The sequence below is a fragment of the Pseudomonas sp. NY15435 genome (genome assembly GCF_048068295.1).
Taxonomy (GTDB): Bacteria; Pseudomonadota; Gammaproteobacteria; order Pseudomonadales; family Pseudomonadaceae; genus Pseudomonas.
In genome coordinates, this window is record NZ_JBLUQA010000005.1 from 1 (window position 1) to 53,849 (window position 53,849).

At 65.6% G+C, this 53,849-nt stretch carries 54 protein-coding genes and 1 pseudogene (1 of these 55 running past the window's edge); 35 read left to right on the forward strand and 20 right to left on the reverse strand.

Features of this window, described 5'->3' with window-relative positions; translation table 11 throughout:
- The first annotated feature begins 118 nt into the window (after positions 1–118).
- The 3 genes from kdpC to ACNFH5_RS12965 all read left to right on the forward strand — a co-directional run bounded on the left by kdpC (position 119) and on the right by ACNFH5_RS12965 (position 4,209).
- Positions 119–667 carry a potassium-transporting ATPase subunit KdpC gene (gene kdpC, locus ACNFH5_RS12955; protein ID WP_138525202.1) on the forward strand — a complete coding sequence of 183 codons (549 nt, stop codon included), beginning with the start codon at positions 119–121 and terminating at the stop codon, positions 665–667.
- 151 nt (positions 668–818) lie between these two features.
- Positions 819–3,476, forward strand: a complete 2,658-nt coding sequence (locus ACNFH5_RS12960) for a DUF4118 domain-containing protein (RefSeq protein ID WP_416746473.1) — start codon at positions 819–821, stop codon at positions 3,474–3,476.
- 40 nt (positions 3,477–3,516) lie between these two features.
- Positions 3,517–4,209, forward strand: a complete 693-nt coding sequence (locus ACNFH5_RS12965; protein ID WP_192223781.1) for a response regulator — start codon at positions 3,517–3,519, stop codon at positions 4,207–4,209.
- A 439-nt stretch (positions 4,210–4,648) separates the two neighbouring features.
- Here ACNFH5_RS12965 and ACNFH5_RS12970 read toward each other — a convergent pair whose 3' ends face one another.
- Positions 4,649–5,686, reverse strand: a complete 1,038-nt coding sequence (locus ACNFH5_RS12970) for a patatin-like phospholipase family protein (RefSeq protein WP_416746475.1) — start codon at positions 5,684–5,686, stop codon at positions 4,649–4,651.
- A 107-nt stretch (positions 5,687–5,793) separates the two neighbouring features.
- On the opposite strand from ACNFH5_RS12970, the gene selD reads away from it, so the two are divergent.
- Together selD and mnmH are read left to right on the forward strand one after the other, a co-directional pair.
- Entirely contained in the window at positions 5,794–6,828 is a 1,035-nt protein-coding gene (gene selD / locus ACNFH5_RS12975; RefSeq protein ID WP_045208728.1) for a selenide, water dikinase SelD, read from the forward strand.
- Positions 6,828–7,928 carry a tRNA 2-selenouridine(34) synthase MnmH gene (gene mnmH, locus ACNFH5_RS12980; RefSeq protein WP_416746477.1) on the forward strand — a complete coding sequence of 367 codons (1,101 nt, stop codon included), beginning with the start codon at positions 6,828–6,830 and terminating at the stop codon, positions 7,926–7,928. Before selD ends, mnmH begins: the two co-directional genes overlap by 1 nt.
- A 176-nt stretch (positions 7,929–8,104) precedes the next feature.
- Here the strand turns inward: mnmH and ACNFH5_RS12985 are convergent, their stop codons facing one another.
- Positions 8,105–8,452 (reverse strand): GFA family protein, encoded by a 348-nt coding sequence (locus ACNFH5_RS12985; protein WP_416747296.1) that lies wholly within the window; start codon positions 8,450–8,452, stop codon positions 8,105–8,107.
- 151 nt (positions 8,453–8,603) lie between these two features.
- Between ACNFH5_RS12985 and ACNFH5_RS12990 the strand changes: the two genes are divergently transcribed.
- Entirely contained in the window at positions 8,604–8,882 is a 279-nt protein-coding gene (locus tag ACNFH5_RS12990) for a hypothetical protein (RefSeq protein WP_416746479.1), read from the forward strand.
- A 77-nt stretch (positions 8,883–8,959) separates the two neighbouring features.
- Entirely contained in the window at positions 8,960–9,568 is a 609-nt protein-coding gene (locus tag ACNFH5_RS12995; protein WP_416746481.1) for a flavin reductase family protein, read from the forward strand.
- Between the two features lie 24 nt (positions 9,569–9,592).
- Here ACNFH5_RS12995 and ACNFH5_RS13000 read toward each other — a convergent pair whose 3' ends face one another.
- Positions 9,593–9,967 carry a hypothetical protein gene (locus ACNFH5_RS13000; RefSeq protein ID WP_416746483.1) on the reverse strand — a complete coding sequence of 125 codons (375 nt, stop codon included), beginning with the start codon at positions 9,965–9,967 and terminating at the stop codon, positions 9,593–9,595.
- A 1,255-nt stretch (positions 9,968–11,222) separates the two neighbouring features.
- On the opposite strand from ACNFH5_RS13000, the pseudogene ACNFH5_RS13005 reads away from it, so the two are divergent.
- Together ACNFH5_RS13005 and ACNFH5_RS13010 are read left to right on the forward strand one after the other, a co-directional pair.
- Positions 11,223–11,354, forward strand: a pseudogene (locus ACNFH5_RS13005) (HAMP domain-containing protein); the annotation flags it as partial.
- Between the two features lie 153 nt (positions 11,355–11,507).
- Complete coding sequence (locus ACNFH5_RS13010) at positions 11,508–12,212, forward strand: methyl-accepting chemotaxis protein (RefSeq protein WP_416747298.1); 705 nt, start codon at positions 11,508–11,510, stop codon at positions 12,210–12,212.
- Here ACNFH5_RS13010 and ACNFH5_RS13015 read toward each other — a convergent pair.
- Positions 12,180–13,919 (reverse strand): SulP family inorganic anion transporter, encoded by a 1,740-nt coding sequence (locus tag ACNFH5_RS13015; protein ID WP_416746485.1) that lies wholly within the window; start codon positions 13,917–13,919, stop codon positions 12,180–12,182. The genes ACNFH5_RS13010 and ACNFH5_RS13015 overlap by 33 nt on opposite strands.
- Before the next feature lie 315 nt (positions 13,920–14,234).
- Complete coding sequence (locus tag ACNFH5_RS13020) at positions 14,235–15,239, reverse strand: NADP-dependent oxidoreductase (protein WP_416746487.1); 1,005 nt, start codon at positions 15,237–15,239, stop codon at positions 14,235–14,237.
- A gap of 228 nt (positions 15,240–15,467) precedes the next feature.
- On the opposite strand from ACNFH5_RS13020, the gene ACNFH5_RS13025 reads away from it, so the two are divergent.
- The 6 genes from ACNFH5_RS13025 (at position 15,468) to ACNFH5_RS13050 (ending at position 23,023) form a co-directional block, all read left to right on the forward strand.
- Complete coding sequence (locus tag ACNFH5_RS13025; RefSeq protein WP_416746489.1) at positions 15,468–16,229, forward strand: SDR family oxidoreductase; 762 nt, start codon at positions 15,468–15,470, stop codon at positions 16,227–16,229.
- Between the two features lie 336 nt (positions 16,230–16,565).
- Positions 16,566–17,456 carry a bile acid:sodium symporter family protein gene (locus ACNFH5_RS13030; protein WP_416746491.1) on the forward strand — a complete coding sequence of 297 codons (891 nt, stop codon included), beginning with the start codon at positions 16,566–16,568 and terminating at the stop codon, positions 17,454–17,456.
- Between the two features lie 179 nt (positions 17,457–17,635).
- Positions 17,636–18,175: a fimbrial protein gene (locus ACNFH5_RS13035; protein WP_416746493.1), complete on the forward strand. Its 540-nt coding sequence runs from the start codon at positions 17,636–17,638 to the stop codon at positions 18,173–18,175.
- An 87-nt stretch (positions 18,176–18,262) separates the two neighbouring features.
- On the forward strand, positions 18,263–18,985 hold the full coding sequence (locus ACNFH5_RS13040) for a molecular chaperone (protein WP_416746494.1): 723 nt from the start codon (positions 18,263–18,265) through the stop codon (positions 18,983–18,985).
- 451 nt (positions 18,986–19,436) lie between these two features.
- Positions 19,437–22,001, forward strand: coding sequence for a fimbria/pilus outer membrane usher protein (locus tag ACNFH5_RS13045; RefSeq protein WP_416746497.1), 2,565 nt, complete (start codon positions 19,437–19,439; stop codon positions 21,999–22,001).
- Positions 21,998–23,023 carry a fimbrial protein gene (locus ACNFH5_RS13050; protein ID WP_416746499.1) on the forward strand — a complete coding sequence of 342 codons (1,026 nt, stop codon included), beginning with the start codon at positions 21,998–22,000 and terminating at the stop codon, positions 23,021–23,023. The genes ACNFH5_RS13045 and ACNFH5_RS13050 overlap by 4 nt, the downstream gene beginning before the upstream one ends.
- 102 nt (positions 23,024–23,125) lie before the next feature.
- On the opposite strand, the gene ACNFH5_RS13055 is transcribed toward ACNFH5_RS13050, so the two are convergent.
- From ACNFH5_RS13055 to ACNFH5_RS13065, 3 genes are all read right to left on the reverse strand, one after another.
- A complete protein-coding gene (locus ACNFH5_RS13055) occupies positions 23,126–24,289 on the reverse strand; it encodes an AAA family ATPase (protein ID WP_416746501.1) in 1,164 nt (387 codons plus the stop codon).
- A 62-nt stretch (positions 24,290–24,351) separates the two neighbouring features.
- A complete protein-coding gene (locus ACNFH5_RS13060; protein WP_416746503.1) occupies positions 24,352–25,551 on the reverse strand; it encodes a benzoate/H(+) symporter BenE family transporter in 1,200 nt (399 codons plus the stop codon).
- A 13-nt stretch (positions 25,552–25,564) separates the two neighbouring features.
- Positions 25,565–26,167, reverse strand: a complete 603-nt coding sequence (locus ACNFH5_RS13065) for a LysE family translocator (RefSeq protein WP_416746505.1) — start codon at positions 26,165–26,167, stop codon at positions 25,565–25,567.
- A gap of 332 nt (positions 26,168–26,499) precedes the next feature.
- On the opposite strand from ACNFH5_RS13065, the gene ACNFH5_RS13070 reads away from it, so the two are divergent.
- Entirely contained in the window at positions 26,500–27,141 is a 642-nt protein-coding gene (locus ACNFH5_RS13070) for a hypothetical protein (RefSeq protein ID WP_416746507.1), read from the forward strand.
- Here ACNFH5_RS13070 and ACNFH5_RS13075 read toward each other — a convergent pair.
- Positions 27,138–27,578, reverse strand: a complete 441-nt coding sequence (locus ACNFH5_RS13075) for a MarR family winged helix-turn-helix transcriptional regulator (protein ID WP_416746509.1) — start codon at positions 27,576–27,578, stop codon at positions 27,138–27,140. The genes ACNFH5_RS13070 and ACNFH5_RS13075 overlap by 4 nt on opposite strands.
- A gap of 82 nt (positions 27,579–27,660) precedes the next feature.
- Here ACNFH5_RS13075 and ACNFH5_RS13080 point away from each other — a divergent pair, with 82 nt between their 5' ends.
- The 4 genes from ACNFH5_RS13080 (at position 27,661) to ACNFH5_RS13095 (ending at position 31,199) form a co-directional block, all read left to right on the forward strand.
- Complete coding sequence (locus ACNFH5_RS13080; protein ID WP_416746511.1) at positions 27,661–28,818, forward strand: PLP-dependent aminotransferase family protein; 1,158 nt, start codon at positions 27,661–27,663, stop codon at positions 28,816–28,818.
- Between the two features lie 10 nt (positions 28,819–28,828).
- Complete coding sequence (locus ACNFH5_RS13085; protein WP_416746513.1) at positions 28,829–29,431, forward strand: glutathione S-transferase family protein; 603 nt, start codon at positions 28,829–28,831, stop codon at positions 29,429–29,431.
- Positions 29,432–29,788: 357 nt separating this feature from the next.
- On the forward strand, positions 29,789–30,250 hold the full coding sequence (locus ACNFH5_RS13090) for a bacteriohemerythrin (protein WP_045208678.1): 462 nt from the start codon (positions 29,789–29,791) through the stop codon (positions 30,248–30,250).
- A 160-nt stretch (positions 30,251–30,410) separates the two neighbouring features.
- Positions 30,411–31,199 carry a cache domain-containing protein gene (locus ACNFH5_RS13095; protein ID WP_416747300.1) on the forward strand — a complete coding sequence of 263 codons (789 nt, stop codon included), beginning with the start codon at positions 30,411–30,413 and terminating at the stop codon, positions 31,197–31,199.
- 65 nt (positions 31,200–31,264) lie between these two features.
- On the opposite strand, the gene folE is transcribed toward ACNFH5_RS13095, so the two are convergent.
- The gene (gene folE, locus ACNFH5_RS13100) at positions 31,265–31,810 is read right to left on the reverse strand and encodes a GTP cyclohydrolase I FolE (protein WP_024765420.1); all 546 of its coding nucleotides are present in this window, start codon (positions 31,808–31,810) and stop codon (positions 31,265–31,267) included.
- A 91-nt stretch (positions 31,811–31,901) separates the two neighbouring features.
- A complete protein-coding gene (locus tag ACNFH5_RS13105) occupies positions 31,902–32,243 on the reverse strand; it encodes a winged helix-turn-helix transcriptional regulator (protein WP_416746515.1) in 342 nt (113 codons plus the stop codon).
- A 74-nt stretch (positions 32,244–32,317) separates the two neighbouring features.
- On the opposite strand from ACNFH5_RS13105, the gene ACNFH5_RS13110 reads away from it, so the two are divergent.
- Positions 32,318–32,866 (forward strand): carboxymuconolactone decarboxylase family protein, encoded by a 549-nt coding sequence (locus tag ACNFH5_RS13110; protein WP_416746517.1) that lies wholly within the window; start codon positions 32,318–32,320, stop codon positions 32,864–32,866.
- Here ACNFH5_RS13110 and ACNFH5_RS13115 read toward each other — a convergent pair whose 3' ends face one another.
- From ACNFH5_RS13115 to ACNFH5_RS13125, 3 genes are all read right to left on the reverse strand, one after another.
- Positions 32,867–33,424 (reverse strand): Smr/MutS family protein, encoded by a 558-nt coding sequence (locus tag ACNFH5_RS13115; protein ID WP_416746519.1) that lies wholly within the window; start codon positions 33,422–33,424, stop codon positions 32,867–32,869.
- Between the two features lie 78 nt (positions 33,425–33,502).
- Positions 33,503–33,823, reverse strand: a complete 321-nt coding sequence (locus tag ACNFH5_RS13120; RefSeq protein ID WP_416746521.1) for a hypothetical protein — start codon at positions 33,821–33,823, stop codon at positions 33,503–33,505.
- Positions 33,824–33,996: 173 nt separating this feature from the next.
- On the reverse strand, positions 33,997–34,593 hold the full coding sequence (locus tag ACNFH5_RS13125; RefSeq protein WP_138525178.1) for a cysteine hydrolase family protein: 597 nt from the start codon (positions 34,591–34,593) through the stop codon (positions 33,997–33,999).
- Between the two features lie 180 nt (positions 34,594–34,773).
- Between ACNFH5_RS13125 and prmB the strand changes: the two genes are divergently transcribed.
- Positions 34,774–35,688, forward strand: a complete 915-nt coding sequence (gene prmB / locus ACNFH5_RS13130) for a 50S ribosomal protein L3 N(5)-glutamine methyltransferase (protein ID WP_416746523.1) — start codon at positions 34,774–34,776, stop codon at positions 35,686–35,688.
- A gap of 200 nt (positions 35,689–35,888) precedes the next feature.
- Here prmB and ACNFH5_RS13135 read toward each other — a convergent pair whose 3' ends face one another.
- A complete protein-coding gene (locus tag ACNFH5_RS13135) occupies positions 35,889–36,671 on the reverse strand; it encodes a hypothetical protein (RefSeq protein WP_416746525.1) in 783 nt (260 codons plus the stop codon).
- Positions 36,672–36,720: 49 nt separating this feature from the next.
- Positions 36,721–37,755, reverse strand: coding sequence for an alpha/beta hydrolase (locus tag ACNFH5_RS13140; protein WP_416746527.1), 1,035 nt, complete (start codon positions 37,753–37,755; stop codon positions 36,721–36,723).
- Between the two features lie 123 nt (positions 37,756–37,878).
- Between ACNFH5_RS13140 and aroC the strand changes: the two genes are divergently transcribed.
- The 6 genes from aroC (at position 37,879) to ACNFH5_RS13170 (ending at position 42,524) form a co-directional block, all read left to right on the forward strand.
- Positions 37,879–38,970 (forward strand): chorismate synthase, encoded by a 1,092-nt coding sequence (gene aroC, locus ACNFH5_RS13145; RefSeq protein ID WP_416746529.1) that lies wholly within the window; start codon positions 37,879–37,881, stop codon positions 38,968–38,970.
- A gap of 55 nt (positions 38,971–39,025) precedes the next feature.
- Entirely contained in the window at positions 39,026–40,186 is a 1,161-nt protein-coding gene (locus tag ACNFH5_RS13150) for an MFS transporter (protein WP_416746531.1), read from the forward strand.
- Positions 40,170–40,796 (forward strand): methylthioribulose 1-phosphate dehydratase, encoded by a 627-nt coding sequence (locus ACNFH5_RS13155; RefSeq protein WP_416746533.1) that lies wholly within the window; start codon positions 40,170–40,172, stop codon positions 40,794–40,796. Before ACNFH5_RS13150 ends, ACNFH5_RS13155 begins: the two co-directional genes overlap by 17 nt.
- A 47-nt stretch (positions 40,797–40,843) precedes the next feature.
- Complete coding sequence (locus ACNFH5_RS13160; protein ID WP_024765430.1) at positions 40,844–41,389, forward strand: 1,2-dihydroxy-3-keto-5-methylthiopentene dioxygenase; 546 nt, start codon at positions 40,844–40,846, stop codon at positions 41,387–41,389.
- Positions 41,390–41,563: 174 nt separating this feature from the next.
- Complete coding sequence (mtnC, locus tag ACNFH5_RS13165; protein WP_416746535.1) at positions 41,564–42,247, forward strand: acireductone synthase; 684 nt, start codon at positions 41,564–41,566, stop codon at positions 42,245–42,247.
- 85 nt (positions 42,248–42,332) lie between these two features.
- Complete coding sequence (locus ACNFH5_RS13170; RefSeq protein WP_416746537.1) at positions 42,333–42,524, forward strand: PLDc N-terminal domain-containing protein; 192 nt, start codon at positions 42,333–42,335, stop codon at positions 42,522–42,524.
- Between the two features lie 597 nt (positions 42,525–43,121).
- Here ACNFH5_RS13170 and ACNFH5_RS13175 read toward each other — a convergent pair.
- On the reverse strand, positions 43,122–43,649 hold the full coding sequence (locus tag ACNFH5_RS13175; protein ID WP_416746539.1) for a dihydrofolate reductase family protein: 528 nt from the start codon (positions 43,647–43,649) through the stop codon (positions 43,122–43,124).
- A 67-nt stretch (positions 43,650–43,716) separates the two neighbouring features.
- Here ACNFH5_RS13175 and ACNFH5_RS13180 point away from each other — a divergent pair, with 67 nt between their 5' ends.
- On the forward strand, positions 43,717–44,295 hold the full coding sequence (locus tag ACNFH5_RS13180; protein ID WP_416746541.1) for a TetR/AcrR family transcriptional regulator: 579 nt from the start codon (positions 43,717–43,719) through the stop codon (positions 44,293–44,295).
- A gap of 24 nt (positions 44,296–44,319) precedes the next feature.
- Entirely contained in the window at positions 44,320–44,853 is a 534-nt protein-coding gene (locus tag ACNFH5_RS13185; RefSeq protein ID WP_416746543.1) for a methylated-DNA--[protein]-cysteine S-methyltransferase, read from the forward strand.
- Here ACNFH5_RS13185 and ACNFH5_RS13190 read toward each other — a convergent pair.
- Positions 44,850–45,353, reverse strand: coding sequence for a methylated-DNA--[protein]-cysteine S-methyltransferase (locus ACNFH5_RS13190; RefSeq protein WP_416746545.1), 504 nt, complete (start codon positions 45,351–45,353; stop codon positions 44,850–44,852). The genes ACNFH5_RS13185 and ACNFH5_RS13190 overlap by 4 nt on opposite strands.
- A gap of 2 nt (positions 45,354–45,355) precedes the next feature.
- A complete protein-coding gene (locus ACNFH5_RS13195; RefSeq protein ID WP_416746547.1) occupies positions 45,356–46,261 on the reverse strand; it encodes a DNA-3-methyladenine glycosylase family protein in 906 nt (301 codons plus the stop codon).
- 192 nt (positions 46,262–46,453) lie between these two features.
- On the opposite strand from ACNFH5_RS13195, the gene speE reads away from it, so the two are divergent.
- The 3 genes from speE (at position 46,454) to ACNFH5_RS13210 (ending at position 50,800) form a co-directional block, all read left to right on the forward strand.
- The gene (speE, locus tag ACNFH5_RS13200; RefSeq protein ID WP_416746549.1) at positions 46,454–47,314 is read left to right on the forward strand and encodes a polyamine aminopropyltransferase; all 861 of its coding nucleotides are present in this window, start codon (positions 46,454–46,456) and stop codon (positions 47,312–47,314) included.
- Between the two features lie 322 nt (positions 47,315–47,636).
- Positions 47,637–49,715, forward strand: a complete 2,079-nt coding sequence (locus ACNFH5_RS13205; RefSeq protein WP_416746551.1) for an LTA synthase family protein — start codon at positions 47,637–47,639, stop codon at positions 49,713–49,715.
- A gap of 299 nt (positions 49,716–50,014) precedes the next feature.
- Entirely contained in the window at positions 50,015–50,800 is a 786-nt protein-coding gene (locus ACNFH5_RS13210; RefSeq protein ID WP_169887878.1) for a sulfite exporter TauE/SafE family protein, read from the forward strand.
- 19 nt (positions 50,801–50,819) lie between these two features.
- Here the strand turns inward: ACNFH5_RS13210 and ACNFH5_RS13215 are convergent, their stop codons facing one another.
- A complete protein-coding gene (locus tag ACNFH5_RS13215) occupies positions 50,820–51,836 on the reverse strand; it encodes an AraC family transcriptional regulator (RefSeq protein WP_416746553.1) in 1,017 nt (338 codons plus the stop codon).
- A 147-nt stretch (positions 51,837–51,983) separates the two neighbouring features.
- Between ACNFH5_RS13215 and ACNFH5_RS13220 the strand changes: the two genes are divergently transcribed.
- Together ACNFH5_RS13220 and ACNFH5_RS13225 are read left to right on the forward strand one after the other, a co-directional pair.
- Positions 51,984–53,459, forward strand: coding sequence for a flavin-containing monooxygenase (locus ACNFH5_RS13220; RefSeq protein ID WP_416746555.1), 1,476 nt, complete (start codon positions 51,984–51,986; stop codon positions 53,457–53,459).
- Positions 53,443–53,849, forward strand: partial view of an alpha/beta hydrolase gene (locus ACNFH5_RS13225; protein WP_416746557.1) — the start only. 556 nt of this gene lie beyond the right edge of the window; only the first 407 of its 963 coding nucleotides appear in the window; it begins with the start codon at positions 53,443–53,445; its stop codon lies beyond the right edge, outside the window. Before ACNFH5_RS13220 ends, ACNFH5_RS13225 begins: the two co-directional genes overlap by 17 nt.

Genomic DNA, 53,849 nt, shown 5'->3' on the forward strand with positions numbered 1-53,849 from the left:
GGGCTTTGTTGTGCTTCTGTGGGTGAGGGCCCCCACCCCCCCCCCCCGCCCGCGGGGGGGGGGGGGGGGGGGCGCCCCCCGCCAGCCCCGCCCCCGACCCAACAGAGGAACACGAAAAATGCTCAACCAACTCCGCCCCGCCATCGCCTCGCTGGTACTGCTCAGTGCCGTCACCGGCGTCGCTTACCCACTGGCCGTCACCGGCATCGCCCAGGTCGCGTTCCACGATCAGGCCAACGGCAGCCTGGTGCGTGATGACCAGGGCAACGTACGCGGCTCGGCCCTGATCGCGCAGAAGTTCGACGGCGCCCAGTGGTTCCATTCGCGCCCCTCCGCCGGCGACTTCGCCACCGTCTCCAGCAGCGCCAGCAACCTCGCGCCCGGCAACCCGGCGCTGGCCGAACGCATCGCCAAGGACGCCGCTGCCCAGCAGATCGGTGCGCAGCCGGTGCCGCTGGCGCTGGTCACTACCTCCGGCAGCGGCCTCGACCCGCAGCTGCCGCCCGCTGCCGCGCTGTACCAGGTGCCACGCATCGCCCTGGAGCGCGGCGTACCGGCCGCGAGCCTGGAGAAGCTGGTGGAGGCGAACACCGAGCGCCCGCTGATCGGCCCCGCCGTGGTCAACGTGCTGGCGCTGAACATGGCCCTGGCCAGCCTGCCTCGCTAGACTCCAGCGCCAGAGCCGTCCAGGTCGATGCACAAGGTCACCAACCTGTAGCGGACCGCTCCCTCTCCCCTCTGGGAGAGGGCTGGGGAGAGGGGAGGCTCTCCCTGGCAAAACATCAAGCGAGCGCCGAAAGCGCCCCGAGGATAGCGACATGACCGACCCCAACCGCGCCGACGCCCTGCTGGCCGACCTGCCTCCCATGGGCCGTGGCCGCCTCAAGGTATTCCTCGGCGCCGCGCCGGGCGTCGGCAAGACCTACGCCATGCTGCTGGCCGCCCAGAGTCAGCTGCGCCAGGGCGTGAAGCTGCGCGTCGGTGTCGTGGAAACCCACGGTCGTGCCGAGACCGAGGCATTGCTCGCCGGCCTGCCGCAACAGGCGCTCAAGCGCTCCGTCTACCGTGGCATCATCCTGGAGGAAATGGACCTCGATGGACTGCTCAGCGAGCCGCCGACGCTGGCGCTGGTGGACGAGCTGGCCCACAGCAACGCCCCCGGCAGCCGCCACGCCAAGCGCTGGCAGGACATTCAGGAACTGCTCTCCGCCGGCATCGACGTCTACACCACGGTCAACGTCCAGCACCTGGAAAGCCTTAACGATCACGTCCGCGATATCACCGGCGTGCAGGTTCGCGAAACCGTGCCCGACTGGGTGCTGCAGGAAGCCTACGAACTGCTGCTCATCGACCTGCCGCCGCGCGAGCTGCTGGAGCGCCTGCGCGAGGGCAAGGTCTACGTGCCCGAGCAGGCCCGCGCCGCCATCGACGCCTTTTTCAGCCAGACCAATCTCACCGCGCTGCGCGAGCTGGCCATGCAGACTGCCGCCGCGCGGGTCGATGCCGACCTTGCCCATCGCTACCGCCAGCAGGGCGGCGAGGCGCCCGCCGTGCGCGGGCGCTTGCTGGTCGGCGTGGACGGCGAACACAACGCCGAGCGCCTGGTGCGCCACGCTTGCCGCGTAGCCGAGCGCCGGCACCTGCCCTGGTCGCTGGTGCATGTGGATACCGGCGAGGCGCGCAGCGAAGAGTCGCGCATGCAACTGCAGAGTGCCCAGCAACTGGCGGAGCGCCTGGGCGGCGATGTTGTCGAACTGCGCGGTGGCGAAGTCGCACGAACCCTGGTCGAACACGCCAAGGAACGTCGCGCCACGCTGTTGCTGGTCGGCCGCTCACGACAACGCTGGTACCGCCAGCTGTTCGGCGGCGGGCTCGCCGCGCGCCTGCTGCGCCTGGGCGACGGGCTGGAAATCAGCGTGCTCGACAGCGAGGCCGATCTCACTCCGCCCAAGGTTCGCGCGCAAGCGCCCTGGCCCTGGGGCAATTACCTGCTCGCTGCGCTGGCCGCTGCCTGCGCCAGCGCACTGGCTTGGGGCGTGGCCAGCGTGCTGGAGCTGCCGAACATCTCCCTGGTCTTTCTCGCCGCGGTGCTGCTGGTGGCGGTGCGCAGCAGCCTGGGTCCGTCGCTGGCCTGTGCGGTGCTGTCGTTCCTGGCCTACGACTTCCTGTTCATACCGCCGCATTTCTCCTTTTCCATCCAGCGCGAAGAAGACGTCCTGACCCTGCTGTTCTTCCTGCTCATGGCCGGCCTCACTGGCAACCTCGCGGCTCGCCAGCGCCGGCAACTGCAAGCGCTGCGCGAGACGCAGGAAGAGACCAGCCAGATGCTCGAGCTGTCGCGCAAGCTGACCGCCGCCACTGACCGCCAGGCGGTGATGGCGGCCGCAGTGCAACAACTGGGCGGCTGGGAGGGGCTGGATATCTGCCTGCTCGGCCGGGTCAACGGCGAGTGGAAACTGGAGGGTGGCCTCAACCGCACGCTGGAAGACCAGGAACGCGCCGCCGCCGACTGGGCCTGGCAGCACGACCAGCCCGCGGGACTGGGCACTGGCACGTTGCCGGGTGGACGCTGGTGGTGGTGGCCGCTGTCCGGCGAGGACGGCCCGCTGGCACTGCTGGGCGTCAGCCCGCGCGATTCGCAAGCTTTGCCTGGGGCGCGCCGTCGTCTGCTGGCTGCTCTTGGTCAACCGTTGGCGCAAGCATTGGCCCGCGCGCGGTTGGCTGAGGACCTCGAAGCCGCGCGTCTGCACGGCGAAACCGAACAACTGCGCAGCGCGCTGCTGGCCTCGGTCAGCCACGACCTGCGTACGCCGCTCACCTCCATGCGTGGCGCCATCGATAGCCTGCTGGCGCTGGGCGATGCGATCCCACCGCCGGATCGCCGCGAGCTGCTGGAAAGCACCCGTGACGAGGCCGAGCGCCTGGACCGCTACATCCAGAACCTGCTGGACATGACCCGCCTCGGCCACGGTGGCCTGAAGCTGTCGCGCGACTGGGTGTCGCCCGGCGACATCGTCGGCAGTGCGCTCAACCGCCTGCGCGCCGTGGTCGCCCCCTATCGCGTGGAAACCCGCGTGCCGCCGGAGCTGCCGCTGCTCTATGTGCATGCCGCGCTGATCGAGCAGGCGCTGGTCAACGTGCTGGAAAACGCCGCGCGCTTCTCTCCGCCGCAAGGCCGCCTGCGGGTGGCGGTGGAGCAGGGCGAGGAGGAGTTGCGTTTCCTGGTCAGCGACGAAGGGCCGGGCATTCCGCCGGCCGAGCGCGAGAAGATCTTCGACATGTTCTACACCGCCGCGCGAGGCGACCGTGGCGGGCAGGGCACCGGGCTGGGCCTGGCGATCTGCCAGGGCATGGTTGGTGCCCATGGTGGGCGGATCACCGTCGAGGATGGCATCGACGGGCGCGGCACCACCCTCGTGTTGCACCTGCCGCTGCAACAACAGCCGGACCTGGAGCAGCTTGATGCTGCTGTCTGAAAGGCTCAAGCTGGACGCCCCCAGCCATCCCGGACTGCCGATGAACGCCAGCGCCGCCACCATCCTGGTCGTCGACGACGAACCGCAGATCCGCAAGTTCCTCCGCATCAGCCTGAGTGCCGGCGGCTACAAGGTGCTCGAAGCCGGCACCGGCGAAGAGGGCCTGGCCCAGGCAGCGCTGGGCCGCCCGGACCTGGTGGTGCTCGATCTCGGCCTGCCGGACAAGGACGGCCAGGATGTGCTGCGTGAGCTGCGCGAGTGGTCGCAGGTGCCGGTGCTGGTGCTCTCGGTGCGCGCCAGCGAAAGCGAGAAGGTGCTGGCGCTGGACAGCGGCGCCAACGACTACGTGACCAAACCCTTCGGCATCCAGGAGTTTCTCGCGCGCATCCGCGTGCTGTTGCGCCAGGGCGCGAGCGGCGAGACGCAGGAAGCAGTGGTTGCGGTGGGGCCGCTGAGTGTGGATTTCTCCTATCGTCGTGTACTGCTCGATGGCGAGGAAGTCTCGCTGACCCGCAAGGAGTACGCCGTACTGTCGACCCTGGCGCGCCACGTTGGCCGGGTGGTCACCCAGCAGCAACTACTCAAGGACATCTGGGGGCCGACGCATACCGAGGACACCCACTACCTGCGCGTAGTGGTTGGCCATCTGCGGCAGAAGCTCGCCGATGATCCGGCGACGCCGCGATTCATCGTCACCGAGGCTGGTGTCGGTTATCGCTTGCGCGAGGCCTGATCGCGCGACGTACGTTCCCGCGTAGGAGCGGACTCCGTCCGCGATGTGTGTGCCTCGCGCCTTTGTTTCCCGCGCCGCTCCGGAGCGCGCATTGGCTTCCTGTTTCGCCCCCTCGGGCGACCTCCTTTGGCAAACGACCCAAAGGAGGCAAAGGTCTTGCCCCAATCATCCGGTTTTTCGCTTGGGGCGAAAAATTCCCTCGTTGAATCGAAGTTTCAGGGGCACGCTGCGAAGGGCCGTCCCTGGCCCATCGCAGCTCTCGCGGCATCCATGCCGCTCAACCCCTGAAACTCCGCTTCAACGAGGCCTCCTGAACGGGGCGTTCGGCGTGCGCGGGTATTTCTCTGGAAATCTTCAAAAGCCAGAGCCAGAGCCGCGCGGGTTGGGTTTCTGTAGGAGCGAGCTTGCTCGCGAACCCGCACGGCACCGGATCAACTGGTCAGTAGGGATTCTCCGCCTCATACCGATCCAGCGTATCGCTGGCGATCTGCCGGCCGAGGGCGATGAGTTCCGGGGCCTTGTAGAACTCGAAGAAGCGGCAAACGCGCTTGGGCACGTTGATCAGGATGTCCGGTGGGTAGCCGGCGATCTTGTACTGCGCCAGCGACGTCTGCATCACCTCGAAGCTCTGGTTGACCAGTTCCAGCAAGGAGGCCGGGCTGCTGCTGTCGATCACGTGGCTGCCGGTGGCCGAGCGCGGTGACCCTTTGGCCTGCGGGGCGGCGGCGGGTTGCTGCATCTCCGGTTCTGCGGGCTCTTCCGAGGCGGCCGGCACCGGGTGGAGCAGGGCGTCGGCGATCAGTTCGGGTGGCGGCTCGACTTCGCCTCGGCGGAAGAAGCTCAGCTTGTTCGACAGCCCCGAAATCACCGAATCGAAGCGCCCCTTGAGCGCAGCGGGCCGCTCGATCACCGGCAGCGAGTACTGGCGCTGGTTGGTGGCGTTGAGGTTGACCGCGACGATCAGGTCGGCATGCGTCGAGACCACCGGGACGATGGGCAGCGGGTTGAGCAAACCGCCATCCACCAGCATGCGGGTGCCCTGCATCACCGGGGTGAACAGGCTGGGGATCGCCGCCGAGGCGCGCATCGCCTGGTGCAGGCAGCCTTCCTGGAACCAGATTTCCTGCTGGTTGGTCAGGTCGGTGGCGACCGCTGTGTAGGGAATCGGCAAGTCCTCGATGTTGATCTCGCCAAGCAGTTCGTGAATCTTGCCGAACACCCGCTCGCCGCGGATGGCGCCCAGGCGGAAGCTAACGTCCAGCAGGCGCAGCACGTCGAGGTAGTCCAGGCTTTCCACCCAGTCGCGGTACTCGCCCAGCTTGCCGGCGGCGTAGATGCCGCCGATCACCGCGCCCATGGAGCAGCCGGCGATGCACACCACCTCATAGCCGCGCCGTTCGATTTCCTCGATTACGCCAATGTGCGCATAACCTCGGGCTCCGCCGGAGCCAAGCACCAGCGCAATCTGTTTTGACATAGGGCAACTCCGCGTTACGAACTGCCCGACGATACGCCGGGGGTGACGGCCTCGCCAAGCCGGGCTTTGCTAGAATCGGCGTTTGATTTCCCTGCCGGAGCCTCCCGATGAGCGAACCGATCCGCCTGACCCAGTACAGCCATGGTGCCGGTTGCGGCTGCAAGATTTCCCCCAAGGTGCTGGAGGTGATCCTCGCCGGCAGCGGCGCGCAGAACCTCGACCCGAAGCTGTGGGTCGGCAACGCCTCGCGCGATGACGCGGCTGTCTACGAAATCGACGCCGAGCGCGGCGTGGTATCTACCACCGACTTCTTCATGCCGATCGTCGACGATCCTTTCGACTTCGGCCGTATCGCCGCCACCAACGCCATCAGTGACATCTACGCCATGGGCGGCGACCCGTTGATGGCCATCGCCATCCTGGGTTGGCCGGTGAATGTGCTGGCGCCGGAAATCGCCCGCGAAGTGATCGCCGGCGGCCGCAAGGTCTGCGACGAAGCTGGCATCCCGCTGGCCGGCGGGCACTCCATCGACGCGCCCGAGCCGATCTTCGGTCTGGCCGTCACCGGTCTGGTGGAGAAGCGCTTCATGAAGCGCAACGACACCGCCACCGCCGGCTGCAAGTTGTACCTGACCAAGCCGCTGGGCATCGGCATTCTCACCACCGCCGAGAAGAAGGCCAAGCTGCGTGCCGAGGACGTGGGCGTCGCCCGTGACTGGATGTGCACCCTGAACAAGCCCGGCGCGCGCTTCGGCAAGCTCGACGGCGTGAAGGCGATGACCGACGTCACCGGCTTCGGCCTGCTCGGCCACCTGGTGGAAATGGCTGACGGTAGCGGCCTGACTGCCCGCGTTCGCTACGACGCCGTGCCGCGCCTGGCCAGCGTCGAGTACTACCTGGAAGCCGGCTGCGTGCCCGGCGGCACCTTGCGCAATTTCGACAGCTACGGCGAGCGCATCGCGCCATTGCCGGAGCTGCACAAGCTGTTGCTGTGCGACCCGCAGACCAGCGGTGGCCTGCTGGTGGCGGTTGAGCCCGCGGGCGAGGCGCAGTTCCTCGCCACGGCCAAGGAGCTGGGCATGGACCTGGCGCCCATCGGCGAACTGGTTGGCCGACAGAGCCACGCGGTCGAGGTGGAGTGATGCGCGACAACACCCGCCACTACCGCGAGCTGTTCCTCGGTGATGTGAAGATGATGGACGTGCGCGCCCCGGTCGAGTTCGGCAAGGGCGCGTTCCCAAACGTGGTGAATCTGCCGCTGATGAACGACATCGAGCGGCAGAAGGTTGGCACCAGTTACAAGCAGCACGGCCAGCAGGCGGCCATCGCCCTGGGCCACGAACTGGTCTGCGGGCAGCTCAAGGCCGAGCGCATCGAGGCCTGGGCGAACTTCGCCGCGGCCAATCCCGAGGGCTACCTGTACTGCTTCCGTGGCGGTCTGCGTTCGCAGATCACCCAGCAATGGCTCAAGAGCGAGGCGGGCATCGAGTATCCGCGCGTGGTTGGCGGCTACAAGGCGATGCGTGGCTTCCTCTTCGACACCACCCGCGCCGCCGTCGAGGAATGCCAGTTCGTGCTGGTGGGCGGCCTGACCGGCACCGGCAAGACCGAGGTCATCGCCCAGCTGGCCAACAGCCTGGACCTGGAAGGCCACGCCAACCATCGCGGCTCCGCTTTTGGCCGTCGCGCCACGCCGCAGCCGGCGCAGATCGATTTCGAGAACCGCCTGGCCATCGACATCCTGAAAAAGCGTCATGCCGGCATGGAGCAGTTCGTGCTGGAGGACGAGGGGCGCATTGTCGGCAGCTGCTCGGTGCCGCTGGAGCTGTACCAGGGCATGCAGCACTACCCGCTGGTGTGGCTGGAGGACAGCTTCGAGCAGCGCGTGGAGCGCATCCTCAAGGACTACGTGGTGGACCTGTGTGCCGACCATGTGCAGGTGGTGGGCGAGGAGGGTGGTTTCGACTCCTTCGCGGCGTACCTGCGCAAGAGCCTGTCGGGCATCGTCAAGCGCCTGGGCGGCGAGCGTTACCAGCGCCTGGCGGCGATCATGGATGCGGCCCTGGAAGAGCAGAAGCACAGCGGCGCGGTGGACCTGCACCGGGGTTGGATCGAGGGGCTGCTGGGCGAGTACTACGACCCGATGTATGCCTTCCAGCGCGAGAGCAAGGGCGAGCGCGTGGAGTTCCGTGGGACGCAGGACGAGGTCGTGGAGTATCTGAGGTTCCGCGCGGAGCGTTAGCTCTTTTGTAGGAGCGAGCTTGCTCGCGAACAGATTTCCCAGCCAATCCCGTGCCTGGGCGGTTCGCGAGCAAGCTCGCTCCTACAAACAAAGCGCTCCGCGCTATTGGCACCTGGCTGCATCCGGCTTTTGCAGGTGCGGGCTCTGTCCGTGATCGCTTCAACGCCGCAGCGGAATCAGCGGCTCTTGCCGTCATACTCCTTCACCGTCAGCCCTGACAGCTCAACGCCGGGCAGGCAGCGCACGTTGATCGCCGCCATCGGCGTGCCGTCCGGCGCGCTGGCGTAGGCCAGCGGAGCACAACCGCAGGTGGGGCAGAAACGATGCTCGATGCGGTGGGTGTTGAACGTATAGGTGCTCATCGCACTCTCAGGAGTCGTCAGCTTCAGCTTGCCGCGCGGCACGAACCATAGCAGCGAACCCTTGCGCCGGCAGATCGAGCAGTTGCATGACACGACTTCACCGACATCCCCTTCCACTTCGAACGCGATCTGTCCGCAATGGCAACTACCCTGATGCACCATGATCCTTCTCCTGTCGGGATATCCCGTGGTCAAACAGTGTAGTAGTCGCTTGAATGCCATCCGTCCGATGGCATACTGCGGCGCCGTCCGGCAGGCCTCTGCGCCGCGTTCTAAGCTGGATTCACCCCCGAACACCTCCAGGAGTTTCGTCATGCCGCGCATTCCCCTGATCATCGCTCTGCTGCTGGCCGTCGCCGGCTGCTCGGGCAAGACCGTCAACCGCGACAGCTGCGCCAACGAACTGAACGCCGCCTGGCACGAACTGGACCTGGCCAAGGCCGAAGGTTTTGCCGGCACCGTCAGCTACTCGAAGGCCCTGGGCCTGCTGACCGCTGCCAAGACCCAGCAGCAGGTCGAGGCCTACACCGGCTGTTCCGACAAGGCCAGCCGCGCGCGCTTCTACATCAAGGAATCCCGCGCCGGCCGCTGAGCCATCGCGCAGGCGGGCCGCTAGCTGCGGCCCGCGCCTTGCCGCCGCATCACCCACCGTCTTGTCCGGATCTGCCCATGCAACTCGACTTCACTCAACTCTCCAAGGCCGAGTCCTACCGCTGGCTGGCCTCCACCGTCACGCCGCGGCCGATCGCCTGGGTGACCACGCTGTCCGCGGACGGCAAGAGCAACCTCGCGCCGTTCAGCTTCTTCCAGGTGATCAGCGATTCGCCGCCGACCCTGCTGGTCAACACCAGTGTGCGCGAAGACGGCAGCGTCAAGGACACCCTGCGCAACGTGCGCGAAACCGGCGAGCTGGTGATCCACCTGGTCAGCGCCGCCCAGGCCGAGGCCATGAACGCCACCGCTGCCTGGCTGCCCCACGGCGACAGCGAGATCGAGCACGCCGGCATCGCCACCCTGCCCAGTGAACGCGTGGCACCGCCCCGCGTCGTGGGTGCGCCGGTGGCCTTCGAATGCCAACTGGCGGAAATCATGCCTTACCCGGCGCAGAACCCCTCCAGCATGCTGATCTTCGCCCGCGTGCTACTGGCGCACATCGACGAGTCGGTGATGCAGGACGAGCGCCACGTCGACCCGGCGAAGCTGGATCTGGTGGGCCGCCTGGGCGGCACCCAGTACAGCTACACCCGCGACACCTTCAGCATGATTCGTCCCAGGTAAGCGCGAGTGCCTGGCGCCGTGGCGTCAGGCGAACTCCAGTTCCAGGCCGAGATGCCAGTGGATGCCGCCCATGTGCGCCACGTCCAGCCGCTCGCCGAGGGCGAAGAGTTCCGAGAGCAATTCGTCGCGGCGGCCGAGTTCCAGCGCGTTGTCGTGAATCAGGCAGACGATGCCATGCATCAGGCGCCAGCCGGCCTGGGCATCGAACCAGCAGTCCAGCCACTCGCCCTGGACTTCGTCGCAGGCCAGCGGGCAGACGAAGCGGCGGATCGGCAGCAGCCCGCGGGCCAGCAGCAACGGATCGAGGCGCCGCTGCTCGCGGTACAGCTCTGGCAGCTGGAGTTCGCGGGCGAATCCCGCCAGCGGGCGCTGCAGGACCAGTTGGTAGTAGGCGTTCATCCGAGCACCTGGAATGGAAGGTCAGAGATCGGAATCTGAACGGTCGGGTAGGTAGGTCGCTGTCGGCTCTATCTGTATCCGTTGTGGGAAAGTGCTGTTCAGTGTTCTGGATACGACCTCCACGTATCTCTGTGCAGCATCACCGTGCCATCACCGCCGCGCCCTCTATCCAGCCAATGGGCGGCGCTCCTAATGTTCCGCCCACAAGCACCGATAACGAGCAGGAGACCTTCGAGGATTTCCTGCAACGCCATTGCGGATGGGGGGAGTAGCCATGGTTGACTTCGTGCAGCGTCGTCTGGCCGACATGGGCACGGCGAAGAAACTGGCCATCGGTTTCGGCCTGGTGCTGCTGCTCACCGCCCTGGTGGCGGTGATCGGCGTGAGCTCGCTACGGACGATTTCCCAGCGCTTCGACCTGCTCGGCGACATGTCGACCATCAACCGCGAACTGCTGGAAATGCGCCAGAGCGAGAAGGACTTCGTGATCGACGCCAGCGACGCCTCCGCCAAGCGCCTGCGCGAGCACGCCGGCAACCTCGGCGAAGCGGTGGCACGGCTCAAGTCGCAGCCGGACCAGGCAGCGGCAATGACGCGTGTGGAGCAGGGCATCTCCGACTACCTCACCGCCTTCGCCAGTTTCGAGAAATCCAGCAGGAGCCGGCGCCTGTCGCTGGACGCCGCCACCTGGTCGGTGAACGGCGCGTCCAACAGCCTGGACATCCTGCAATCCAGCCTGGCCGACGACGGTGCCTACGAGCTCAAGGACTCCCAGGGTCAGAAGGGCGAGGAACTGTTGCAGCAGGCCGCGCAGGTCAGCCAGCTCTACCGTCTGGTGCTGCAGGGTCTGAACGAGGCCCGCTCGCGCCTGGAAGCCGGCAGCAAAGAGAACGCCGACGGTGAGAATAACGAGGGCGGGCGCATCAAGTCCGCCGCCGAAGCGCTGGCGCTGTCGGCCAAGCTGCAGGAAGCGATCACCGACCCAACCTACGTCTCGGTGCTCAAGGACGTCATCACCAACATCAACGCCTTCGTCGAGAAGCTCGACGAGTACACCGCCAGCCTTGAGCAGGAAAAGCAGGTTCACGCGCAGATGAATGAACGCGCGGCTCAGGTCATGCAGCAGGTCGACGACGCCTACGCCGCCCAGCACGCGGCCATGCAGACCCAGTTGCGCACCAACACGCTGCTGATCGTCGCATCGGCCGCCCTGGCGCTGCTGGTGGGCGCGCTGGCGTCGCTGCTGATCACCTGGATGATCGTGCGGCCGCTGCGCCAGGTGATCGGCATGGCCCGCCGCATCGCCGAGGGCGATTTGAGCGTGAGCGTCGAAGTACGGCGCAAGGACGAAGTCGGGCAATTGATGGGCGCGGTGGGCAGCATGGCTGACAGCCTGCGCGGCATTGTCAGCCGCCTGAGCGATGGCGTCGGGCAGATCACCGCCTCCGCTCAGGCGCTGTCCAGCGTTACCGAGCGCACCCAGCACGGCGTGAACTCACAGAAGGCCGAAACCGACCAGGTCGCCACGGCGATGAACCAGATGGCCGCCACTGTCCACGACGTGGCGCGCAATGCCGAGGAGGCAGCCCATTCCGCCGAACAGGCCGACGGCAAGGTCGCCAGCGGGCAGGACGTGGTGCGCCAGACCCTCGGTCGCATCGAACAACTGGCTGACGCGGTGCGTGCGGCCACCGACAGCATCGAACAGCTCGGCCGTGAGAGCCAGAGCATCGGCAGCGTGCTGGACGTGATCAAGAACGTCGCCGAGCAGACCAACCTGCTGGCGCTCAACGCCGCCATCGAGGCTGCGCGAGCAGGCGAGCAGGGCAGGGGCTTTGCCGTGGTGGCCGATGAAGTGCGGGCGCTGGCGCGACGCACCCAGCAGTCCACCGCCGAGATCGAGACGCTGATCGCTGCCCTGCGCAATGGCGCCACCACGTCCGTTCAGCGTATGCAGCGCAGCCACGCGCTGGTGGAGATGACCGTGGGTGACGCGGTGCAGACCGAGGCCGCGCTGGGCAACATCGCCTCGGCGGTGGCGGTGATCCACCAGATGAACCAGCAGATCGCCGCTGCCTCTGAACAGCAGAGCGCGGTGGCCGAGGAGATCAGCCGCAGCGTCACCAGCATCCGCGGCATCGCCGATGAATCGGCGCAGGCCATGGAGTCCACCGCATCGTCCAGCGTCGAGCTGGCCCAGCTCAGCCGCGAACTACAGGGGCTGGTCGGGCAGTTCCGCCTGTGATGCCCGGGCGCTCGCCGCCTGCTCGCGCTTGCGCTGCTGGTGCCAGCGCCGGTAGGCGGTGACGCCGGCCCGCACCGAGCTGAACACCAGCGGCGGCTTTACCTCGCCCAAAGCGCCGGAGCGCTTGAGCATCGCCAGCGTCTCGCCGGTGACCCGAGCCAGGGACAGGTGTACGCCCTGGGCGTCGAGGGTCTGCTGCACTTCGCGCAGGGAGGTCAGGCCGCTGATATCCAGGTTGAGAATCCCCTCGGCGTTGAGCAGCACGGCACGCGCATTCGGCGCCTGGGCAACCACCTCGAGGATGCGTTGCTTGAAGTAGTCGGCATTGAAGAACAGGATCGGCGCGTCGAAGCGGTAGATCACCAGCCCCGGCAAGGTGCGCGCGTTGGGGTACTGCTCGACCTCGACCTGGCCGTCGATGCCGTGCACCCAGCCCATCACTGCGTCGTGCGGGCGATAGGTAAGGTAGAGCAGGCGCAGCAGGGCGAGCATGATGGCGACGAAGATGCCCGGCAGCACGCCGACGCTGAGCACGCCGGCGGTGGTCAGCACGCACAGGCCGAACTCGAAACGGCTCAGCGCCCAGAAGCCGCGCAGCGCGCGGAAGTCGATCAGTCCCCAGCCGGCCATCAGCAGCACCGCGCCCAGCGCCGGCATCGGCACCCAGCCCAGCGGTTTGCTGAACAGCAGCAGGACCAGGCCGATCACCAGCGCGGCTACCACGCCGACCATCTGGCTCTTGCCGCCGACCATGTCGTTCACCGCGGTGCGCGAGTCGGCGCCGCTGATGACGAAGCCCTGGGAAATCCCCGCGCCGATGTTGGCCATGCCCAGCGCCATGAATTCGTGGTTGGCGTCGATGGCGTAGCCGTGTCGGGCGGCAAAGCTGCGCGCGGTGAGCATGGCGCTGCAGAAACTGACGATGGTGATGCCCATGGCATCGCGGAACAGGCTGCCCAGTTCCTCGACGCTGGTCTTGGGCCAGCTCAGGTGAGGCAGGCCCTGCGGTACTTCGCCAAGCAGCTTGATGCCGTACTGGTCCAGGCCGAACAGTGCGGCGACCAGCGAGGCGAACAGCACGCCGACCAGCGCACCGGGAATCTTCGGGTAGCGTCGCGGCAGCAGGATCATCAGCGCCAGCGTGCCGACGCCCAGTGCCAGCGTCGGCAGGTGCGTGTCGGCCAGGTTGCGCACCAGGGCGATCAGGCCTCGGACAAAGCCACTGGTTTCGCTGTGGTAGCCGAGGATCTTGCCGAGCTGCCCGGCGATCAGGCTCAGGCCGATGCCGTTCAGATAGCCCACCAGCGTCGGCCGTGAGAGGAAGCTGGCAACGAACCCGGCGCGGGCGAAGCCGGCGGCGATGGAGAGCGCGCCGACCATCACCGCGACGATCATCGACAACTGCAGCAACCGTTCCGGGTTGCCGGCCGCCAGCGGTGTGATGGCCGCCGCGACCATGGCGGCGGTGGCGGCATCCGGGCCGACCATCAATTGCCGCGAGCTGCCGACGATGGCGTAGATCAGCATCGGCAGGATGCAGGCGTAGAGCCCGACCTGCGGCGGGAATCCGATGATCTGCGAATAGGCGATGGCGGTGGGAATCTGCACCGCGGCCACCGACAGGCCGGCCTGGATATCGCGCGGCAGCCAGTCGGAACGGTAGTGCAGCAGGCTGTCCAGGCCGGGCAGCCAACGGGCGAGCAACATCGAGGGATCTTCCTTGGAATCGACCAAGGGAAATCCTAGCCGGAAAGGCTCAACAGAGCTTGTCGGAATTCATCGAGATAGAGCGCAGAAGTGGGGAGGGTGCCCTGTAGGAGCGAGCTTGCTCGCGAACGTTCCTCCCTGGGATACCAGGGCTGTGCGGGTTCGCGAGCAAGCTCGCTCCTACAAGGTTGCCGGCTGCCCGCCGATGATCGGCTACGGGTAGGAGCGGACTCCGTCCGCGATACGTCCGCATCGCGCCGGAAGCCATCGCGGACGAGATCCGCTCCTGCGTAACACCAGCAACGCCAGCGGCGGTCAGACCTTCAGCACCAGCTTGCCGAAGTTCTCGCCGCTGAACAGTTTGGCCAGGGTTTCGGGGAAGGTTTCCAGGCCCTCGACGATGTCTTCCTTCGACTTCAGCTTGCCTTCGGCAATCCAGGTCGCCATGTCCTTGAAGCCTTCCTGGAAGCGGTGGGCGTAGTCCATCACCACCATGCCTTCCATGCGCGCGCGATTGACCAGCAGCGACAGGTAGTTGGCCGGGCCGCGCACGGCTTCCTTGTTGTTGTACTGGCTGATCGCGCCGCAGATCACCACCCGCGCCTTGGGCGCCAGGCGGGCCAGCACGGCATCGAGGATGTCGCCGCCGACGTTATCGAAGAACACGTTCACGCCCTTGGGGCACTCGCGCTTGAGGCCGGCGTTGACGTCTTCGGCCTTGTAGTCGATGGCGCCGTCGAAGCCCAGTTCCTCCACCAGATAGCGGCATTTGTCAGCGCCGCCGGCGATGCCGACCACTCGGCAGCCCTTGATCCTGGCGATCTGCCCGACCACGCTGCCCACCGCGCCGGCGGCGCCGGAAACCACCACGGTGTCACCGGCCTGGGGCAGGCCGACGTCGAGGAAACCGAAATAGGCAGTCATGCCGGTCATACCCAGCGCCGAGAGGTACAGCGGCAGCGGCGCACGCTGGCTGTCGACCTTGTAGAAGCCTTTCGGCTCGCCGAGGAAGTAATCCTGCACGCCGAGGGCGCCGTTCACTTCGTCGCCGACCTTGAAGTCCGGGTGCTGCGAGGCGATCACCTTGCCCACGCCGAGGGCGCGCATCACGTCGCCGATGGCCACCGGGGCGATGTAGGACTTGGCGTCGTTCATCCAGCCGCGCATGGCCGGGTCCAGCGAGAGGTACTGGTTCTTCACCAGGATCTGCCCCGGGCCGGGCTCGCCGACCGGGGTTTCCACGTAGGCGAAGGTGTCGCGGGTGGCGGCGCCGACCGGGCGCTGGGCGAGCTGGAACTGGCGGTTGATCTGGGCAGGCATGGCAGTGGACTCAGTCAGGGGGAAAGCCTAGGTGATAGTCCGCCCGCCGCGCCACGGCAAGTTCCGTCCGCCGGGGGAATGTCCGCTCATTGGTTCCAGTGATCCGGGCTCGCCGGAATCATCATCGCCGTGGATGCAGCGACGCCGCCCCGCCTGATAGTGCTTCGCGCCGCTGGAGCGCTGGCTAGACTGCAGCGGTTATTTCCCAACCCGCTTCGAGGTTCGCTCATGAGTCAGCTGCTTTCCGGCCAGGTTGCCCTGGTCACTGGCGCCGGTAACGGTATCGGCCGCGCCACCGCCCAGGCCTTCGCCCAGCAGGGCATGAAAGTCGTGGTTTCCGACGTCGACGCCAAGGGCGGCGAAGCCACCGTCGAGCTGATCCGCGGCGCTGGCGGCGAGGCCACCTTCATCCGTTGCGACGTGACCCGCGACGCCGAGGTCAAGGCGCTGGTGGAAGGCACTGTGGCTGCGTACGGCCGCCTGGACTACGCCTTCAACAACGCCGGCATCGAGATCGAGAAGGGCAAGTTGGCCGACGGCGAGGAAAGCGAGTTCGACGCCATCATGGGCGTCAACGTGAAGGGTGTCTGGCTGTGCATGAAGCACCAGATTCCGGTGATGCTGGAGCAGGGCGGCGGCGCCATCGTCAACACCGCTTCCGTCGCCGGCCTGGGCGCCGCGCCGAAAATGAGCATCTATGCGGCCTCCAAGCACGCGGTGATTGGCCTGACCAAGTCCGCCGCCATCGAATACGCGAAGAAGAAAATCCGCGTCAACGCGGTGTGTCCGGCGGTGATCGACACCGACATGTTCCGCCGCGCTTACGAGGCCGACCCGAAGAAGGCCGAGTTCGCTGCTGCCATGCACCCGGTGGGCCGCGTCGGCCGCGTCGAGGAAATCGCCTCTGCCGTTCTTTACCTTTGCAGTGACAACGCTGGCTTCACCACCGGCATCGCGCTGCCGGTGGATGGTGGGGCGACGGCGATCTGACCGATGGGGGGAGCTCGGTGTGCGGGCTTCCCCTCACCCCAACCCTGGCTGCGCGCCCCGCTCCGAAGGGAGAGGGGCAGGCCCTTGCACCAACGCTGCCACGTCACACCTGTAGGAGCGAGCTTGCTCGCGAACGGATTTCACGGTCGCTGCGGTGCTGGGCGGTTCGCGAGCAAGCTCGCTCCTACAAAAGGACAAAGCTCCGCACATTCCCGCCGCGTTCGCTACAAACTTTTGCATTCAGTTACAGGATGAAGTGGTTTTGGCCCGCAAGGCCAGTTACAAGCGCCCAAGAGGCCGAAACAATCGGCCCACCCCAGTTGGAGAATAATGACAATGACCAACGATCCCTTGCTGACGCTATTCATGCCCATTGCCCTGGGCATCATCATGCTGGGCCTCGGCCTGTCCCTGACCGTCGCCGACTTCGCCCGCGTGGTGCGCTATCCCAAGCCCGTGCTCATCGGCCTGGTCTGCCAGATCATCCTGCTGCCGCTGGCGTGCTTCCTCATCACCGTGGGCTTTGCTCTCGAAGCAGCGCTGGCCGTGGGCATGATGCTGCTCGCTGCGTCCCCCGGCGGCACCACTGCAAACCTCTACAGCCACCTGGCCCACGGCGATGTGGCGCTGAACATCACGCTGACCGCGGTGAACTCGGTGATCGCCATCCTCACCATGCCGCTGATCGTGAATATGTCGCTGCTGTACTTCATGAACGACGGCCAGACCATCCCGCTGCAATTCGGCAAGGTGCTGCAGGTCTTCGTCATCGTGCTGGGCCCCGTTGCCATCGGCATGCTCGTGCGGCGCCTGCTGCCCAGCGTGGCGGCGGCGCTGCAGAAGCCGGTGAAGATTCTCTCCGCGTTGCTGCTGGCGGTGATCATCGGCGTAGCCGTGACCAAGGACTGGCAGACCTTCCTGACCTATGCGCCGATCGTTGGCGCTGCGGCCCTGAGCTTCAACTTGCTCAGCCTTGCCGTCGGCTATTGCGTGCCGCGCCTGCTGAAACTGTCCAAGCCGCAGTCCATCGCCATCGGAATGGAGATCGGCATCCACAACGGCACGCTTGCCATCGCACTGGCGCTCAGCCCCATGCTGCTGAACAACAGCACGATGGCCATTCCGGCGGCGATCTATGGCGTGCTGATGTTCTTCACCGCTGGCCTCTTTGGCTGGTGGGTCAGCCGGGGCGTGGCCAAGGCAGCGCCGGAGCAGGCGACTGCCTGACTGATCGTGCGCTCCCTTTCTGCTAAAGGGAGCGCACGATCAGTGCTCTTAAAAGGATTTTTCCTACACGGTGATAGGGACATTACGGCAGGGCTAATTCCTACGTGAGAACAGAATTTGGCTATCTCCTCCATCAATGACGGTGGTTGGGAGCCAGTTCACTCATGTAGGAAACTCCGATGAAAAAGTCCCTGATCTCCCTCTCCACTCTGCTCGCTCTTGCCGCTTCCGCGATGCAGGCCCAGGCATCCGACGGCACCATCACCTTCAACGGCAAGGTCCAGGACGTCACCTGCACCATCCAGATCAACGGTGCGGGCACCGGCGACGGCACCGTCACTCTGCCGACCGTTTCGAAGTCGTCCCTGGCGGGTGTCGGCACTACCGGCGGTGATACCAACTTCACGATCGACCTGTCCGGCTGCAGCGGCAGCGATGTCAGCGGCAACCCAGGCGTTGCCGTGTTCTTCGAGCCGGGCGCCAATGTCAACGCCCAGGGACGCCTGACAAACACCGGCAGCGGCGCTCAGGAAGTCGACCTGGCTATCTTCCGCAACGGCTCTCCCTTGCAGCTGGGGGCCTCGCCGGCCACGGCCTTCACCAATATCACCGGAACCGGCGTCACCATCCCCTTCACCGTGAAGTACTACTCCAACTCGGCTACGCCGAGCGCGGGCGAAGTGAGGTCCAGCGTTACCTACTCGATCGTTTATCCGTAATTCGGACGCGTCACCGTCAATGGGAAGCGAGGGCTGGCGATCAGCCCTCGCTGGTGGCGGCTCATTTACTTCTATGACGAGGTCTCCATGAAGCGCGCTTTTCTTGGCTTGGGGTTGCTGCTGTCGGCCTGTCTGGTGATTGGTCAGGCTCAAGCCTCTATCGTGATCACCGGTACCCGTGTGGTCTACGACGCGGCCCAGCGGGAAGTGACGGTCAAGCTCAACAACGACGGACAGTCACCGATGCTGGTGCAGTCCTGGATCGACGAAGGCAACCTACAGGCAACGCCCGATACCTCCGCGGCACCCTTCGTGCTTACACCGCCCATAGCCCGGATCGACCCGAACAAGGGCCAGGCGCTGCGGGTTCGTTTCACCGGGCAGAAGGCCCTGCCGCAGGACAGGGAGTCGCTGTTCTGGCTGAACGTGCTGGAGGTCCCACCGTCCTCGGCTGAAGGGCAGAATCGTTTGAAGATCGCCTTCCGTAGCCGCGTGAAGTTCTTCTATCGCCCCGCCAACCTGCCCGGCAATGCCACGGCGGCCGCCGAGCAGTTGCAGTGGCGCGTGCTGCGCAATGGTTCGGAGTGGGCGCTGGAGTGTCGCAATGACAGTCCCTATTACGTCACCCTGGGAAAAGTCAGCATGAACGGCATCAGCCCGACGCTCGACATCAATTCCTCCCTGCTGGCGCCTGGCGAACGCAAGATGATTCCGCTCAAGGGCGCTGCCGCCGCCACGGGCAAGGTTGACTACACGAGCATCACCGACCTGGGCGCCGTGCTCCAGTATTCCCAGCCCCTGAAACCCTGATCGCTCGGTCCCGGGCTGTCCCATTAGTCGACGGTTGCCCGGTTGCTCCTCGGTCAAGGCAAGCGGTCCTGGCGGCAACCGGGCACATCGCTTCTTCTGGTTGCCCAGATCGATAGTTCGCTACCTGTTGGGATAATTCCTACAAGCATGTCGGTTTTATACGGTAGGGCAATTCCGGTGCTGGACGGAAACTCATTCCATCGCCTCCGCACGGTCACCCCGGCGCAGAGCACCACTACCGCAGGTCTCAGCCCATGAAAACGCCGCTGAAAGTTGTTCCAGGACAGCCGCCACCGCGTCGCAGGTTTCGGATCGACGCGCATCTGATCCGGTAGATCTCCCGCTACCAGCGCTATCCACCCGACCTCTTCCAACACCCGCACCGCGCCGGGAGGGGATCGGCATGCCCGCAACCCTGGGGCCGTCCGCAGGACACTGGCGAGGTTCAGTCATGAACAGCACCTTCCGCAATCCGTTGCAGGAACGCCTGGCGTTCTCGCTCAAACCCCTGGCACTGGCTGTCTGCCTGCTGGGTGGCCTGTACAGCGGTTTTGTGCTGGCGGAGCCGGGTGAAGGTGCAGTGGCCAACTTCGAGAGTGACATGCTGTGGGGGCAGGGCGCGCGCTCCATGAACCTGTCGCGCTTCAGCCAGAGCAACCAGATCGAGCCCGGCACCTATAACCTCGATGTGCTGCTCAATGGTACGGCGCTGGGCACGCAGGACATCCGCTTCGTCGCCGGTGACCGGCCCAATCATGCCAAGGCGTGCTTCTCACGCCTGCAACTGGAGCAGTTCGGCGTGAAGCTCGACCAACTGCCGCCGGACAAGCTCAGCGCTGATTGCCTTGATCCAGCGGCCCTTGTCGAGGGCGCCAGTGCAACTGTCGACGTGGGCGAGCAGCGCCTGGACGTGAGCATTCCCCAGGCCATGCTGCGGCGCAATCCGCGTGGCTACGTCAGCCCCGAGCGCTGGGACCGCGGCGTCAACGCCGGCTTCCTCGACTACAACCTCAGCGGCTACCAGAGCAATGGCCAGGGCAGCGATCAGCAGAGCGCCTATGCCAGCCTCATTGGCGGGCTGAACCTGGGCGACTGGCGCCTGCGCCAGCGCTCGTCACTCAACTGGGGGCAGGACGGCAAGTCCCTGCAGAACCTCGCCACCTTCGCCCAGCGCGATGTCGACTCGCTCCGCTCTCAACTGACCCTCGGCGATGCCTATACCGATGGCGACCTGTTTGACTCGGTTCCCTTGCGCGGTGTCCGCCTGACCAGCGACGAGCGCATGCTGCCCGACTCCCAGCGTGGCTATGCGCCGATCGTTCGTGGTATCGCCGCTACCAATGCCCGGGTCACCATTCGCCAGAACGGCTACATCATCCACGAGGAAACCGTTGCCCCAGGCGCCTTCGAGATCCGCGATCTCAACCCCACCAGCGACAACGGTGACCTGGATGTGACGGTGACCGAGGCCAGTGGTCAGGAAAACCATTTCACCGTGCCGTTCTCCTCGGTGGCTCGCTCCCTGCGCCCAGGCGTCTCGCGCTACAGCACAAGCGTCGGCCAGGTGCGGGATCTCACCTATGGCTACAGCCCCTACGTCGCCCAGGCCACCTACCAGCGCGGCATCACCAACAGCATCACCGCCTACACCGGCAGCTCGATCTCCGATGGCTACACCTCCGCGCTCCTGGGGGGCGTGCTCAATACCGAGTACGGCGCCTTCGGCGCGGACCTGACCCAGGCCAGCACAGACCTGGAGGGGAAGCAGTACAGCGGCCGCTCGTTGGGCATCAGCTACAACAAGATTCTGCAGAGCACCGGCACGCATTTCACCGTCGCGGCCTATCGGTATTCCACCGATGGCTATTTCGGTCTCAACGATGCCCTGACCGCTCGTGACCAGGTCCGCGAGTACGGCGACGAGAAGGGGGGGGCCGATGCTGTCCGCCGCGCCCGGAGCCGCAGTGAAATCAACATCAGTCAGAACGTCGGGAGCGGCTACCTGTTCGCCAGCGGATCGGTCCAGAACTACTGGAACGACACTGGCTTCGATACCCAGTACCAGGCCGGTTACAACCGCAACTGGAGCTGGGGCAGCGCCTCGGTCAGCGCCTCGCGGACCCAGGATGCCTTCGGTGCTTCGGAGAGCCAGGTTCTGCTCAGCGTCTCGCTGCCCATCGGCAAGACCGGCAGCAATCGCCCGTATCTCACCAGCAGTGTCAGTCGCAGCAGCAGCGGGGCGAGCAACCTGCAGAGCACCTTGAGCGGCACCGCCGGCAAGGAAGGCCAGGTCAACTACGGCGTCACCGGCGCCTACGACAGCCCGGCTGCTGGCCAGAGCGCCGCCAGCCTCAGTGGCAATGCCCAGTACCGCAGCTCCTTTGGCACGCTGAGCGGCTCGGTGAGCCAGGGCAACGACTACCGTCAGGCCTCCGCAGGCGTTGCCGGTTCGGTGGTCGCCCACCCCAACGGTGTCACGTTCGGCCAGTCCCTGGGCGACAGCATCGCCATCATCGATGCCCCTGGTGCAGCCGGCGCCCAGGTCAGCAATGCCAGCAACCTCAAGCTCGATGGTCGCGGGCAGGCCGTCGTGCCATACCTCACGCCCTACCGTATCAACACCCTGGAACTGGACCCCAAAGGGCTATCCGATGACATCGAGCTCAAAAGCACCGTAAAGGATGTAGTGCCTCGTAGCGGGGCGGTGGTCGTGGTTCCGTTCGATTCGATTAGTGGCCATGCGCTGCTCATCCAGAGTCGGCAGACGGACGGCAGCCCGCTGCCCTTCGGCGCCAGTGTCCTCGATGAGAGAAACCAGGAAGTCGGTGTGGTCGGACAGGGCGGCAAGATTTTTGTCCGGGTCGCCAGCGACCATGGCGAATTGCGAGTCCCGGTCGAGGGGGACAGGTACTGCACCATTCACTACAGCACTCCGGCAGACAGGAGCCGAGACACGGGAGTGTCCTTGGAAACCATCGATGCGCTATGTGCTGCTCAATCCGGAGCCCCGCAATGATCCTGACCTCAATCAAGTCCTCTGTAGGTTGCCTGCTGATTGCTCTACTGGGTGCGGGCCTCAGCCCTGCCGAGGCAGCTGTGACCTGTACGCCCACGGCCGGTATAACGCTCAACCTGCCGGCTACCATCACCGCACCGCGCGACCGCAGCTTCGGTACGCCGCTGACGGCCTGGATTACCTCCTCCGTTACCCGTATGGAGAACGGCTGCACAGCCAACGACACGTCGACAACCTATGGTCAAGCCCAGGGGGCGCTCGTCGCCACCGGCAAGACGATCGTGGACGGCGGATCGACCTACACGGTCTATGCCACTTCGCTACGTGGCGTCGGAGTGATCATCAGTGCCCGGGACAACTACACCTCCCTGACGCCCGTCACGCCGACACCCACTGACCTGGTGAAGGGATGGTCGACATTCTGGGACTTCGCAGCGTCCGTCCGGTTGGTCGCGACAGGCGAACCGATCACTACCGGCACGCTGGCTGCGACAACGATCGCTAACGCCTTTGTCGCAGAAAAGAGTTCAGGAAGTACATCGGCCACTGCACCTATCAAGATCACCAGTACCAGCCTCACTGCCCAGACCTGCTCGGTAGATGCAGGCTCGATCAACATTCCCGTCAGCCTCGGAACCACGAGCGCGCCAGGCCTTGCCGGCCCTGTTGGGACCACCTCTGGCAACGCCAGCTTCAATGTACGTCTCAATTGCAGTACCGGTATGAACGTCTACATGACCCTGACGGACGCCAACAACCTTGGCAATCTGACTGACACGCTCAGTCTCAGCCCATCGGCGACTCAGGCTCGCGGCGTCGGCATCCAGATCCGGCGCGACGGAACGCCGGTGCGCTTCGGGCCGGACTCATCCGTCGCTGGCAATATGAACCAGTTTTCCCTTGGCGCATCACCCAATGGCGCCCTGGTGGTGCCATTCACCGCCAACTACATCAAGACGGCAGTGGCGGTGACGCCGGGGGACGCGAATGCCGTGGCTACCTACACGCTGTCTTATCAGTAGATTGAGGACGTTGTATCCAGGTGGGCGTCGCGGCGATTCTCATGCAGCCCATCATCCTGGGTGGCCGGTGGGGCGACGCCGGCGCTGATACGCACGCGTAGCTCAATCCGCCCAATGCCACGCGGGCGCATCGAACATGCCCTGGTCGCGGATGCGCGTCTGGCCCAGTTCCTTGTCCAGGTGCAGACCATTGCACTCGGGGTATTCCTCCAGCGTGGCGATCAGCCGGCTGGCGTGGGACACGACCCAGACCTGGGTGTGCTTAGAGGCCGCGATGATCAGGCGTCCCAGGGCCGGCAGCAGGTCCGGGTGAAGGCTGGTTTCCGGTTCGTTGAGGACCATCAACGACGGCGGGCGCGGGGTGAGCAGGGCGGCGACCAACAGCAGGTAGCGCAGGGTGCCGTCAGAGAGTTCTGCCGCGCTCAGCGGGCGCAGCAGGCCGTATTGCTTCAGCGCTACGGCGAAGCGTCCGCCGGGTTGGCAGTCGATCTGCAGCTCGGCGCCGGGGAAGGCGTCGCTGATAGCGGTTTCCAGTGCACGGGCGTCGCCGATTTCGCGGATGGTCTGCAGCGCGGCGGCGAGGTCGCGACCATCGTGGTGCAGCACCGGCGTGCGGGTGCCCAGTTGCGGCTGGCGCGCAGGGGCGTCGGCGTCGGTGCGGAAGTGGTCGTAGAAACGCCAGCCGCGAATCTGCTCGCGCAGCAGCAGGGCTTCGGGGCAGTCCGAGCCGCTGCCGATCTGCGTGAACAGACTGTCGAAGGTCGGAATGTGCTGCTCCAGTACCTGCCAGCTGCGGCCTTCGCGGGCACGCAGCATCGGCCCATTGCGTTCCACCAACTGTGAGGCGGGGCGATACCAGGGGCCGGCCCAGATGCTTTCGTGCTTGATCTCCGGGTCCAGACCGAAGGCGCTGATCACCGGTGGTGGTGGCAGGCCGAGGGCGATGGCGTAGCCGAAGTCTTCACCGGAAAAACCCAGGCGCAGACGCTTGACCTCATTGCGCGGGCCGCCCTGGACCTCGACTTCGCCCGTGCGCATGCGCCTCGAATGGCTTTCCGGCCCGGCCCAGAAGGTGGATTCCAGCCCGCCCTCGCGGGCCAGTGCATTCACCACGCCGCCTTGTGCCGTCTCGGCGAGCAGGCGCAGGGCGCGATAGAGGTTGGATTTGCCGCTGCCGTTGGCGCCGGTGATCAGGTTCAGCCGGCCCAGCGGCAGCACCAGCGAGTTGATCGAGCGGTAGTTGGCAACGGCCAGGGTGTGCAGCATGCGGGCGGTCCGGTTCAGGCAATCGCCCGCATGCTAGCAGAAGGGCCTTTCCAGTCAGGGGATCAGGGAGCGCGGCGCCAGTTCAGCACCAGTTGGGTCAGCAGGCCGGCCACCAGTCCCCAGAAGGCCGAGCCGACGGAGAACAGGGTGAAGCCCGAGGCGGTGACCAGGAAGGTGACCATCGCCGCTTCACGCTGGCGGGCGTCGGCCATGGCGTTGGTCAGGCCGTTGGTGATCGAGCCGAGCAGGGCCAGGGCGGCGATGGACAGCACCAGCGCCTTGGGCAGCGCGGCGAACAGGGCCGCCAGGGTGGCGCCGAAGATGCCGGCGATGCCATAGAACAGCCCGCACCAGAGCGCCGCGGTGTAGCGCTTGTGCGGGTTTTCGTGGGCTTCCGGGCCGGTGCAGATGGCCGCGCTGATTGCAGCGAGGTTGATGCCGTGGGAGCCGAAGGGCGCCAGCAGCAGCGAGGCGATGCCGGTGGTGGAGATCAGTGGCGAGGCAGGCACCTGGTAGCCGTCGGCGCGCAACACGGCGAGGCCAGGCATGTTCTGCGAGGCCATGGCGACGATGAACAGCGGAATGCCGATGCTGATGGTGGCGGCCAGCGAGAAGCTCGGCGTGGTCCACACGGGGCGGGCGATTTCCAGCTGGAAGTGGCTGAAGTTGAGCAGGCCGAGGAAGCCGGCCAGCGCGACGCCCACCAGCAAGGCGGCGAACACCGCGTAGCGCGGCGACAGGCGCTTGGCGATCAGGTAGCTGACGAACATCGCCACCACCAGCGCCGTCTGCTGCTGCGCGGCGTTGCAGATCTCGATGCAGATGCGGAACAGCACGCCGGCCAGCAGCGCCGAGGCGAGCGAGCCGGGCACCTGGCGCATCAGGCGGTCGAAGCTGCCGGTGACGCCGCAGATGGTGATCAGCGCGGCGCACACGATGAATGCGCCGATCGCTTCACCGTAAGGTACGCCGGGCAGGCTGCTGATCAGCAGCGCGGCGCCGGGGGTGGACCAGGCGATGACGATGGGCGTGCGGTAGCGCAGGGTCAGGCCGATGGTGGTCAGGGCCATGCCGATGGACAGCGCCCAGATCCACGAGGAAATCTGCGCGGTGGAGAGTCCCGCCGCCTGGCCGGCCTGGAACATCAGCACCAGCGAGCTGGTGTAGCCGGTGAGCATGGCGACGAACCCGGCGACAATGGCGGCGGGGGATGAGTCGGCCAGCGGGCGCAGGCGCGTGGTGGCGGGTGTGGTGTCAGTCATGCACGAACTTCCATCAGGTGCGGGTCAGCAGGGGGTAGAGCGAGGCGACCAGCAGCGCCGCCATGCCGAAGTTGAACAGGCGCAAACGCAGCGGGTCTTCCAGCCAGCGCCGCAGCAGGCTGCCCAGTATGGTCCAGACGCCCACGCTGGGCAGGTTGACCACGGCGAACAGGGTGGCGATCAGCACCACGTTACCGATCCAGCTGTTGGCTGGCAGGTAGGTGGCGATGGCGCCGACAGCCATCACCCAGGCCTTGGGATTGACCCACTGGAACGCAGCGGCCTGGAGGAAGGTCATCGGTCTGGCGGCGTTCTCGCCTTTCGCCTCGGGCGCGCCGGAACGCGCGATCTTCCATGCAAGATACAGAAGGTACGCGCCGCCGGCGTAGCGCAGCGCCGTGTAGCTGGCCGGGAAGCGTTCGAACAGCTGGTGCAGGCCCAGGCCCACGGCGACCACCAGCAGCAGGAAGCCGATGCTGATGCCAAGCATGTGCGGAATGGTGCGGCGTACACCGAAGTTCACGCCCGAGGCCAGCAGCATCATGTTGTTGGGGCCGGGCGTGATGGAGGTGACGAAGGCGAACAGCACGAAGGCGCCGAGGAGTTCGATGGGCATGGCGGAGTACCGGTCTTGTTCTGGGAGCTACTTTTTCTGAAGCCTTGTGTTGGAGGTCCCTTTTCCCTGAAGTGAGAGGGAACTGTATGGCACAGGTTGAAACAAAAGTGTCGGCCGGTACGGACAGCTCCCTCTCCCTTCAGGGAGAGGGCGGGGGAGAGGGCTCGCCCCCACGCGGGATCTCAATTGGAACCAGACTAATCCCGCCACCGCGAAGCTGTCCCATAACAGCCAGCGGCCGAGTGGCCCGTACAGTGCCAGCGGCAGTGGCGTGGGCGCGGGTGCGCCGGTATGGTGCGGGAAAGCCGTACAACTGATGGAAGATCGCCACCATGGAAGAGAATCCCTACGCCGCGCCCAGGGTCGAGCTGGTGGATCAGAGCGCTCCGGGGGCTTTCCTTGCCGGGCGCTGGAACCCCGGCCACCTGCGTCTGCTTGGCTGGCTGAGCCTGGCGCTGCTGCTGTGCAACCTCGCGCTGTTCACCCTGTCCTTCGCCGCCGCGCTGCATGAGTCGAGTACCTGGCAAGGCTACGAACTCTGGGTCGGCGTGCTCAGTACAGTGCTGGGTTGCTTCCTGCTGTGGCGCACCCGCAGCTTTCTCGAGGATCGCTTCAATGCCCGCGGGTTGGCCTGGCCGGTTGGGCTGTCGATTGCTGTCGCGTTGGTGATGCAGGTCTACAGCGTGGTTTTCGACGAGCAGCTCAGCGGCGAGCTCAATGCTGCGCTGATGGGCTTCATGGGGCTGTTCGTACCTACGGGCATCGTGACCTTGTGGTATGGCATCCGCCTGCTGAAGATCGAGTTGCCGTACCCGTCGGTGAAGGTCATGGGCTGGCTGGAGGTCAGCTCTGGCGTATGCCTGCTCAGCGTGCTGCTGTTCCTGCCCGGCACCGCGCTGGCGATGGCCAGCCTGCTGCCGCTGGCGCTGATGTTCCTGCGTGCCGCCCGCGAGCTGGAGGGCGCCGCCCGCTAGTCGTCCTGCGAGCGGGCGATGGCCTGGTTCACCGCCAGCCAGCCTTTCACCGCTTCTTCCCCGGCCTCGCCAAAGGCGCGTTGCAGCAGGCGCTCCTGCTCGCGGCGCAGGGCCTTTTCCAGCTTGCCGCCTTCGGCTGTCAGCGCCAGCAGGCGCCGGCGCTTGTCGTTGTCGCAGGCTTCGCTGCGAATCAGGTCGCGCTCGAGCAACTGGCGCAGCGGCACGTTCAGCGCCTGCTTGGTCACGCCAAGGGCGGCCAGCAGCTGGCTGACGCTCAGCCCCGGGTTGCGCGCGATGAAGAACAGGATGCGGTGGTGCACCCGGCTGAGCCCGCGACGGGCGAGCATCTCGTCGGGTTTTGCGGTGAAGGCGCGGTAGCTGTAGAAGAAGGCCTGGATCGCTTCGAGCTGCAGGTTGTTTTTTGTTAGGTCAGGCATATTGACGTATCCATCTCGGGCGTCGTAGCTTCGGTCAAGCAGTTTGACTCATTCTTCCGTGCTCCCGCTACCGGTGACCCCCATGGCCTTCTCCGAACGCATCGCCCGACTGAAAAGCTCTCTGATCCGTGAAATTCTCGCCGCGGCGCAGCGCCCGGAGGTGATGTCCTTCGCCGGTGGCCTGCCCGCCGAGCCGATGCTGCCGAAGGTGAACTGGGATGCCATGCCGGCGAGCATGGGGCAGTACGGCATGAGCGAAGGGGAGCCGGCGCTGCGCGAAGCCATCGCCGCCGAGGCACGCGCGCTGGGCGTGCCCTGTGAGGCGAGCCAGGTGCTGATCGTCAGCGGCTCGCAGCAGACGCTGGACCTGGCCAGCAAGCTGTTCATCGACCCGGGCACCGAGGTGCTGCTCGAAGCGCCGACCTACCTCGCCGCGCTGCAGGCCTTCCAGCTGTTCGGCGCTAACTGCCTGACCGTGCCATTGGGCGCCGAAGGCCCGGACGTTGCCGCGCTGCGTCAGCGCCTGGAAACCAGCAAACCAGCCTTCGCCTACCTGATCCCGACGTTCCAGAATCCGTCCGGCGTGCGTTACAGCGAACAGCGTCGCGATGAAGTGGCCGCCGTGCTCGACGAGTTTGGCGTGACCCTGATCGAGGATGAGCCCTACCGCGAGCTGGTGTTCGACGAGGGGGCTGCGACCCCGCTGGTCAGCCGTCTGAAGCAGTCGAGCTGGATCTATACCGGCACGGTGTCGAAGACGCTGCTGCCGGGCCTGCGCGTGGGCTTCCTGATCGCCACACCGGACCTGTTCCCGCACCTGCTGCGCCTGAAGCAGTCCGCCGACCTGCACACCAACCGCGTCGGCCAGTGGCAGGCGCTGCAATGGTTCGGCACCGAGGCCTATCGCGGCCACCTGGCCGAGCTGCGTGATTTCTACCGGATTCGCCGCGACGCCATGCAGAAGCAACTGGAAGAGCATTTCGACGAACTGGCCGAATGGCACGTGCCCCAGGGTGGGCTGTTCTTCTGGCTGAAGCTCAAGCAGCCGCTGGACACTCGCACGCTGCTGGATGCGGCGCTGGCGCAGAATGTGGCCTTCATGCCGGGTGAGCCTTTCTTCACGCAGCCGGATGCCAATCCCGGCTATTTGCGGCTTAACTTCAGCCACGTGGCGCCGGAACGTGCCGGCGAAGGTTTGCGTCGCCTGGCCGCGGTAATCCGCGACGGCCAGGCCCAGTGAGGAGATGAGCATGTACACCGTTTACGGCGATCGACTGTCCGGCAACTGCTACAAGGTCAAGCTGGCCCTGCACCTGCTCGGCCTGCCTTATCAGTGGCGCGAGGTCGATATCCTCAAGGGCGAGACACAGACCGCCGAGTTCCTGGCGATGAACCCCAACGGCAAGGTGCCGGTGCTGCAGCTCGAAGACGGCACCTGTCTGTGGGAATCCAACGCCATCCTCAACTTCCTCGCCGATGGCAGCGATCTGTTGCCCAGCGAACCGCGCCTGCGCACCCAGGTGCTGCAGTGGCAGTTCTTCGAGCAGTACAGCCATGAGCCCTATGTGGCGGTGGCGCGCTTCATCGAGTTCTATCTCGGCCTGCCCGAGGAACGCCGTGAGGAGTACGCACGCTGCCACAAGGGCGGCTACAAGGCGCTGAAGGTGATGGAAAAGCAGCTGGAGCAGACGCCCTATCTGGTGGGGGACCGTTACTCCATTGCTGATATCACCCTGTACGCCTACACCCACGTGGCGCACCAGGGCGGCTTCGACCTGTCGAACTTCCCGGCGATCAACGCCTGGCTGGCGCGGGTAGCCGACCACCCGCGGCATGTGGCGATGCAGGACTGATCGCCACGCCCAGCCATCGAAACGCCGCTTCCCAGGAAGCGGCGTTTTTCGTTGTGTGCCGAGCATTTTTGTAGGAGCGAGCTTGCTCGCGAACGGAATGTCCGGCCGCTCGGTGGTTCGCGAGCAAGCTCGCTCCTACAGGTCGATCCGAACTTCTGTGTGAAACAGGCGTTTTGCCATCAGACAAATCCGAAAAAACCGCTCTAAACCGCTGATTCCGGTGCTTTGGGGTTGACCGGCATCATGGCGGCGTTTTGTCGCCCTCCCTAATCTGGACGTGCTGCCATGCGGGATGTACCGATGTGGCCGGGCGCGAGCGGCAGGCAGTGTCGTTGTCCGGCATGGGGAGGGGGAAAGATGGCCTATCTGGTCTGGCAGGCGGATCTCGATACCGGGATCGGAGTGATCGACGCACAGCACAAGCGCATCGTCGAAATGATCAACCAACTGCACGAGGCCCAGGCCCATCACGACCGAGCGATGCTCGGCGGCGTGATCGAGGAACTGGTCGACTACACCATCTCGCACTTCGCCTTCGAGGAAACCCTGCTGGAGGACTCCGGCTACCAGTTCACCCGTGCGCACAAGAAGGTCCATGAACTCTTCATCAAGCGCGTTTCCGACTACCGCACGCGCTTCGAGGCCGGCGAGGACGTCGCCGAGGAACTCAAGGGCCTGCTCGGCCGCTGGCTGTTCAACCACATCCGCAACGACGACGCCAATTACGTGGACGCGGTGAAGGCGACCATGCACGAGCTGACTCGCGACCAGGGCCACGGCGGCTGGCTTTCGCGCTCGATGAAGCGATTCTTCGGCTGAATCGCCGCATGTTTGGGCAGTGAATGCCGACGCGAATCGCCCCTGGCTGGCTATGCTCTGTGCACAACTACAAGCAATGCCACGGGGGTATTCGCGTATGAAGACGCTGTTGAAGTCACTGTTGCTGCTTTCTTTCCTGTCGTCCTTTTCCTTGTTCGCTATGCAGGCGAACGCCACCTCGCAGACGGATGACCAGCGCGCCAAGGCGCTGCTGTCCAAGGCGGTGGCCGCCTACAAGCAGGAGGGCGACAAGGCCTTTGCCGCCTTCAGCCGCCAGGGCGAATTCGTCGATGGCGACCTCTACGTGTTCGTGGTGGACAGCAAGGGCACCATGCTCGCCAGCGGCGGGCCGTCGGTGGTGCTGATCGACCGCGACGTGTCCTCTACCCTCGATCCCTCGCTCCAGGAGCAGTTCGCCAAGGCATTGAAGTCGCCGGAGACCGGCAAGGTGCAGCAGGCCGACTACCGCTGGAAGAACTGGGCAGACGGCAAGGTGGAGCGCAAGCACGTCTATTACCAGCGCGTCGGCGAGCGCTTCCTGGCTGTGGGCTACTACATCCCGCGGGCCTCGGCGCAGCAGGCGGCGGCGATGCTGGACAAGGCGGTGAAGGCCGTGGAAGCCGATCCGGAAGGAACCTTCAAGAAGATCACTGCACGGGACAAGGCCTTCATCGAAGATGACCTCTACGTCTTCGTGGTCGACCTGGATACCTCGAAGTTCGTCGCCCATGGCTTCAACACCCGCATGGTCGGCACCGACTTCGACTCGCTCAAGGACCCGGGCGGCAACCCCATCGGCCACGCCATGCTGGAGCTGGTTAAGGCCAAGGGCGAAGCCGAGTTCGAGTACCAGTGGCGCAACCCGGTGACCAGCAAGGTGGAAAACAAGCACGCGTTCCTGCGCAAGACCGGCCACTATCTGGTGGCGGTGGGTTACTACACCCGCTGAACCACGGATGCCAGGCACAAAAAAACCGGCCCTCGGGCCGGTTTTTTCATGGCGGCGGTTCGCGATCAGCGGATCAGGCTGAGGAACTCGCTGCGGGTGGCGGCGTTCTCGCGGAACTCGCCGAGCATCACGGAGGTGACCATCGAGGAATTCTGCTTCTCCACGCCGCGCATCATCATGCACATGTGCTTGGCCTCGATCACCACGGCCACGCCCAGCGCACCGGTGACCTGCTGTACGGCCTCGGCGATCTGCCGCGACATGTTTTCCTGGATCTGCAGGCGGCGGGCGTACATGTCGACGATGCGCGCGACCTTGGACAGGCCCAGCACCTTGCCGTTGGGGATGTAGGCGACGTGGGCCTTGCCGATGAAGGGCAGCAGATGGTGCTCGCACAGCGAGTAGAGCTCGATGTCCTTGACCAGCACCATTTCGCTGTTGTCGGAGCTGAACAGGGCGCCGTTGACGATCTCCTCCAGCGTCTGCTGGTAGCCGCGGCAAAGGTACTGCATGGCTTTGGCGGCACGCTTGGGCGTATCGACCAGACCTTCGCGGGTGACGTCCTCACCGAGCTGGCTGAGGATCGCGGAGTAGTTTTGTTCCAGGGACATGATCTACCTGTGGCAATGACAAAAATAAAAACCGTGGCGCAGGGTAGGGCGCTCAGCCTTGGCTGGCAAGGCCCGCGCGCCGGTTGGCGCGTTATGGCAGGTGGTTTGTCGCCAGGCGCTGCGCCCAGCCCTCGGCCCATTGCGCCAGCGGCAGGCAGTGTAGCGCCAGCTCCTGGCCCTGTTCGGAAAGCTGGTAACCGTCCGCGCCGTTTTCTACCAGTTGCGCCTCACGCAGTTCGCCCAGACGGGTGTTGAGCACCGAGGGCGAGAGACCTTCGCAGCGTGCCTGCAGCTCGCGGAAGCTCGCCGGCCCCTGGTGCAGCTCCCAGAGCACACGCAGGCTCCAGCGGCGGCCGAGGAGGTCGAGTAGCGCCATGATCGGCCGGCCGCTGTCGGAGCCACGTACGGGGTGGCCGGGGAGGGGAAGCGTCATCGATTCTCCTTGCTACTTTTTCAGTAGCGGTCTAGTTTGAGTGCTACTTAATTGATAGCAGCCGGAGGCGCATCATGACACAGCCGCGTATCGAGCCGTTGCAACCGCCGTTTGCCGAAGACATGCAGGCCGCCTTCACACGGATCATGCCGCCGGGCGTGGAGCCGCTGAAGCTGTTCCGTACGATGGCGCATAACCCGCGGGTGCTGCAGCGCTTCTTCGCCGGGGGGTTGCTGGATCGCGGCAGCATCGCCCTGGAGGACCGCGAGTTGCTGATACTGCGCACCACCGCGCGCTGCGGCGCGGAATACGAGTGGGGTGTGCACGTGGCGTTCTATACCGGCAAAACCGGCTTCAGCGACGAGCAGTTGGCCGACACCTGCCGCGCGACACCGAACGCTGCATTGTGGAGCCCTGCGCAGCAGGCTCTGCTGGCGCTGGCGGACAGCCTGCACGACAGTTCGACCGTGAACGACAAGCTGTGGGCGCAGCTGAACATGTACTTCAATGCTGACCAGTTGATCGAGTGCCTGATGGTGGTGGGGTTCTACCACTCGGTGTCGTTCGTGGTGAACGGCCTGAAGGTGGAGCGGGAAAGCTACGGTGCGCGTTTCCCGGCCTGATTACTCGTCGCGGCCTTCGAGCATGTTGCGCCGCAGCATCACGTAGATGGCGCCAGTACCGCCGTGGCGCGGCAGGCAGGAGGCGAAGCCGAGCACCTGCGGGTGCTGGCGCAGCCAGGTGTTCACGTGGCTCTTCACCATCGGGCTGCGGCCGTCGATGCGCGCGGCCTTGCCATGTGTGACGCGGACACAGCGGATCTCGAATCGGGTGGCTTCGGCAATGAAGTCCCAGAGGGTTTCGCGGGCGGTTTCGATCTTCATGCCATGTAGGTCGAGGCTGCCCTCGAAGGCGATCTGGCCGGCCTTGAGCTTGCGGATCTGGCCTTCCTGGACGCCGTCGCGGGCCCAGTAGAGTTCGTCTTCGGGGCCGACGTCGATGACGAACTGGTCGGACAGGCCGTCCACCCGGATGTTCTCGGTGCGCACCGTCGCGTTCTGCCGCAGCTCCTTGAGTTGCTTGCGGTCGGCCTTGGGTTTGCCGGTGTCGGCCTGGTCCACGGTGATGCGCTTGACGCCGCGCATTTCGCGGGCGAATTGGGAATAGTCGTCGTCTTGCATGCGCACCTCCTCGAAGAGCCGCGCAGTCTAACGGATCGTGCCGGTCCTACGGAAATCGGCCACGCCGCTTGCCGGCGATCAGTTTCGGCGTTTCATCAGCCGTGGCGACAGGCTCAGGCCTTCGCGACCGCGGGCACGGCGGCGGGCAGCGCGCCAGAAGGTGACGCCCAGCCACAGGCAGAACAGGCCGATCACCAGTAGCACGGCACCGGCGCCCGGTTCGATGTGCAGCACACCCACCGCGGGCTGGCGGCGGAGCAGGGCGGCGACGCCGGCCATGGCGGACAGGATGCCGAAGGTAGCGATCACCGCGGCGATCGCGGCGGCGAAGCGCCAGCGCCAGCGGCCCGGACGTTTCGGGCGCAGGCTGGGTGGATCGAATTTCTCGGTCATCTTCATCCCGACTTCCTCATCTGTTGAACGAGGCTATGACCGGTGGGGATGGGTGGGGTTCCAACCCCAGGGTCGGGAAGCGCGGCGAACCCGCTGGGTGAGCGGGCTCGCGTGCTTTCGCGCCTAAGCTGAGCCTAACCCCGGGCGCTTGTCGCTGCCGCCCGTCGGGATGAGTGGCGTCAGACCAACGCCTGGGCCTGTGCGACCACGGCGGCGAAGTTGTCGCCCAGGGCGGCGATCTCCGCGCGATGCAGGTCGCGGGCGGCGAGTACGCCACCTTCGGGAGTGGGGATGTCGCGGGTGGCGCAGGCCGCATCCACAAGGGTGCAGCGGTAGCCGTAGTCCTTGGCGGCGCGGACGGTGGTGCTGATGCTGGAGTGGGTCATGAACCCGCAGACGATCAGGTCCAGACGGCCGCTGGCCTGCAGGCGATCATGCAGGTCGGTGCCGGCGAAGGCGTTGGGCAGGCGCTTGTCCACCACCACCTCGCCCGGCAACGGGGCCAGCTCCGGCAGGAAGCGGCCGCGCGGGCCCTGTGGGTCGAGCAGGCCGCCGACCACGCCCAGGTGGTGCACGTGGACGATCGGAGTGCCCATGTTCCGGGCCGCCTCCAGCAGCAGGCGAATCTGCGCCACCGCGGCGTCCAGGTCGGGCAGCGCCAGCACGCCGCTGCGGTACTCCTCCTGGGCGTCGATGATCAACAGAGTGCTCTGGCGCAGGGTGGCCGGCGGATAACCGCGCCCACTGATCTGCAGCATGCTGAGCGGATGGGACATGTCACGACTCCTGTAAATGCATGTTCACTCATTGTGGGCCGTAACGCGTCCGCTGTGAATCTTTGCGAACTCGCGCCAAAGTGGTATTGGCATTCTTCGTCGGAACTGCCTGAAGGCGCCCCAGGACCCCCGCGTTCCGCTAGAATGCGCCCCTTTTTGCGAGCTGCGAGGAATGCCGCCGTGACCGAATCCCGTTTGCTGACCCTGCGTGACCATATCCGCTGGGCTGTCAGCCGCTTCCACGCCGAGGAACTGTTCTTTGGCCACGGTACCGACAACGCCTGGGACGAAGCCCGCCAGCTTGTACTGGGAGGACTGCACCTGCCCTGGGAAATGGCCGATGCCTACCTGGATTGCCGCCTCGAGGACGAGGAGCGCGAATACCTGATGCACCTGCTGCGCCGGCGTATCGAGGAGCGCGTGCCGACCGCTTATCTGCTGGGTGAGGCCTGGTTCTGCGGCATGCCCTTCGTGGTGGACGAGCGCGTACTGGTGCCGCGCTCGCCGATTGCCGAGCTGATCGAGCGCCGCTTCGAGCCCTGGCTGGCGCACGATCCTGAACGCATCCTGGACTTGTGCACCGGCTCGGGCTGCATCGGTATCGCCTGCGCCAGCGCTTTCCCGGAGTCCGAGGTGGTGCTGGGCGACCTGTCGTTCGATGCCCTGGAAGTGGCCAACATCAACATTGAGCGCCACGAGCTGGGCGAGCGCGTCTACACCGTGCAGGGCGATGGCTTCGAAGGCTTGCCGGGGCAGCGTTTCGACCTGATCGTGTCGAACCCGCCCTATGTTGACGCCGAAGACTTCGCCGACATGCCTGCCGAGTACCACCACGAGCCGGAACTGGGCCTGGCCTGCGGCAACGACGGCCTGGACCTGGTGCGGCGCATGCTGGCCGAGGCTGCGGATCACCTGACCGAGCGCGGCACGCTGGTGGTGGAAGTGGGCAATAGCCAGGTGCACGTGGCGGCGCTGTACCCGGAAGTGGACTTCACCTGGCTTGACTTCGAATACGGCGGCCACGGCGTGTTCCTGCTCTCGGCGCAGCAGTGCCGCGAGCATCAGGATCTGTTCAAGGCGCGGGTAAAGGCCTGATCCACTCCAAGGGTGGGCTGAATCTGTAGGAGCGAGCTTGCTCGCGAACGGATTTACCGGTTGGTGCGGCGCTTGCTCGGTTCGCGAGCAAGCTCGCTCCTACAAAAGAATGCTTCGACGTGGGGCTCAGTCCGCTCCCACGCAGAGGTCGGCTTTGGGTAGGAGCGGACTTCGTCCGCGATCACTCGCCGGCCACGCCTTCAGTGCGTGGCAATCCAGATCAGCAACCCCGCCTGGAACACTGCGAACACCGTCAGGCAGGCGATGGTGAAGCGCAGGCTGGTGTCGTCGCGGCGGAAGGTTTCGATGCGCTGTTCCAGTCTTCGGATTTCGTTGGCCTGGGTGGCGAGGTTCTGGTCGGCCTGTTCCAGCATGGAGCCTGCTTCCAGCAATGGGAGTATCTGCACCTTCTCCTTGTGCCAGTCGTCGTACAGCTCGCTGACCCGGCCGACGCTGTAGCGCGCCTTCAGCAGTCGTGAATCCTCGTAGATCACGTCGAAGCCCTGGGCGCGCAGGAAGTGGTCGCGGCGCTGGCGGGCCTCTTCGTTGGGCACATCCTTCATCGCCAGGGCGCCGCCCTCGACGCGATAGTGCGACCACTTCTTTTTCGCCCAGGCCACGCCCTGAGCCAGCAGGAAACGCCCCAGGCCGCGGTTCAGCGGCTCGGTGGCAAAACCTGCGTCGGCGCCAAAGCGCACTTCCTTGCTGCGGTGGTCCGCCCAGACCTCCAGCAGGTTCACTTCCTTGCGCAGCACCTGGCCGGGCACCTGAATGGTCAGGCGCAGCAGGCTCTGCTCGGCATTGTGGCGTTCCACCCGGCCGAGTTGCACGAAGCGCAGCGGTCGCGCGCCGGTGGTGCGGTCGGTGGGCAGTGGCGCCAGGCGCAGCAGGCGATAGTGTTCCGGCGCCAGCTCCGCCCACGGGTGCGGGCGGGCAGCGGCGCTCTCGTCGGCGGCGACGGCAATCTGTTCGGCTTCGGTCATGGGGGGCTACCTCGGGGCCTGGTGGGCGTGACCAGGGCTCTCCCGTGGTTTATCGACGCACCGGCGGATTTCTTGAGACGTTCGCTCCAGATTCTGCAAGCGTGCCACCCGGCAGGGTCTGTGCCTGCCGGATGAAAGTCGTGACGCGCTCCACCAGCTCGCGGGCCAGCGGCAGGTTGGGGGTGTTGTAGGAGGCGAGCTGCTGCGGACCGCTGGTCGGAACGATGCGCAGGATGTGGTTCATCCCCGAAATCAGGTGGAAGTCGCTGTCGGGCTTGGCGCGCTTGAGTGCCTGGGCATCCTCGACGCCGACCTGGATGTCGTTGGTGCCCTGCAGGATCAGGGTGGGTAGCTTCAGTTGGGCGAAGGCGTGGGCCGGGTCCTGGCGGAACAGCGAGATCAGGTAGGGCTGCACGCTGGGGCGGAACAGTACGTTCAACGGCTCCGGAACCTTGGGCTGGCGCTGCCCGGCCTGCAGGCTGTCGATCAACTGGTCGGCCTGGGCCAGCAGGGGCGGGGGCAGGCGGCCCTGCAACTGCTCGCGCAGGACCTCGCCGATGGGGCGTGCACTGCCGGCCAGGGATATCAGTGCCTCGGCATGGGTGCGTGGCGCGGCGAGGCTGGCAATCAACGCGCCTTCGCTGTGGCCGATGAGAATCTGCCGGCCGAAGCGTGGGTCGTGGGCCAGCTTGTCGCTCCAGGCCACCACGTCGCTGACGTAGGCCTCGACGCTGAGCTCTTCCTCGCGCGGCGACGCCGGCAGGCTGCGGGCTACACCGCGCTTGTCATAGCGCACGCTGGCGATGCCGTTCTCCGCCAGCGCTTCGGCCAGCTTGCGCAGGTAGGCATTCTGCCCGCCCTCGGGATTGTTGCCGTCGCGGTCGGTGGGGCCGGAGCCGGCAATCAGCAGGGCCACGGGCGGGGGGCTCTGGGGCTGGGGCGATCGCGCCTGGGGCAGCAGCATCGTGCCGCGCAGCACGCCGTGGCCCGTATCCAGGTCATAGGGGCGTTGCAGGATGCTGGAGGGGGCGGCCTGGACGAAGGAGGCAAGGAAGATAAGGCAGAGTAGGGCGAGACGGCGCATCGAGGACTTCGCGATGGGGCTGATGGCGCTTTGATCCTCGCGGGCGGCGAAGGTTCGCAGGGCGGATTGACGCAGGTATACTGCTCGGCCTTTTCGAATCCCAGTATTTTCGCGGAGCCTCGCATGTCCGGCAACACCTACGGCAAGCTGTTCACCGTCACCACCGCTGGCGAAAGCCACGGCCCGGCGCTGGTCGCCATCGTCGACGGCTGCCCGCCCGGCCTGGAGATTTCCCTGGAAGACCTGCAGCGCGACCTGGATCGCCGCAAGCCCGGCACCAGCCGCCACACCACCCAGCGCCAGGAAGCCGACGAGGTGGAAATCCTCTCCGGCGTGTTCGAGGGCAAGACCACCGGCACCCCGATCGGCCTGCTGATTCGCAACACCGACCAGAAGTCCAAGGACTACTCGGCGATCAAGGACCTGTTCCGCCCGGCCCACGCCGATTACACCTACCACCACAAGTACGGCATCCGTGACTACCGTGGCGGCGGCCGTTCCTCTGCGCGCGAGACCGCCATGCGTGTGGCCGCCGGCGCTATCGCCAAGAAGGTCCTGGCGGGCATGGGCATCAGTGTGCGTGGCTACATGAGCCAGCTCGGCCCGATCGAAATTCCCTTCAAGACCTGGGACAGCGTCGAAGACAACGCCTTCTTCAGCCCCGATCCGGACAAGGTGCCGGAGCTGGAGGCGTACATGGACCAGCTGCGCCGTGACCAGGATTCGGTCGGCGCGAAGATCACCGTGGTCGCCGAAGGCGTACCGCCTGGCCTGGGCGAGCCGATCTTCGACCGCCTGGACGCGGAACTGGCCCACGCGCTGATGAGCATCAACGCGGTGAAGGGCGTGGAAATCGGCGCCGGCTTCGCCAGCGTCGCCCAGCGTGGCACCGAACACCGCGATGAGCTGACCCCGGAAGGCTTCCTGTCGAACAACGCTGGCGGCATCCTCGGCGGCATCTCCTCCGGCCAGCCGATCATCGCCCACCTGGCGCTCAAACCGACCTCCAGCATCACCACCCCCGGTCGTTCCATCGACGTGAACGGCGCCCCGGTGGACGTGATCACCAAGGGCCGCCACGACCCCTGCGTGGGTATCCGTGCCACTCCCATCGCCGAGGCGATGATGGCCATCGTGCTGCTCGACCACCTGCTGCGCCATCGCGCGCAGAATGCCGACGTGAAGGTCGGCACCCCGGTCCTCGGCCAGCTCTGATCGACTTGAGCCCTGCGCGAGCCGCACGGTTCGCGAAGGGCTCGTCGCGCCGCCGATGACGCAGGTTCCCTACTGGCGGCTGTCCAGTTTTTACTTCTTCTACTTCTGCCTGCTGGGCGGAACGGCGCCGTTCCTCGCGCTGTATTTCCATCACCTGGGCTTTTCCAGCGCGCGGATCGGCGAGCTGGTCGCCATCCCCATGCTGATGCGCTGCGTGGCGCCGAACCTGTGGGGCTGGCTGGGCGACCGCAGCGGCCAACGGCTGGCCATCGTGCGCTTTGGCGCGGTGTGCACGGCGTTGTGCTTCGCCGGCATCTTCTTCGGCCACAGTTACGCGTGGCTGGCATTGATCATGGCCGGTCACGCGTTCTTCTGGCACGCGGTGCTGCCGCAGTTCGAAGTGATCACCCTGGCGCACCTGAGCGGGCGCACCGAGAGCTACAGCCGTATCCGCCTGTGGGGCTCCATCGGCTTCATCTGCACCGTGGTCGGCCTGGGCTGGCTGTTCGAGTTCGCCAGCCTGGACGCCTATCCGCTGGCGCTGCTGGCTATCATGCTCGGCATCGTCGGCGCCAGCTGGTGGGTGCCGAATGCCCAGCCGCCGGCACGGCAGGACGAGGCCAGCGCTGGCGGCTTCCTCCAGCAACTGCTCAAACCCGGCGTTCTCGCCTTCTATCTGTGCGTGTGCCTCATGCAGCTGTCCCACGGCCCGTACTACACCTTCCTGACCCTGCACCTGGAGGCGCTCGGCTACGCCCGCGGGCTGATCGGCCAGCTCTGGGCGCTGGGTGTAGTGGCCGAGGTACTGCTGTTCCTGATCATGCCGCGCCTGCTCAAGCGCTTCTCGCTGCGCCAGGTACTGGTGGCGAGCTTCCTGCTGGCGGCCTTGCGCTGGTTGCTGCTGGGCACGCTGGCCGGACACCTGCCGGTGCTGCTGTTCGCCCAGTTGCTGCACGCCGCGACCTTCGGCAGCTTCCACGCCGCCGCCATTCATTTCGTCCAGCGCAGCTTCCAGGCGCGCCAGCAGGGCCAGGGTCAGGCGCTCTATGCCGCACTGGCGGGAACCGGCGGCGCGCTGGGCGCGCTTTACTCCGGCTACAGCTGGGGTAGCCTTGGCCCTGCCTGGACTTTCGCCATCGCCAGCATTGCCGCGCTGGCCGCCGCCTTCATCATCTGGACCCGTCTGAACGAGGACCCGCATGAACGACACCCGTGAACAGCTGACCCGGCAAATCATCGACGCCGGTCGCTTCCTCTATGGCCGCGGCTGGTCGCCGGCCACCAGCAGCAATTATTCGGCGCGCCTGGCCGCCGACCGCGCGCTACTCACTGTTTCGGGCAAGCACAAGGGCCAGCTCGGCGAGGACGACGTGCTGGAAACCGACCTCGCCGGCAACAGCCTGGAGCCGGGCAAGAAGCCTTCGGCGGAAACCCTGCTGCACACCCAGCTCTACACCTGGCGCCCGGAGATCGGCGCGGTGCTGCACACCCATTCGGTGAACGCCACCGTGCTGTCGCGCCTGACCGCCGGCGACCGCCTGGAGCTGGAAGACTACGAGCTGCAGAAGGCCTTCAGCGGCGTCACCACCCATGAAGGCCGCGTGACCGTGCCGATCTTCGACAACGATCAGGACATCGCCCGCCTGGCCGCCAAGGTGCAGCCCTGGCTGGAGGCACATCCGGACTGCCCCGGTTACCTGATCCGCGGCCACGGCCTGTACACTTGGGGCCCACGCATGGCCGATGCCCTGCGCCAGATCGAAGCCTTCGAATTCCTCTTCGAATGCGAACTGAAAGTACTGAGCCTTCGCGGCGGCACGCGCTGAGCGAATCCGGCCCGCTTTTGCGGAAATAGCCCAGAAGGATAACGACCATGAGCAGCCTGACCGTCTACCACGAGTCCAACCCCGAGCAGCCACTGAAGCTGCTGACCCACGCCGAGGACATCGCTTCCACCCTCGGCGAGCTGGGCGTGCGCTTCCAGCGCTGGGCGGCCAACGCCCCGATCGTCCCCGGCGCCAGCCAGGAAGAAGTGATCGCCGCCTACCAGCACGAGATTCGCCGCCTGCAGGAAGAGGAGGGTTACGTCACCGTCGACGTGGTCAGCCTCACCGCCGATCACCCGCAGAAGGACGAATTGCGCGCCAAGTTCCTCGACGAGCACCGCCACGGCGAGGACGAGGTACGCTTCTTCGTCGCCGGCCGCGGGCTCTTCACCCTGCACATCGAGGACCACGTCTACGCCGTGCAATGTGAGAAGAATGACCTGATCTCGGTGCCCGCCGGCACCCGCCACTGGTTCGACATGGGCGAGCGCCCGCACTTCGTCGCCATCCGCCTGTTCAACAACGCCGAGGGCTGGGTTGCGAAGTTCACCGGCGACGAGATCGCCAAGCGCTTTCCGTTGCTGGAAGACTGATCTCCCCGTAGCCGGGGAGGGTGGACTGTTTCCTGCACTTCGTAGGAGCGAGCTTGCTCGCGAACAGTGTTGCCGGCCCACTCGGTTCCATGCGGTTCGCGAGCAAGGACTGGGCGCCCCCCTCGGTCCTACATGTCATCCCGCCTGGGTTAAAGGCGGGTTTTTGGAGTTTCCATGTCCATCAAAGCCATCCTCACCGACATCGAAGGCACCACCAGCGCGGTCAGCTTCGTCTTCGACGTGCTCTTCCCTTATGCCGCCGCGCACCTGCCGGACTACGTGCGTGAGCACGCCGCCGATCCCGCCGTGGCTGAGCAGCTCGCCGCCGTGCGCGCCGACAGTGGCGAGGCGAACGCGGATACCGAACGCTGTATCGAAATTCTCCTCGGCTGGATCGCCGAAGACCGCAAGGCCACGCCCCTCAAGGCGCTGCAGGGGATGGTCTGGGAGCAGGGCTACCGCGCCGGCCAGCTCAAGGGCCACGTCTACCCGGACGCTGTTGACGCGCTGCGCCACTGGCACGCCGAGGGCTACCAGCTGTACGTCTATTCCTCCGGCTCGATCCAGGCGCAGAAACTGATCTTCGGCTGCTCCGAGGCTGGCGACCTGTCGCCGCTGTTCTCCGGCTACTTCGACACCACCAGCGGGCCCAAGCGCGAGGCCGAGTCCTATCAGCGCATCGCCGCTGCCATCGGCCTGCCGGGCGAGGAAATCCTCTTCCTCTCCGACGTGGTTCAGGAACTGGACGCCGCACAGCAGGCCGGCCTGCAGACCATCGGACTGGCCCGCGAGGGCGGCGTGCTGGAAGGCCACGACACCGTGGCCAGCTTTGCGGTGATCGACCCGGCCCGCGTCTGAGCCTAACCGTTGGCCCATGCCCGTGCCGTTGTGGCACGGGCGGCTATGCTGATCAAGCCGACATTCTCCTGGAAGGATCTTCCATATGGGCTCGACCCTGAGTGGCCTGATCAGCCTGATTATCTTTGCCCTGGATATCTGGGCGATCATCAACGTAGTGAAAAGCAACGCCGAGATGCCGATGAAGATCATCTGGATCCTGGTGATCGTCATCCTGCCGGTGCTGGGCCTGATCATCTGGGCGGTGGCGGGCCCGCGGGGGAATGTGAAGATCTAGCGCTCCCTGCAGGAGCGGGCGCTGCCCGCGATCCGTCGGCAGGGCCGATGATTTCTTTTGCTCTGATGTGATAGGTCTGCTGCGTGGGCTCGGGTGTTTCTGCACCGCATCGGCGTGCGCGCGGAATCTGTGTTTCGCCCCCTCGGGCGACCTACTTTGCCAGACGACGCAAAGTAGGCAAAGGTCTTGCCCCAATCATCCGGTTTTTCGCTTGGGGCGAAAAATACCCTCGTTGAATTGAAGTTTCAGGGGCACGCCGCGAAGGGCCATCCCTGGCCCATCGCGGCTCTCGCGGCATCCATGCCGCTCAACCCCTCAAACTCCAATTCAACGAGGCCTCCTGAACGGGGCGTTCGGCGTGCGCGAAGGTTTCTCTGGAAGCCTTCAGAGCCAGAGCCAGAGCCAGAGCCAGAGCCAGAGCCAGAGCCAGAGCCAGAGCCAGAGCCAGAGCCAGAGCCAGAGCCAGAGCCAGAGCCGGGGAGCAGGTGCTCTTCGTAGGAGCGAGCTTGCTCGCGAACCGCACGACACGGTCATCCCTGTAGGAGCGGACCTTGTCCGCGAAATCCCACCATCAGCTCCAAAATACCCGATTAATCGTCAGTCGAACCGGTAATGCATCCGCACACAACCCGGCTCGATGACCTTGGCCGACAACAGCGTCGGCGACACCCGCAGCCCGCTGGCGGGGAACAGCGGAAATCCGCCGCCGATGATCTCCGGCATCACATAGATTTCCAGCTCATCCAGCGCCCCGCGCTCCAGGAAGGCCATCTGCAGCTGGCCGCCGCCGAGCATCCACACGTCGCCATCGTCCAGTGCGCGCAGTTCCGCGATCAGTGCCTCGACATCGCTGCGAGTTTCCAGCGGACCCTTGGGTTGCTCAATAGGACGCGAAGTCACTACTACAACCCGCTGTTCGGCGTACGGCCAGGGGCCTGGGTCGGCCGCGAGGAAGTCGTAGGTCGCGCGGCCCATGACCACGGTGCCAATGCGCCGGAGGAATAAGTTGTAGTCATGTTCCCCCAGCTCGAGCTGGTCATGCTTGAACAGCCAGTCCAGTCCGTGTTCCGCGGTAGCGATGAAGCCGTCGAGGCTGCTGGCGATGTAGCCGAGAATCCTGGCCATCCTGGGTCTCCTTGGGTAATCTGCGCACCAATATATAAATGAATGTTCATTTATAGAAGAGGGTGGCATGGCTCGAACCAAGACGGTGAGCGACGAAGCGATACTCGACGCCGCCATGGCGCTGATGGTGCGGGAGGGGCCGGAGGCGATCACTTTCGCTGCTGTGGGCCGCGAGGTCGGGCTATCCGCCGCGACGCTGGTGCAGCGGCATGCAACCAAGGCTGAGTTCCTCCGTGCCGTTCTGTTGCGCGCCTGGGACCAACTGGATACGCAGACCGCGCGCCTCGACGAGAGCGCCGAGCTGAGCCCCGAGGGCGCGGTGCGGATGCTGGTGGCGATGTTCCCGGTGGGAGAGGGCGAGACCGACTACGCGGAGGGGTTGCTGATCCTGCGCGAAGACATGCGTGATCCGCTGTTGCGCGAACGGGGGGCACAGTGGGGCGTCGCGCTGGCCAAGGCGTTGGGGCGGCGGTTGAGTGACGATCCGCAGCGGCAACCGGTACTCGGCCGGCTGATGGCCAGCCAATGGCAGGGAGCGCAGCTGTGGTGGGCTTTCGAGCGCCAGGGCGATCCCGCCAGTGCCATCGGCGAAGAGTTGCGCCGCTGGTGTGATGTTGTGCTGAAGGCGGAAAGGGTTGCGGGATAAGGCGCCGGGATGGAGACTCGTTCGATGCATTACTGCCTGATCGAAACAGACCTCGGCTGGTTCGGGCTCGCCTGGAGCCCGGAAGGAATCACGCGTGCCTATCTGCCGGGCGACTCCGTGCATAGCGTGCGCGAGCGCTTCGACAAGCTCGGCAGTGAGACCGCCCACTGGCCGGCGTTCATCGACGAGGCGCGCCGGCTGATCCTGAGCTATGCACGGGGCGAGGCAGTGTCCTTCGACGCGCTGCCGCTGGACCTGTCGGGGCAAAGCGATTTCCACCGCCGTGTCTACGACGACATTCTCCAGCTCGGTCGCGGCGAGACCACGACCTACGGCGAGATCGCCCGGCGTCTGGGCGATGTTGGCTTGTCCCGCGCGGTGGGGCAGGCGATGGGTTCCAATCCGATTCCGCTGATCATTCCGTGCCACCGCGTGCTCGCCAGCGGCGGCAAGACCGGCGGTTTCTCCGCGCCGGGCGGTAGCTCCTCGAAGATGCGCATGCTGGCGCTGGAGGGCTACGAGGACCCGCAGGCGGCGCAGACCGCCTTCGATTTCTAGGCCGGAGCTCTCGGGGCGGACTGCCAGGCCGACTCCAGCGCGCCTTCCAGGCGCAGCAGCAGTTCCTTGCGTGGCAGGCCGCCGGCATAGCCGGTGAGGCTGCCGTTGCTGCCGATCACCCGGTGGCAGGGGACGATGATGCTGATGGGGTTGGCGCCGTTGGCCGCGCCCACCGCGCGGATCGCCTTGGGCCGGCCGATGCGTCGTGCGAGTTCCGCGTAGACGGTGGTGTAGCCGTAGGGAATCTCCAGCAGCGCCTGCCAGACCTGGCGCTGGAACTCGGTGCCGCCGGTATTGAGGCGCACATCGAATCGCTGGCGCTTGCCGGCGAAGTACTCGTCCAGCTGGCGCGCCACATCGTCCAGCAGCGGGCTGCCTTCGTGCCAGTCCGGCTGCGGGTAATGGCGGACTTCCAGATCCATGTAGAGCATACGCAGGCCGCGTTCGTCGCCGGCCAGCAGCAGGCGGCCGGTGGGGCTGTCGTGGTAGCGGTAGTGCATGGTCATCCTCCGGTGCGGCCGGCCTGGGAATAGGCGTGCCACAGATAGACGGCGGCATAGGCGCGCCACGGCCGCCAGGCTTCGGCGCGGCGTTGCAGCTCGCGGGCAGTGATGCCTTCTGCGCCCCAGACCGGTGACTTGAGCAGGCCCAGGTCGGCGGCGGGGAAGGCGTCCGGATCGCCGAAGGCGCGCAGGGCGACGTACTCGGCGGTCCAGGGGCCGATGCCGGGGAGGGCGCAGAGGCGCTTCACCAGGTCCTCGGCGCCGTCTTCCACGTGCAAGGCCAGCGCGCCGCTGGCGCAGGCGGCAGAAAAGCGCTGCAGGGTCTCGACGCGCTTGCCGGGCATGCCGATGCCGGCGAGGTCGGCTTCGGCCAGGGCCTCGGGGGTGGGGAACAGACGGGTCGGCTTGCCTTCGACGTCGCCGGGCAGCGCTTCGCCCAGGCGCTGCACCAGCCGCCCGACGATGGTTACCGCAGCTTTCACCGTGACCTGTTGGCCGACTATGGCGCGCACGGCCTGCTCGAACGGGTCGAACGCGGTGGGCAGGCGCAGGCCGGGAGCCTGCAGCAGGAGTGGCCCGAGGACGGTGTCACCGCCCAGGTGCGCGGCGATGTGGGCGGGATTGCTGTCCAGGTCGAACATCTTGCGCGCCCGCGCCGTCAGCGCTTCGGCATGGGCGGCCGGCAGGTGCAGTTCCAGTTCCAGCTCGGCGCGGTCCTCCACGGGGGCCACGCTGAACCAGCCGCTATCCGCGCCCAGCCGCACGCTGCGGGCATAGCGCCGGGGCGACAGGCATTCGACGCCAGCCAGGCTGCGCAGGGCGAAGTGGTCGTGGAACTGCTGCCAATCCCAGGGCGCGTGGTAGGACAGGCGGATGATCCGGGGGGCGGGGGCTGTGCTTTTCATGCAGCGACCTTACCTGTTGCGCGCCGGGCTGTCCTCCCGCGCCTGACTTTCAAACTGGCGTGGTCGGGCTCCTTACAGGGCGCGCCGACGGCAGGGTTCGACCTGTCATCTTCCGGCACGTAGAATGCGCGCCTCTTTCGGGGCGGCCCGGCCGTCCCCTCCTAGTGTCTTGTCCCGACGGGAGCCCACTGCATGCACGATTACCAGGAAACCCTCTACGACGGCTATGGCCAGCGTTTCAGCGTCGACAGGATGCTCCACGAGGTGCGCACCGAGCACCAGCACCTGGTGATCTTCGAGAACGCCCGCATGGGCCGCGTGATGGCGCTGGACGGAGTGATCCAGACCACCGAGGCCGACGAGTTCATCTACCACGAGATGCTCACCCACGTACCGATCCTCGCCCATGGCGCGGCCAAGCGCGTGCTGATCATCGGCGGTGGTGACGGTGGCATGCTGCGCGAGGTGTCCAAGCACGCCAGCGTCGAGCACATCACCATGGTCGAGATCGATGGCACCGTGGTCGACATGTGCAAGGAATTCCTGCCGAATCATTCCCAGGGTGCGTTCGACGATGCACGCCTGAACCTGGTGATCGACGACGGCATGCGCTTCGTCGCCACCACCACGGAGAAGTTCGACGTGATCATCTCCGACTCCACCGACCCGATCGGTCCGGGCGAAGTGCTGTTCTCGGAAAACTTCTACCAGGCCTGCCACCGCTGCCTGAACGAGGGCGGTGTGCTGGTGACCCAGAACGGTACGCCTTTCATGCAGCTGGACACCGTGCGCAACACCGCCGGCCGGATGAACGGCCTGTTCGCCGACTGGCACTTCTACCAGGCGGCCGTGCCGACCTACATCGGCGGCTCGATGACCTTCGCCTGGGGCTCGACCAACCCGGCGCTGCGCAAGGTCGATGCGGGCACCCTTGCCCAGCGCTTCGCCGCCAGTGGCATCCAGACCCGCTACTACAACCCGGCCATCCACCAGGGCGCCTTCGCCCTGCCGCAGTACGTGCTGCAGGCCATCGGCAAGCCGGCCAACGACTGATCCAGCGCTGCCCGTCGTGCTTATCGCGCGGCGGGCAGGGGCGCAATGCCCGACATTCCCGCCCATCGGGACATTTTCTTCACATGCCGTCCGGCACTCTGCCCGCCGTCAGGCGGTCCCACCTGCGCCGGTTCTCGCTCGCATCATCTCGAAACGAATACCCGCTCAGGCTTAATGTCCGCTTAAGGCGCGCACAATAGAATGCGACGCCGCTGCTTTTGCGGTGTAATGCCGCAGCCTTTCGCGCTCGCGCGGGCAAGTCATCCTGCCCGGCCATGGCGACGCTCCTTCGAACCCTGAACGTTCACAACGGAACCAAGAAATGGGCCAATCAGAAGTCCTGACCAACCGCCAGACCGGTGCGAGCCTCACGCGGCCCACCGTGTCCAGCCACCTGGCGTTCACCGCGCTCAGCGTCCTTGCGCTGATGGTGATGTTCTCCCTGCTGCGCGTGGCGCTGCTCGTCTATAACCGCGAGCTGATCGGCAGCACCCCGGCGTCCACCTTCGTCGAAGCCTTCATCACCGGCATGCGTTTCGACATCCGCGCCGTGGTCTACATCGTCGCCCCGCTGGTCTTCGCCATCGCGAGCGTGCGTGCCATGGGCTGGCGCTGGCTGTGGAAGACCTGGCTGACCATCGCCGCGAGCATCACGCTGTTCCTCGGCGTGCTGGAGATGGACTTCTACCGTGAGTTCCACCAGCGCCTGAACAGCCTGGTGTTCCAGTACATGTCCGAAGACCCGAAGACGGTCATGAGCATGATCTGGTACGGCTACCCGGTGGTTCGCTACCTGTTGGCCTGGGCCTTTGCCACCTGGCTGCTGTACCTGGTGTTCCGTGGCATCGACCGCGCGACCCGTCCGGATGCTTCCGGTCCGTCCGCCGCCGCCTGGTATCTCCGCGTGGCCGTGATGCTGGTGGTGATCGTGGTCTGCGTGGTCGCTGCCCGCGGTACCCTGCGCCAGGGCCCGCCGCTGCGCTGGGGCGACGCCTTCACCACGGATTCGATGTTCGCCAACCAGCTGGGCCTGAACGGCACCCTGAGCCTGATCAAGGCTGCCGAAAGCCGCTTCCTGTCCGAAGACCGCGACAACATCTGGAAAGCCACCCTGCCGGTGGACCAGGCACGCGATGTGGTGCGCCAGATGCTGGTGATGCCGGACGACAAGCTGGTCGACGCTGATGACGCCGCCGTGCGCCGTGACTACACCCCGCCGGCCGATGGCACGCTGCCGATCAAGAACGTCGTGGTGATCCTCATGGAAAGCTTCGCCGGCCACTACGTTGGTGCGCTGGGCGGCAAGGGCGATATCACCCCTTACTTCGACAAGCTGAGCAAGGAAGGGCTGCTATTCACCCAGTACTTCTCCAACGGCACCCACACCCACCAGGGCATGTTCGCCACCATGGCGTGCTTCCCCAACCTGCCGGGCTTCGAGTACCTGATGCAGACGCCCGAGGGCGGCCACAAGTTCTCCGGCCTGCCGCAGCTGCTGTCGGCGCGCAAGTTCGAGGACGTCTACGTCTACAACGGCGACTTCGCCTGGGACAACCAGTCCGGCTTCTTCGCCAACCAGGGCATGACTTCGTTCATCGGCCGTAACGACTTCGTCAATCCGGTGTTCTCCGACCCGACCTGGGGTGTGTCCGACCAGGACATGTTCGCCCGCGGCAACGAGGAACTGGACAAGCTCGCAGCCACCGGCAAGCCGTTCTATGCCCTGCTGCAGACCCTGTCCAACCACGTGCCTTACGCACTGCCGAAAGACCTGCCGGTGGAGCGCGTGACCGGTAACGGCAGCCTCGACGAGCACCTGACGGCCATGCGTTATTCCGACTGGGCGCTGGGGCAGTTCTTCGAGAAGGCGAAGAAATCGCCGTACTACAAGGACACCCTGTTCGTGGTCGTCGGCGACCATGGTTTCGGCAGCCCCGAGCAGCTGACCGAGATGGACCTGTTCCGCTTCAACGTGCCGCTGCTGCTGGTGGCTCCGGGCATCCAGGAGAAGTTCGGCGCGACCCGCGACACTGTCGGCACCCAGATCGACATCGTGCCTACCATCATGGGTCGCCTGGGCGGTGAAGTGCGCCACCAGTGCTGGGGTCGCGACCTGCTGAACCTGCCGGCTGGCGACAAGGGTATCGGCGTGATCAAGCCGTCGGGTAGTGAGCAGGTGGTCGCCGTGATTTCCGGTAACCGCATCCTGATCCGTCCGAAGGAAGGCGATATTCGCGTCTACGATTACAAGCTGGGCAGCGACTTTGGCGTGAAGCGCGTGGACGGCGCCGCCGACCAGGAAAGCCTGCGCGTGCGCCTGGAATCGTTCATCCAGACCGCGACCAAGAGCCTGCTGGACAACACCGCTGGCGTGGTGGACGGCAAGCCTGACGTGAAGTAATCGCGCAGTCAGTGAAAAGGGGCCTTCGGGCCCCTTTTTTCATGGGCGAGGGTTTTGCCTTCTGTAGGAGCGAGTTTGCTCGCGAACCGCTCTGGCCTGGTGGTCTCGGAGTTGTTCGCGAGCAAGCTCGCTCGTACAGAAAACGCCGGGCCAGAGGGCTTGGTGTCGGAATGGACGACAGAATCTTCAGTAAGAAGAGGTTATAAAGTAAGACCACATCGGTCTAATGGATTATAAGAAAAGTCAGTATCCTCCCGGCCACACCACGAGGTGATCGTTTCGCCAGTCAGGACGCGTAGATGGATTTCGGCAATATCGGGTTTGTAGTCGCGGGTCTTGTCGTAGGCTTTATCGTTGGAATGACCGGTGTCGGTGGCGGTTCGCTGATGACGCCGATTCTGCTCTGGTTCGGTATCAACCCCGCCGCCGCGGTGGGCACCGACCTGCTCTATGCCGCCATCACCAAGTCCGGCGGCGTCCTGGTCCACCGCAAGAACGACAACATCGACTGGCGCATCACCGGCTGGCTGGCCTTGGGCAGCGTCCCGGCAGCGGCGCTGACGCTGCTGTTCCTGCATAGCCTGCACACCGATACCGCGGCGATGAACGCGGTCATCAAGAACGCCCTGGGCGTCGTGCTGCTGCTCACCGCCCTGGCCGTGCTGTTCAAGAAGCAGGTGCTGGCCTTCGCCCAGCGTCATGCCGGCGACAGCTTCCACTTCAGCGGCCCCCGCCTGAATACCCTGACCGTGATCACCGGCGCCATCCTCGGCGGCATGGTTGCGCTGACGTCCATTGGCGCCGGTGCCCTGGGTACCGTGGCGCTGTTCATCCTTTATCCCTTCCTCGCCACCCGCCGTCTGGTGGGCACCGAGATCGCCCACGCCGTACCGCTCACCCTGGTCGCCGGCCTCGGCCACGCCAGCATGGGCAACATGGACTGGGGCCTGCTCGGTTACCTGCTGATCGGCTCGCTGCCGGGCATCTACATCGGCAGCCACCTGGCCGGGCGTATTCCGGACGGCGTGCTGCGCCCGTGCCTGGCGATCATGCTGGCGATGATCGGCTACAAGCTGGTCTTCTAAGCTCGCTTCTCGAGACGCCTCAGCCGCGGCGGAAACGCCCTGGGGTCACGCCTTTCCAGCGGCGGAAGGCGTGGATGAAGTTCGACACCTCGCCATAGCCGAGCCGCTCGGCAATCTCCTCCAGACGAATCGCCCCGGTGGCCAGCAACTCCTCGGCCAGCGCTTGGCGCACCTCATCCAGCAGGGCACGATAGCTGCTGTCCTCGGCCTCCAGCCGGCGTCGCAGCGTGCGTGAGGTCATGTGCAGTTCGTCCGCCAGTTGCTCCATGTCCGGCAGCCGTCCCGGCGTGCCCAGCAGGCGATCGCGAATCTGCCCGGACAGCCCGGTGCGTACCTGCCGGCGAGCGAGCAGGGCGCGGCATTGTTCCTCGCAGCGCCGAGCTACTTCCGGGTTGGCGCCGGGAAGAGGCAATTCAAGAATGCGGCTGTCGAAGACGATGCGGTTCTCCACCTGGCCAAAAAGCGGCGTCACCCCCAATTCATCGATGTAGGGCTGCAGGTCGGCCGGTGCTTCGCGGCGAAACAGCGCCTGGCGGATCGGCGGCGGCTGGTTGGTGAGGTCGCGCTGGATGCGCAGCACTCCGCCGCCGTCGCGGTCGATGAGAAAGTCGCGCAGGTCTTCCGGCACGGCGGAGTCATCCAGCACCAGGTGCGCCTCGCCGTCGTGTTCCTCCAGCGTCATGCGGTGGAAGGCGTAGGTCAGGTCGAGGTAGCGCAGGCCCAGGTGCGCCGCGCTGAGGAAGGTCGAGCTGCTGAGCAGCGCGAAGCCCCAGATGCCGTAAGTATTGAGGTGATAGCGCAGCCCGGCCTTGAGCCCGATGCCTGGGCGCTGGCCGATTTGCCGGTTGATGTTGCGCAGCAACTCCAGTTCCTGGATCGCGTCGACTTCCGCACCCGGGTCGGCGAGCACGCCGATGTCAAGGCCAGTGCCGTCCAGGCACTGCTCCAGGGTCATGCCGTGATCGAGGGCGAACTGGGTCATGAGCTGCACGCTGATGGCGCTGCGCCGGGGCGACCAGGGTGGAGTGGTGGGCATCGGAACCTCGGATGTCAGGATGACCGAAAATCAGGGGTGACCGAAAGTCACAATTTTCTGTCCGACTATGCCATAACTCGTGGCGGGAAGTCGCACTAGGATGGTGTCATCCGCCGCTGTGCGGACTTCGAAACCGGGAGCACAACAATGACAACACCATCCCGTCGATCGGCCGCCCCGCGCGTGCTGATCATCGGCGCCGGCTTCGCCGGCCTGGGCCTGGCGATCCGCCTGCAGAAAGCTGGCATCCAGGACTTCCTGATCCTCGAGAAGGCTGCCGACGTCGGCGGCTGCTGGCGCGAGAACGTCTATCCAGGCGCTGCCTGCGATGTGCCTTCACACCTGTATTCCTTCTCCTTCGAACCCAAGGCTGACTGGTCGCGCAAATTCGCGCCCCAGGCGGAAATCCTCGAGTACGCGCGGCACTGCGCCGACAAGTACCGTTTGCGCGAACGTATCCGCTTCAACTGCGAAGTGAGCGAGGCCAGCTTCGATGAAGCGGCCGGTGAGTGGCAGGTGACCTGCGCTGACGGCGAGGAGCTGCGCGCCCAGTCGCTGGTGTGCGCCCTCGGCCAATTGAGCCGTCCGCTGATCCCGAAGCTGCCAGGCATCGAGCGCTTCCGGGGCAAGGCCTTCCACTCCGCGCAGTGGGACCACCAAACGCCGCTGGACGGCAAGCGTGTCGCGGTGGTCGGCACTGGCGCCAGCGCCATCCAGTTCGTCCCGCAGATTGCGCCGAAGGTGGCTGAGTTGTTGCTGTTCCAGCGCAGCGCCGCCTATGTGATTCCCAAGCCGGACCGTCCTTACGCCGACTGGGAACGCCGTATCAAGTCGCGCCTGCCCTGGCTGCAACGCCTGGATCGAGGCCTGAAGTACATCCAGCACGAGGCGCGGGCGCTGGCCTTCACCGTGTTCCCGCCAATGATGAAATTCATGCGGATCAGCTTCCACCTGCACATGCGCAAAAGCATCAGCGACCCGCAGCTGCGTGCTCGGTTGCAGCCGGACTATCCCATGGGCTGCAAGCGCATCCTGATCAGCAACGACTACTACCCGGCATTGGCGCGCAGCAATGTGAAGCTGGTGGATACCGGTATAAGCGAGGTCACCGAGGACGCCATCGTGACCCGCGACGGGGTACGCCACCCGGTGGATACGATCATTTACGGTACCGGTTTCGCCGCCACCGAGTTCCTCGCGCCGATGCGTATCACCGGCCTGGGCGGGCGCGAACTGAACCAGGCCTGGAGCGACGGCGCCGAGGCTTACAAGGGCATCAGCGTCAGCGGCTTCCCCAACTTCTTCATCCTCTATGGGCCGAACACCAACCTGGGGCACAACTCCATCATCTACATGCTGGAGAGCCAGTTCCCCTATGTGCTCGGCTGCCTGCAACGGATCCAGCGCGAGGGCCTGAAGTACCTGGACCTCAAGCCACAGGCGCAGCAGGGCTTCAACCGCCAGTTGCAGCACGACCTGCAGCACACCATCTGGGAGCGCGGTTGCAGCAGCTGGTACAAGACCGCAAGCGGCCGCAATACCGTGAACTGGCCGGGCTTCACCTTCCGCTACCGCCAACAGACCCGTCAGCCGGAGTTCGCCGACTATGACTGCATCCGTTGAACCCCAGGTGCCGCTGTCGACCCGCCAGAAACTGCTGACGGCCATCCTGCGCGGCACGCTCAACCTGCTGTTCCGTGGGCTGATGGGCCCGCAATTGCCGGTAAAGGCGCAGCGCGCCCTGTTACGCGGACTGACCGCCGCAACGCTGACGCCCCGTGGTGTACGCAGTGAGCAGACGACCCTGGGCGGCGTGCCCGCCGAAGTCTGGCGGCCGGAAGCGGTGAGCGAGGGCAGGGTGATCCTTTACCTGCACGGCGGCGCCTACCTGGTCGGCTCGCCGGCCACGCACCGGGCGATCACCGCCAACCTGGCGCGGCGCTGCAAGGCCGAGGTCTGGGTGATCGACTACCGCCTGGCCCCCGAGCACCGCTTCCCTGCCCAGCGCGAGGA

Bases quoted from the DNA above. Each gene is read 5' to 3' on its own strand.
- ACNFH5_RS13065 (WP_416746505.1), bottom strand. From the start codon at position 26,167: ATGCCCATCGAACTCCTCGGCGCCTTCGTGCTGTTCGCCTTCGTCACC.
- ACNFH5_RS13210 (WP_169887878.1), top strand. From the start codon at position 50,015: ATGGATTTCGGCAATATCGGGTTTGTAGTCGCGGGTCTTGTCGTAGGC.
- ACNFH5_RS13195 (WP_416746547.1), bottom strand. From the start codon at position 46,261: ATGAAAAGCACAGCCCCCGCCCCCCGGATCATCCGCCTGTCCTACCAC.
- speE (WP_416746549.1), top strand. From the start codon at position 46,454: ATGCACGATTACCAGGAAACCCTCTACGACGGCTATGGCCAGCGTTTC.
- ACNFH5_RS13010 (WP_416747298.1), top strand. From the start codon at position 11,508: ATGGCCGCCACTGTCCACGACGTGGCGCGCAATGCCGAGGAGGCAGCC.
- ACNFH5_RS13060 (WP_416746503.1), bottom strand. From the start codon at position 25,551: ATGACTGACACCACACCCGCCACCACGCGCCTGCGCCCGCTGGCCGAC.
- ACNFH5_RS13035 (WP_416746493.1), top strand. From the start codon at position 17,636: ATGAAAAAGTCCCTGATCTCCCTCTCCACTCTGCTCGCTCTTGCCGCT.
- ACNFH5_RS13095 (WP_416747300.1), top strand. From the start codon at position 30,411: ATGCAGGCGAACGCCACCTCGCAGACGGATGACCAGCGCGCCAAGGCG.
- selD (WP_045208728.1), top strand. From the start codon at position 5,794: ATGAGCGAACCGATCCGCCTGACCCAGTACAGCCATGGTGCCGGTTGC.
- ACNFH5_RS13140 (WP_416746527.1), bottom strand. From the start codon at position 37,755: ATGCGCCGTCTCGCCCTACTCTGCCTTATCTTCCTTGCCTCCTTCGTC.
- mnmH (WP_416746477.1), top strand. From the start codon at position 6,828: ATGCGCGACAACACCCGCCACTACCGCGAGCTGTTCCTCGGTGATGTG.
- ACNFH5_RS13220 (WP_416746555.1), top strand. From the start codon at position 51,984: ATGACAACACCATCCCGTCGATCGGCCGCCCCGCGCGTGCTGATCATC.
- ACNFH5_RS13150 (WP_416746531.1), top strand. From the start codon at position 39,026: ATGACGCAGGTTCCCTACTGGCGGCTGTCCAGTTTTTACTTCTTCTAC.
- ACNFH5_RS13115 (WP_416746519.1), bottom strand. From the start codon at position 33,424: ATGCAAGACGACGACTATTCCCAATTCGCCCGCGAAATGCGCGGCGTC.
- ACNFH5_RS13135 (WP_416746525.1), bottom strand. From the start codon at position 36,671: ATGACCGAAGCCGAACAGATTGCCGTCGCCGCCGACGAGAGCGCCGCT.
- ACNFH5_RS13160 (WP_024765430.1), top strand. From the start codon at position 40,844: ATGAGCAGCCTGACCGTCTACCACGAGTCCAACCCCGAGCAGCCACTG.
- ACNFH5_RS13190 (WP_416746545.1), bottom strand. From the start codon at position 45,353: ATGCACTACCGCTACCACGACAGCCCCACCGGCCGCCTGCTGCTGGCC.
- ACNFH5_RS12965 (WP_192223781.1), top strand. From the start codon at position 3,517: ATGAACGCCAGCGCCGCCACCATCCTGGTCGTCGACGACGAACCGCAG.
- ACNFH5_RS13205 (WP_416746551.1), top strand. From the start codon at position 47,637: ATGGGCCAATCAGAAGTCCTGACCAACCGCCAGACCGGTGCGAGCCTC.
- ACNFH5_RS13080 (WP_416746511.1), top strand. From the start codon at position 27,661: ATGGCCTTCTCCGAACGCATCGCCCGACTGAAAAGCTCTCTGATCCGT.
- aroC (WP_416746529.1), top strand. From the start codon at position 37,879: ATGTCCGGCAACACCTACGGCAAGCTGTTCACCGTCACCACCGCTGGC.
- ACNFH5_RS13045 (WP_416746497.1), top strand. From the start codon at position 19,437: ATGAACAGCACCTTCCGCAATCCGTTGCAGGAACGCCTGGCGTTCTCG.
- ACNFH5_RS13015 (WP_416746485.1), bottom strand. From the start codon at position 13,919: ATGTTGCTCGCCCGTTGGCTGCCCGGCCTGGACAGCCTGCTGCACTAC.
- ACNFH5_RS13110 (WP_416746517.1), top strand. From the start codon at position 32,318: ATGACACAGCCGCGTATCGAGCCGTTGCAACCGCCGTTTGCCGAAGAC.
- kdpC (WP_138525202.1), top strand. From the start codon at position 119: ATGCTCAACCAACTCCGCCCCGCCATCGCCTCGCTGGTACTGCTCAGT.
- ACNFH5_RS13155 (WP_416746533.1), top strand. From the start codon at position 40,170: ATGAACGACACCCGTGAACAGCTGACCCGGCAAATCATCGACGCCGGT.
- ACNFH5_RS13040 (WP_416746494.1), top strand. From the start codon at position 18,263: ATGAAGCGCGCTTTTCTTGGCTTGGGGTTGCTGCTGTCGGCCTGTCTG.
- ACNFH5_RS13025 (WP_416746489.1), top strand. From the start codon at position 15,468: ATGAGTCAGCTGCTTTCCGGCCAGGTTGCCCTGGTCACTGGCGCCGGT.
- ACNFH5_RS13125 (WP_138525178.1), bottom strand. From the start codon at position 34,593: ATGTCCCATCCGCTCAGCATGCTGCAGATCAGTGGGCGCGGTTATCCG.
- ACNFH5_RS12995 (WP_416746481.1), top strand. From the start codon at position 8,960: ATGCAACTCGACTTCACTCAACTCTCCAAGGCCGAGTCCTACCGCTGG.
- ACNFH5_RS12990 (WP_416746479.1), top strand. From the start codon at position 8,604: ATGCCGCGCATTCCCCTGATCATCGCTCTGCTGCTGGCCGTCGCCGGC.
- ACNFH5_RS13050 (WP_416746499.1), top strand. From the start codon at position 21,998: ATGATCCTGACCTCAATCAAGTCCTCTGTAGGTTGCCTGCTGATTGCT.
- ACNFH5_RS13030 (WP_416746491.1), top strand. From the start codon at position 16,566: ATGACCAACGATCCCTTGCTGACGCTATTCATGCCCATTGCCCTGGGC.
- ACNFH5_RS13170 (WP_416746537.1), top strand. From the start codon at position 42,333: ATGGGCTCGACCCTGAGTGGCCTGATCAGCCTGATTATCTTTGCCCTG.
- ACNFH5_RS13085 (WP_416746513.1), top strand. From the start codon at position 28,829: ATGTACACCGTTTACGGCGATCGACTGTCCGGCAACTGCTACAAGGTC.
- ACNFH5_RS13180 (WP_416746541.1), top strand. From the start codon at position 43,717: ATGGCTCGAACCAAGACGGTGAGCGACGAAGCGATACTCGACGCCGCC.
- ACNFH5_RS12960 (WP_416746473.1), top strand. From the start codon at position 819: ATGACCGACCCCAACCGCGCCGACGCCCTGCTGGCCGACCTGCCTCCC.
- ACNFH5_RS13185 (WP_416746543.1), top strand. From the start codon at position 44,320: ATGCATTACTGCCTGATCGAAACAGACCTCGGCTGGTTCGGGCTCGCC.
- ACNFH5_RS13055 (WP_416746501.1), bottom strand. From the start codon at position 24,289: ATGCTGCACACCCTGGCCGTTGCCAACTACCGCTCGATCAACTCGCTG.
- ACNFH5_RS13090 (WP_045208678.1), top strand. From the start codon at position 29,789: ATGGCCTATCTGGTCTGGCAGGCGGATCTCGATACCGGGATCGGAGTG.
- ACNFH5_RS13020 (WP_416746487.1), bottom strand. From the start codon at position 15,239: ATGCCTGCCCAGATCAACCGCCAGTTCCAGCTCGCCCAGCGCCCGGTC.
- ACNFH5_RS12970 (WP_416746475.1), bottom strand. From the start codon at position 5,686: ATGTCAAAACAGATTGCGCTGGTGCTTGGCTCCGGCGGAGCCCGAGGT.
- ACNFH5_RS12985 (WP_416747296.1), bottom strand. From the start codon at position 8,452: ATGGTGCATCAGGGTAGTTGCCATTGCGGACAGATCGCGTTCGAAGTG.
- ACNFH5_RS13075 (WP_416746509.1), bottom strand. From the start codon at position 27,578: ATGCCTGACCTAACAAAAAACAACCTGCAGCTCGAAGCGATCCAGGCC.
- folE (WP_024765420.1), bottom strand. From the start codon at position 31,810: ATGTCCCTGGAACAAAACTACTCCGCGATCCTCAGCCAGCTCGGTGAG.
- mtnC (WP_416746535.1), top strand. From the start codon at position 41,564: ATGTCCATCAAAGCCATCCTCACCGACATCGAAGGCACCACCAGCGCG.
- ACNFH5_RS13070 (WP_416746507.1), top strand. From the start codon at position 26,500: ATGGAAGAGAATCCCTACGCCGCGCCCAGGGTCGAGCTGGTGGATCAG.
- ACNFH5_RS13000 (WP_416746483.1), bottom strand. From the start codon at position 9,967: ATGAACGCCTACTACCAACTGGTCCTGCAGCGCCCGCTGGCGGGATTC.
- ACNFH5_RS13175 (WP_416746539.1), bottom strand. From the start codon at position 43,649: ATGGCCAGGATTCTCGGCTACATCGCCAGCAGCCTCGACGGCTTCATC.
- ACNFH5_RS13215 (WP_416746553.1), bottom strand. From the start codon at position 51,836: ATGCCCACCACTCCACCCTGGTCGCCCCGGCGCAGCGCCATCAGCGTG.
- ACNFH5_RS13120 (WP_416746521.1), bottom strand. From the start codon at position 33,823: ATGAAGATGACCGAGAAATTCGATCCACCCAGCCTGCGCCCGAAACGT.
- ACNFH5_RS13105 (WP_416746515.1), bottom strand. From the start codon at position 32,243: ATGACGCTTCCCCTCCCCGGCCACCCCGTACGTGGCTCCGACAGCGGC.